General features: G+C 59.3%; 48 protein-coding genes and 3 tRNA genes (2 of these 51 running past the window's edge). 20 read left to right on the top strand and 31 right to left on the bottom strand.

Annotated elements, in window-relative coordinates; all coding sequences use genetic code 11:
• On the top strand, window positions 1-187 hold the end of the coding sequence (locus C1719_RS07315; protein ID WP_102374499.1) for a C39 family peptidase. The gene continues 767 nt to the left of window position 1, outside the view; 187 of the gene's 954 nt are visible here — the last part of the coding sequence; its start codon lies beyond the left edge, outside the window; its stop codon occupies window positions 185-187.
• Between the two features lie 302 nt (window positions 188-489).
• Entirely contained in the window at window positions 490-1,419 is a 930-nt protein-coding gene (locus C1719_RS07310) for a PLP-dependent cysteine synthase family protein (RefSeq protein ID WP_102374498.1), read from the top strand.
• A gap of 150 nt (window positions 1,420-1,569) precedes the next feature.
• On the opposite strand, the gene C1719_RS07305 is transcribed toward C1719_RS07310, so the two are convergent.
• The 6 genes from C1719_RS07305 to trxB all read right to left on the bottom strand — a co-directional run bounded on the left by C1719_RS07305 (window position 1,570) and on the right by trxB (window position 7,161).
• Window positions 1,570-2,448: an MBL fold metallo-hydrolase gene (locus C1719_RS07305; RefSeq protein ID WP_102374497.1), complete on the bottom strand. Its 879-nt coding sequence runs from the start codon at window positions 2,446-2,448 to the stop codon at window positions 1,570-1,572.
• Window position 2,449: 1 nt separating this feature from the next.
• Entirely contained in the window at window positions 2,450-3,301 is an 852-nt protein-coding gene (locus tag C1719_RS07300) for a purine-nucleoside phosphorylase (RefSeq protein ID WP_102374496.1), read from the bottom strand.
• 65 nt (window positions 3,302-3,366) lie between these two features.
• Window positions 3,367-4,449, bottom strand: coding sequence for a N5-glutamine methyltransferase family protein (locus tag C1719_RS07295; protein WP_102374495.1), 1,083 nt, complete (start codon window positions 4,447-4,449; stop codon window positions 3,367-3,369).
• A complete protein-coding gene (locus tag C1719_RS07290; protein WP_102375974.1) occupies window positions 4,446-4,991 on the bottom strand; it encodes a DUF6125 family protein in 546 nt (181 codons plus the stop codon). Before C1719_RS07290 ends, C1719_RS07295 begins: the two co-directional genes overlap by 4 nt.
• A 63-nt stretch (window positions 4,992-5,054) precedes the next feature.
• Window positions 5,055-6,122 carry a peptide chain release factor 1 gene (prfA, locus tag C1719_RS07285; protein ID WP_102374494.1) on the bottom strand — a complete coding sequence of 356 codons (1,068 nt, stop codon included), beginning with the start codon at window positions 6,120-6,122 and terminating at the stop codon, window positions 5,055-5,057.
• A gap of 106 nt (window positions 6,123-6,228) precedes the next feature.
• Window positions 6,229-7,161, bottom strand: coding sequence for a thioredoxin-disulfide reductase (trxB, locus tag C1719_RS07280; protein ID WP_102374493.1), 933 nt, complete (start codon window positions 7,159-7,161; stop codon window positions 6,229-6,231).
• A gap of 213 nt (window positions 7,162-7,374) precedes the next feature.
• On the opposite strand from trxB, the gene msrB reads away from it, so the two are divergent.
• On the top strand, window positions 7,375-8,547 hold the full coding sequence (gene msrB, locus C1719_RS16260; RefSeq protein WP_219717838.1) for a peptide-methionine (R)-S-oxide reductase MsrB: 1,173 nt from the start codon (window positions 7,375-7,377) through the stop codon (window positions 8,545-8,547).
• Between the two features lie 86 nt (window positions 8,548-8,633).
• Here the strand turns inward: msrB and trxA are convergent, their stop codons facing one another.
• A complete protein-coding gene (trxA, locus tag C1719_RS07270) occupies window positions 8,634-8,942 on the bottom strand; it encodes a thioredoxin (protein ID WP_102374492.1) in 309 nt (102 codons plus the stop codon).
• 197 nt (window positions 8,943-9,139) lie between these two features.
• On the opposite strand from trxA, the gene C1719_RS07265 reads away from it, so the two are divergent.
• Window positions 9,140-10,078 (top strand): patatin-like phospholipase family protein, encoded by a 939-nt coding sequence (locus tag C1719_RS07265; protein ID WP_102374491.1) that lies wholly within the window; start codon window positions 9,140-9,142, stop codon window positions 10,076-10,078.
• Here C1719_RS07265 and C1719_RS07260 read toward each other — a convergent pair.
• Window positions 10,047-10,973 carry an ion transporter gene (locus C1719_RS07260; RefSeq protein ID WP_102374490.1) on the bottom strand — a complete coding sequence of 309 codons (927 nt, stop codon included), beginning with the start codon at window positions 10,971-10,973 and terminating at the stop codon, window positions 10,047-10,049. The two genes, C1719_RS07265 and C1719_RS07260, sit on opposite strands and share 32 nt — an antisense overlap.
• 272 nt (window positions 10,974-11,245) lie before the next feature.
• Window positions 11,246-11,569 (bottom strand): heavy metal-binding domain-containing protein, encoded by a 324-nt coding sequence (locus C1719_RS07250; RefSeq protein ID WP_102374488.1) that lies wholly within the window; start codon window positions 11,567-11,569, stop codon window positions 11,246-11,248.
• 252 nt (window positions 11,570-11,821) lie between these two features.
• Between C1719_RS07250 and C1719_RS07245 the strand changes: the two genes are divergently transcribed.
• Window positions 11,822-13,801 carry a cation:proton antiporter gene (locus tag C1719_RS07245; RefSeq protein WP_102374487.1) on the top strand — a complete coding sequence of 660 codons (1,980 nt, stop codon included), beginning with the start codon at window positions 11,822-11,824 and terminating at the stop codon, window positions 13,799-13,801.
• Here the strand turns inward: C1719_RS07245 and C1719_RS07240 are convergent.
• Window positions 13,702-14,484, bottom strand: coding sequence for a helix-turn-helix transcriptional regulator (locus C1719_RS07240; protein ID WP_102374486.1), 783 nt, complete (start codon window positions 14,482-14,484; stop codon window positions 13,702-13,704). The two genes, C1719_RS07245 and C1719_RS07240, sit on opposite strands and share 100 nt — an antisense overlap.
• Before the next feature lie 205 nt (window positions 14,485-14,689).
• Here C1719_RS07240 and C1719_RS07235 point away from each other — a divergent pair, with 205 nt between their 5' ends.
• A complete protein-coding gene (locus C1719_RS07235; protein ID WP_102374485.1) occupies window positions 14,690-15,502 on the top strand; it encodes a hypothetical protein in 813 nt (270 codons plus the stop codon).
• Window positions 15,503-16,060: 558 nt separating this feature from the next.
• Here C1719_RS07235 and thrS read toward each other — a convergent pair.
• From thrS to tig, 6 genes are all read right to left on the bottom strand, one after another.
• Entirely contained in the window at window positions 16,061-17,974 is a 1,914-nt protein-coding gene (gene thrS / locus C1719_RS07230) for a threonine--tRNA ligase (protein ID WP_102374484.1), read from the bottom strand.
• Between the two features lie 124 nt (window positions 17,975-18,098).
• Window positions 18,099-18,659 (bottom strand): zinc ribbon domain-containing protein, encoded by a 561-nt coding sequence (locus tag C1719_RS07225; protein WP_102374483.1) that lies wholly within the window; start codon window positions 18,657-18,659, stop codon window positions 18,099-18,101.
• Between the two features lie 254 nt (window positions 18,660-18,913).
• Window positions 18,914-21,598 carry a valine--tRNA ligase gene (locus C1719_RS07220; RefSeq protein ID WP_102374482.1) on the bottom strand — a complete coding sequence of 895 codons (2,685 nt, stop codon included), beginning with the start codon at window positions 21,596-21,598 and terminating at the stop codon, window positions 18,914-18,916.
• Between the two features lie 74 nt (window positions 21,599-21,672).
• Entirely contained in the window at window positions 21,673-23,082 is a 1,410-nt protein-coding gene (gene clpX / locus C1719_RS07215; protein ID WP_102374481.1) for an ATP-dependent Clp protease ATP-binding subunit ClpX, read from the bottom strand.
• Window positions 23,082-23,723 (bottom strand): ATP-dependent Clp protease proteolytic subunit, encoded by a 642-nt coding sequence (locus C1719_RS07210; protein ID WP_102374480.1) that lies wholly within the window; start codon window positions 23,721-23,723, stop codon window positions 23,082-23,084. Before C1719_RS07210 ends, clpX begins: the two co-directional genes overlap by 1 nt.
• A 66-nt stretch (window positions 23,724-23,789) precedes the next feature.
• A complete protein-coding gene (tig, locus tag C1719_RS07205) occupies window positions 23,790-25,286 on the bottom strand; it encodes a trigger factor (RefSeq protein WP_180963517.1) in 1,497 nt (498 codons plus the stop codon).
• A gap of 435 nt (window positions 25,287-25,721) precedes the next feature.
• Here tig and C1719_RS07200 point away from each other — a divergent pair, with 435 nt between their 5' ends.
• The 6 genes from C1719_RS07200 (at window position 25,722) to C1719_RS07175 (ending at window position 32,922) form a co-directional block, all read left to right on the top strand.
• Window positions 25,722-26,999: a Fic family protein gene (locus tag C1719_RS07200; RefSeq protein ID WP_146007864.1), complete on the top strand. Its 1,278-nt coding sequence runs from the start codon at window positions 25,722-25,724 to the stop codon at window positions 26,997-26,999.
• Between the two features lie 459 nt (window positions 27,000-27,458).
• Window positions 27,459-28,301: a cytochrome b/b6 domain-containing protein gene (locus tag C1719_RS07195; protein WP_102374478.1), complete on the top strand. Its 843-nt coding sequence runs from the start codon at window positions 27,459-27,461 to the stop codon at window positions 28,299-28,301.
• Entirely contained in the window at window positions 28,294-29,085 is a 792-nt protein-coding gene (locus C1719_RS07190) for a 4Fe-4S dicluster domain-containing protein (RefSeq protein ID WP_102374477.1), read from the top strand. Before C1719_RS07195 ends, C1719_RS07190 begins: the two co-directional genes overlap by 8 nt.
• Before the next feature lie 21 nt (window positions 29,086-29,106).
• Window positions 29,107-31,179 (top strand): aldehyde ferredoxin oxidoreductase N-terminal domain-containing protein, encoded by a 2,073-nt coding sequence (locus C1719_RS07185; RefSeq protein WP_102374476.1) that lies wholly within the window; start codon window positions 29,107-29,109, stop codon window positions 31,177-31,179.
• Between the two features lie 6 nt (window positions 31,180-31,185).
• Window positions 31,186-31,623: a hypothetical protein gene (locus C1719_RS07180; RefSeq protein ID WP_102374475.1), complete on the top strand. Its 438-nt coding sequence runs from the start codon at window positions 31,186-31,188 to the stop codon at window positions 31,621-31,623.
• A 42-nt stretch (window positions 31,624-31,665) separates the two neighbouring features.
• Window positions 31,666-32,922, top strand: a complete 1,257-nt coding sequence (locus C1719_RS07175) for an aminotransferase class V-fold PLP-dependent enzyme (RefSeq protein ID WP_102374474.1) — start codon at window positions 31,666-31,668, stop codon at window positions 32,920-32,922.
• Between the two features lie 40 nt (window positions 32,923-32,962).
• Here the strand turns inward: C1719_RS07175 and C1719_RS07170 are convergent, their stop codons facing one another.
• Both C1719_RS07170 and C1719_RS07165 read right to left on the bottom strand, forming a co-directional pair.
• Window positions 32,963-33,310 (bottom strand): guanylate cyclase, encoded by a 348-nt coding sequence (locus tag C1719_RS07170; protein WP_102374473.1) that lies wholly within the window; start codon window positions 33,308-33,310, stop codon window positions 32,963-32,965.
• Between the two features lie 762 nt (window positions 33,311-34,072).
• Window positions 34,073-34,157, bottom strand: a tRNA-Leu gene (locus tag C1719_RS07165).
• Between the two features lie 269 nt (window positions 34,158-34,426).
• Between C1719_RS07165 and sstT the strand changes: the two genes are divergently transcribed.
• On the top strand, window positions 34,427-35,728 hold the full coding sequence (sstT, locus tag C1719_RS07160) for a serine/threonine transporter SstT (RefSeq protein WP_102374472.1): 1,302 nt from the start codon (window positions 34,427-34,429) through the stop codon (window positions 35,726-35,728).
• Window positions 35,729-35,840: 112 nt separating this feature from the next.
• Here the strand turns inward: sstT and C1719_RS07155 are convergent, their stop codons facing one another.
• Both C1719_RS07155 and C1719_RS07150 read right to left on the bottom strand, forming a co-directional pair.
• Window positions 35,841-37,241 carry a sensor histidine kinase gene (locus C1719_RS07155; protein ID WP_102374471.1) on the bottom strand — a complete coding sequence of 467 codons (1,401 nt, stop codon included), beginning with the start codon at window positions 37,239-37,241 and terminating at the stop codon, window positions 35,841-35,843.
• Window positions 37,238-37,975: a response regulator transcription factor gene (locus C1719_RS07150; protein WP_219717837.1), complete on the bottom strand. Its 738-nt coding sequence runs from the start codon at window positions 37,973-37,975 to the stop codon at window positions 37,238-37,240. Before C1719_RS07150 ends, C1719_RS07155 begins: the two co-directional genes overlap by 4 nt.
• A gap of 166 nt (window positions 37,976-38,141) precedes the next feature.
• Between C1719_RS07150 and C1719_RS07145 the strand changes: the two genes are divergently transcribed.
• On the top strand, window positions 38,142-38,924 hold the full coding sequence (locus C1719_RS07145) for an ABC transporter ATP-binding protein (protein ID WP_102374470.1): 783 nt from the start codon (window positions 38,142-38,144) through the stop codon (window positions 38,922-38,924).
• Window positions 38,914-41,007 (top strand): FtsX-like permease family protein, encoded by a 2,094-nt coding sequence (locus C1719_RS07140; protein WP_102374469.1) that lies wholly within the window; start codon window positions 38,914-38,916, stop codon window positions 41,005-41,007. Before C1719_RS07145 ends, C1719_RS07140 begins: the two co-directional genes overlap by 11 nt.
• A 109-nt stretch (window positions 41,008-41,116) precedes the next feature.
• Here the strand turns inward: C1719_RS07140 and C1719_RS07135 are convergent, their stop codons facing one another.
• Complete coding sequence (locus tag C1719_RS07135; protein WP_102374468.1) at window positions 41,117-41,692, bottom strand: DUF4230 domain-containing protein; 576 nt, start codon at window positions 41,690-41,692, stop codon at window positions 41,117-41,119.
• A 214-nt stretch (window positions 41,693-41,906) separates the two neighbouring features.
• Between C1719_RS07135 and C1719_RS07130 the strand changes: the two genes are divergently transcribed.
• Both C1719_RS07130 and C1719_RS07125 read left to right on the top strand, forming a co-directional pair.
• Complete coding sequence (locus C1719_RS07130) at window positions 41,907-42,278, top strand: hypothetical protein (RefSeq protein ID WP_245874413.1); 372 nt, start codon at window positions 41,907-41,909, stop codon at window positions 42,276-42,278.
• A gap of 233 nt (window positions 42,279-42,511) precedes the next feature.
• On the top strand, window positions 42,512-42,943 hold the full coding sequence (locus C1719_RS07125) for a MarR family winged helix-turn-helix transcriptional regulator (protein WP_102374467.1): 432 nt from the start codon (window positions 42,512-42,514) through the stop codon (window positions 42,941-42,943).
• Window positions 42,944-43,011: 68 nt separating this feature from the next.
• On the opposite strand, the gene C1719_RS07120 is transcribed toward C1719_RS07125, so the two are convergent.
• From C1719_RS07120 to C1719_RS07110, 3 genes are all read right to left on the bottom strand, one after another.
• Window positions 43,012-43,087: transfer RNA gene (locus tag C1719_RS07120), tRNA-Lys, on the bottom strand.
• Window positions 43,088-43,172: 85 nt separating this feature from the next.
• Window positions 43,173-43,249 (bottom strand) — tRNA-His (locus C1719_RS07115).
• 165 nt (window positions 43,250-43,414) lie between these two features.
• Window positions 43,415-44,275 carry a DegV family protein gene (locus C1719_RS07110; RefSeq protein WP_245874411.1) on the bottom strand — a complete coding sequence of 287 codons (861 nt, stop codon included), beginning with the start codon at window positions 44,273-44,275 and terminating at the stop codon, window positions 43,415-43,417.
• Window positions 44,276-44,424: 149 nt separating this feature from the next.
• On the opposite strand from C1719_RS07110, the gene C1719_RS07105 reads away from it, so the two are divergent.
• The gene (locus C1719_RS07105; protein WP_102374466.1) at window positions 44,425-44,967 is read left to right on the top strand and encodes a DUF1836 domain-containing protein; all 543 of its coding nucleotides are present in this window, start codon (window positions 44,425-44,427) and stop codon (window positions 44,965-44,967) included.
• 17 nt (window positions 44,968-44,984) lie between these two features.
• Here the strand turns inward: C1719_RS07105 and C1719_RS07100 are convergent, their stop codons facing one another.
• Window positions 44,985-45,896: a diacylglycerol/lipid kinase family protein gene (locus C1719_RS07100; RefSeq protein ID WP_102375968.1), complete on the bottom strand. Its 912-nt coding sequence runs from the start codon at window positions 45,894-45,896 to the stop codon at window positions 44,985-44,987.
• Window positions 45,897-46,226: 330 nt separating this feature from the next.
• Here C1719_RS07100 and C1719_RS07095 point away from each other — a divergent pair, with 330 nt between their 5' ends.
• Window positions 46,227-48,263: a Na+/H+ antiporter gene (locus C1719_RS07095; protein WP_102374465.1), complete on the top strand. Its 2,037-nt coding sequence runs from the start codon at window positions 46,227-46,229 to the stop codon at window positions 48,261-48,263.
• A 158-nt stretch (window positions 48,264-48,421) separates the two neighbouring features.
• Here C1719_RS07095 and argS read toward each other — a convergent pair whose 3' ends face one another.
• Window positions 48,422-50,149, bottom strand: a complete 1,728-nt coding sequence (argS, locus tag C1719_RS07090) for an arginine--tRNA ligase (RefSeq protein WP_102374464.1) — start codon at window positions 50,147-50,149, stop codon at window positions 48,422-48,424.
• A gap of 218 nt (window positions 50,150-50,367) precedes the next feature.
• Between argS and C1719_RS07085 the strand changes: the two genes are divergently transcribed.
• Entirely contained in the window at window positions 50,368-50,793 is a 426-nt protein-coding gene (locus tag C1719_RS07085; protein WP_102374463.1) for a GNAT family N-acetyltransferase, read from the top strand.
• 123 nt (window positions 50,794-50,916) lie between these two features.
• Here C1719_RS07085 and C1719_RS07080 read toward each other — a convergent pair whose 3' ends face one another.
• From C1719_RS07080 to C1719_RS07060, 5 genes are all read right to left on the bottom strand, one after another.
• A complete protein-coding gene (locus tag C1719_RS07080) occupies window positions 50,917-53,034 on the bottom strand; it encodes a cell wall-binding repeat-containing protein (RefSeq protein WP_102374462.1) in 2,118 nt (705 codons plus the stop codon).
• 187 nt (window positions 53,035-53,221) lie between these two features.
• Window positions 53,222-54,166: a LysR family transcriptional regulator gene (locus C1719_RS07075; RefSeq protein ID WP_180963516.1), complete on the bottom strand. Its 945-nt coding sequence runs from the start codon at window positions 54,164-54,166 to the stop codon at window positions 53,222-53,224.
• 118 nt (window positions 54,167-54,284) lie between these two features.
• Window positions 54,285-54,608: a 4Fe-4S dicluster domain-containing protein gene (locus C1719_RS07070; protein WP_102374460.1), complete on the bottom strand. Its 324-nt coding sequence runs from the start codon at window positions 54,606-54,608 to the stop codon at window positions 54,285-54,287.
• Window positions 54,609-54,613: 5 nt separating this feature from the next.
• Window positions 54,614-56,926 carry a molybdopterin-containing oxidoreductase family protein gene (locus tag C1719_RS07065; protein WP_102374459.1) on the bottom strand — a complete coding sequence of 771 codons (2,313 nt, stop codon included), beginning with the start codon at window positions 56,924-56,926 and terminating at the stop codon, window positions 54,614-54,616.
• 184 nt (window positions 56,927-57,110) lie between these two features.
• Window positions 57,111-57,671, bottom strand: the end of a protein-coding gene (locus C1719_RS07060; protein ID WP_102374458.1) for a YfcC family protein. It continues 1,038 nt past the right edge of the window; the window shows 561 of its 1,599 coding nt (coding positions 1,039-1,599); its start codon lies beyond the right edge, outside the window — the gene reads right to left on this strand; its stop codon occupies window positions 57,111-57,113.

Here is a 57,671-nt window from a genome sequence, read left to right as displayed (position 1 = left end):
TGTCGGCCCCGGCGATTTCACCGATACGCAAAGCTTCATCGTGCTTTCGGGCATCGATATGGACAGCAAGCTCGTCGTGCACGACCCCGCAAGCGACTCTCGCAGCAGCAGAGGATGGAGCTTCGAGGATATCCTCGATCAATCCGAATCGCTCTGGGCGATATCCGCACCCGCCGCCGACGCGTAGATCCGCCAAAGGCGGGCATGCGAATGCCCTTCATCTCCGCATACCCGCATTCGCATGCCTTGGGCGCAATCTTCCGATTCCCCTTGCGCAGCGAACAAAGGCCAAACGCGCAAGCTCTGCGCCCCTCTCGGCTCTTTCGGGTGCAAGGAGCACGAGATATCGTCCCTCCCCCCCCCCGAAACGCCTCTTGAACAGACCGGCGCGCTCTCGCAGGGCAGACCTTGCTGCGATGGTACAATAGAACTTGGTCGCCTTAGGGCGGCTGAAGCTTGCCCCTGCCCGCTATCGCGAAAGACTACAGCATGATCTACGACAACGTCCTTGAAGCCATGGGCCGCACGCCCATGATCCGCCTCAATCATTTTTCCGAACAAAATGCCGCCCAAATATTGGTCAAGTACGAGGGCATCAACGTCGGTGGCTCCATTAAAACGAGAACCGCCTTCCAGATGCTCGCCGCCGCGGAAGCCCGCGGAGACATCGGACCAGGCACCATCATCGTGGAGCCCACCAGTGGAAACCAAGGCATCGGCCTCGCACTCGTATGCGCCGTCAAGGGCTATGCGGCAAAAATCATCATGCCCGATTCGGTGAGCGTCGAGCGGCGCAAACTCGTCCGCCACTACGGAGCCGAAGTCATCATCGTGCACGACGAGGGCGATATCGGCAAGTGCATCGCCGAATGCATCGCCACCGCCGAGCGCCTTGCCGCCGAAGACTCGCGCGTCTACATCCCCCAACAGTTCGAAAACGTCGATAACCTGCTTGCGCACAAGTACCACACCGCCCTCGAAATCCTCGAAGACGTCGAAGGGCCCATTCACGGTTTCTGCGCGGGCATCGGTACCGGAGGCACCATCTCGGGCATCGGCCAAGTGCTGAAGGCCCTCTATCCCAAGGTATCCATCTGGGCGGTCGAACCGGAAAACGCCGCGATCCTCTCGGGCGGCGGCATCGGAACCCATCTGCAGATGGGGATCGGCGACGGACTCATCCCCGATATCCTCGACCAAGACATCTACGACGACGTTTGCGTGATTTCCGACGAGGAGGCGCTTGAAACCGCACGCCTGCTCGCCCGCGAAGAAGGCCTCATGGTCGGTGTCTCGAGCGGAACGAACGTCGCCGCCGCACGCAGGCTCGCACGCAAACTCGGTGCGGGAAAAACCGTCGTGACCATCCTGCCCGACACCGGCGAGCGTTACTTCTCAACCGAGCTGTTCGACGAGTAGCGCCCGAGCGAAAAACGCGAGAATCGGACGAACCAGACCCCTTTGCCGAAGCCGGGCCAGCCAAGATGCAGAAACGAATCGGACGGCTCGTCTTCCAGCACCGCCGAAACAAGACAGCTGGCGTGGAAGCGCCTGCTCGGCGCAACGGGTTTATTCGGCGCTCACGCGCATATGCTGATAGGCAACCTGCACGCGAGCAGCATGGGCGTTTCGCGCGACCACTTCCGAAAGCGCGTCTTCCGGAAGCCGGTAGGTGTTGTTGTTCTCCGAAACGTGCATGGCGATGACGTGCTCAAGCTCGTCGCAAAGCAATCCTTCGAGCACGTCGGCCGATTGGACGTTTGAAAGATGACCGGCGTCCGAAGCGATACGCCGTTTCACCACATACGGATACGGGCCTTCGGCCAGCAGCTTTTCGTCATGGTTGCTCTCGATGGCGAGTATCCGGCACCGCTTCAGGTGAGCGAACGCAGCATCGGTCACAATACCCGTATCGGTCATGAATCCCAGAGCATCGCCAGCCGGACCCTCGATGCGAAACCCGTAGGACTCAACCGAATCGTGCGAAGTCGCAAACGGATGAACCAGCATGCCGCCAAGCGAGAGGGCGTCGGCATCGGTATAGGGGCGAATATCGGCCATGGCATCGAGTGCACGGATCTCGGAGCTCTTCGCGTGCACGCCCTCGCTTACAAATACCGCCGGCTCGAGGCCGAGCTTCGCCATGCCGCGCAATGCTACGCCGAGCCCCTTGGTATGATCGGTGTGCTCATGCGTGATGAGGATGCCTTCGATGTTCGCAAGGGAAACGCCCGCCTCCTCGCATCGGGAAAAGAAGTCGCGTTTGCATATGCCGCAATCGATGACGATGGCCTTGCCGGTCGCTCCATCGACGATGACCGAGGCGTTGCCGCCGCTCCCGCTCGCAAGCACGTGGATCGAAAGACGCGCCGCGCAATCGCCCTTCGCAGATTCGATCTCGCTGCATTCTTCGAAGCAGACGCCTCCGATGCGGGATGCGTTTCCCATGCTACATCCGCGCTACTATGCCGGTGATAAGACGCATGAAATCCCCTTCGCGCATTTTCGCGCAATCCATCACTTCCTCGCCGTTGGGCGACGCACCGCCCACACCGCCGACGGCTCCCACTCCCGCAGCCATGTTGGATACAAGCGAAATTCCGAGCACCTTCATGCCCAGATGGCGCGCCGCGATGACCTCTTCGCACACCGACATGGCAACCGTATCGGCTCCCCATGCGCGAAACGCCCGTATTTCCGCAGGTGTTTCAAAGCTCGGCCCCAGCAAACCGAGGTACACGCCTTCCTGTACCCGCACGCCGCCCTCGCGCGCCGACTCGTGCGCGATGGCGCGCAGCGCGGGGTCGAATGCATCGGTCATGCTGAAGAAGCGTTCAGCAAGCTCGGCCGCTGCCGGATCGGCGACGGGGTTGCGCCCCGTCATATTGATCTGGTCGGCCATGATGCAGAAATCACCTTCGCGATAGCTTTCGTTGATACCTCCCGCCGCATTGGTGGTGATGAGCTGCTCGATGCCGAGGCGAGCCATCGCCCACACGGGAAAGGCGACTTCCTGAGCAGAATTGCCCTCGTAGGCATGCAGACGCCCTTGCATGCACAGCACCTGTTTGCCTGCAAGCTCGCCGCAGACGAAACGCCCGACATGGCCCTCCGCCGTGCTTTTCTTCATATGGGGGACCTCTTCGAAGGGCACATGGATCGGATCGGCTATCCCGTCGGCAAGCGGATTCAACCCCGATCCCAATATGATGCCGATCTTCGGAGCGCGGCCGCACAAACGCTTTTCGATGCAGGCGGCCGCTTCGCAAAGGTTTTCTATGAGGTTTTCGGTGTCAGACATGCTGCAACTCCTCTCGCATCATTGCGCGACTGCGGACTTGTTCTTGGGCTCGTTCACGGTTCCGCTCACCGTCGCTCCTCATCTTCGTCGAACGGCTTGCGTGCCACCAGTATGCGGGGACGCCCCGCCAAATCCTCCACGACCTTCGCAGCGATGAAGCCCGCTTGCCGCGCGATGGCAGCCGCTTCGTCCAGGCACGTCTCATGCAGCTCGACCGCCATATAGGCACCGGGCTTGAGGGCGCGCACGGACCACGCGACGAGCGGTTTGAACAGATCGAGGCCGTCGGCTCCCCCGTCAAGGGCCAGCGAAGGCTCGAAATCGGATACCTCTTTCGGAATATCGGCAAGCACTGCGGTGGGAATGTAGGGCGGGTTCGAGATCACGAGGTCGAACGATCCGATGAGCTCGGCGGCAACGGACTCCCCAAGGCTGCATTCGATAACCTCTATGCGATCCGCCAGCCCGAGCAGCTCTGCGTTTTTGCGGGCAAGTGCGACGGCCTCGGGGGCGATGTCGGTTGCGATCACCCTGGTTTCCGGATGTTCGTAGGCAATCGAGCAGGCGATGCACCCCGTGCCCGTGCACAGATCGGCAACCAGGAGCTCAGGGGTTCCATCCAACCCGATGCTTCCAGCTTTCCGAGCCGCTCCATTTTCTTTGCCATCAGGCGCGACAAGCAGATCCTCTTCTACCGTCGATGCCGCACCGCCCGCCGTGCCATCTGCGGCTGCCTCGGATCTTTCAACCGCGCCCGCAGGGAGATCATCGGACGCAAGCGCATCGGCTGCGATGCGCTTCGGCGGTGCGGGCAGAACGGCAAGGCCCTCGCTGACCAAAACCTCGGTTTCGGGGCGCGGTATGAGCACGCCTGGTTCAACCTTAACGGAGATATGGCGAAACCCCACTTCCCCGGTGATGTATTGCAAAGGCTCGCCCGCACCGCGGCGCGCAACGTATTTGCGCAGAACCTCGCGCTCCTCCATGCTCAAAGGCTTATCGAAGTGCGCGTAGAGCTCGATGCGGGAAAGACCGGTCGCTTCGCTCAAGAGCCACTGCGACGACAGCCGTGGATTCTCGTCGCCTTTGCGCTCGAGGTATCCCACCGTCCATTCGAGCGCAGCTTGTATGGTCCAGGTATCGTTCATGATTCGATTGTAGCAAAAGGGCCGCTATCGACAAGGAAGAACCGCCACGCGCAGCTGCACGTTCGATCGGAGATCTCGGGAAAGCAGCTCAGGCATTCGCATCGTATGCGATCGTCGATCGCGCGTGCGAAGCCGCCGTATTCGACGATTCCCACCGATTTGCACGGATGGAAGTCCATGCCCTTGCGCGCCCGGGCAACCTGCACGCGACATTCCACGACGCGATAGACAAGAGCGCCGTCTTCCCATTTCGTTTCCGCTCTGCTTGAAAGGGTATTGAGCTTGAACGCGAGCGCCGCTTCAAGCCCGTCGAGGCCGGGTCGCTCGGCAAGCCCGAGGAAGCGCTTCAACCGGCGCGCCTCGCTTGCCGTGAACCGCGACCATGCCGCCACATCGTGATGCATGGCCGCATCCATGCCAAGTTCGCCCTCTATCGACTGAAACCACGTGCCGTCAAGGGCGATAAGGTTTTTCGAATACGCCTCGACGAGCTCGATAAGCTGATCTTTGGTGAGCGATTCCAGGGCTTCGCGTGCGCTCATGCGCATCTCCCGACCGCTTCGCACCCCAGCGCTCCGAAGGCTCTCGCCCGCAATGCTCGCACGCTATACGGCCTGTTCGAGCTTCGCCGCGCGATCAGCCGCCTGAAGAGCCGTGATGAGCTCGGCAAGCCCTGCGCCGCCCGCGCCCAGAAGCACGCCGTTGTAGGTGCCGTTGTAGCCGATGCGGTGATCGGTCACGCGGTCCTGCGGCCCGTTGTAGGTGCGGATCTTTTCGGAGCGGTCCCCCGTGCCGATCTGGCTGCGGCGCTCGGCTCCTTCGGCCGCCTGCTGTTCGGCGAGCATTTTCTCGTACAGGCGTGCGCGCAGAACGCTCATGGCGGCTATCTTGTTTTGCAGCTGGCTTTTCTGATCCTGAGACTGCACCACGAGTCCCGAGGGAATGTGCGTGATGCGCACGGCCGAATCGGTGGTGTTGACGCATTGGCCGCCCGGGCCGCCCGCACGGTACACGTCGATGCGCAGATCGTTTTGGTTGATGTCCACTTCGACCTCGTCGGCTTCGGGAAGCACGGCCACGGTAGCCGTGGAAGTATGAATGCGTCCCTGGCTTTCGGTCTTGGGAACGCGCTGCACGCGGTGCACGCCGCTCTCGAACTTCATGACCGAATACACTTTATCGCCCTTCACCTTGAACTGGATCTCCTTGTAGCCGCCGGCCTCCGAAGCCGATATGTCGAGCGTCTCGGTCTTCCATCCCTGCTCGCCTGCGAACCGCTCGTACATCTTGTAGAGGTCCCCTGCGAAGATCGCCGCCTCGTCGCCACCCGCTCCAGCGCGAATCTCGACGATGATGTCCTTGTCGTCGGCCGGATCGGCGGGAATGAGCATGAACTTGATATCCTCTTCGAGCTGCGGAAGCCTCGCCTCGATGCCAGCGATCTCCTCCTGCGCGAATTCCTTCATATCGGGATCGGAGAGCATGTCCTTCGCTGCCGCCAGATCTTCGCTCGCCTGCACGAATTCGCGGGCCTTCGCGGCAAGTGGCCCCTGGTTCGAAAATTCCTTCGCAAGGCGGTTGTATTCCTTTTGATCGGCGAGCACGGCAGGATCGCCGAGCCTTGTCTGCAGGTCTTCGTATGCCTCGATTATCTTTTCAAGCTTTTCTATCATCGGTATTCCTCTTTGGGTTCGCGCACGGTCTCTCGACGCGGGTTTTCAGAACCCGCACACACGGAAATCCCGGCTTGCCGAGCTTAAATCGCAACTGAATATGGTATCACGAAGCCAGGTATTCCGCAGCACCCTCCGCAGTATTCGCACCATCGGAAACCGCCGTAGTCACCTGCCTGAGCGCTTTCGTGCGCACATCGCCCGCCGCGAACACGCCATCGACGGAGGTATGCCCCGACTCGTCGGCAACGATGTATCCCCCGTCAAGCGCAAGCGCACCGCCCAAGAACTCCGTGTTGGGCTCGGTGCCGACGGCCACGAACAGTCCCGAGCAGTTGATTTCTTCGACCTCGCCCGTATCGTAGTGCTCTACAAGCACGCCGCCGAGCATGCCGTCTTTGGCCAGAAGCTCTTTGACGCCCGAATTCCAAACGAATTCGACCGCATCGATCTCCTCGAGCATTTTGTGGTAGATCGCCGTCGCGCGTAGCGTATCGCGACGGTGAACGAGATACACTTTTCGCGCGATGCGGGCCATATAGATAGCATCGGCCACTGCGGTGTTTCCCCCGCCCACGATGACCACATCGCGATCCTTGAAGAAATTGCCATCGCACGTAGCGCAGTACGAGATGCCGCGGCCTTGAAGCTCTTCCTCAAGATCGAGCCCGAGCTTTCGCGGCTTCGCGCCCGTCGCCACGATGACGCTTTTCGCCCGATAGGTACCGAACCCCGTGTTCAAAACCTTGGGAGACGCTTCGAAATCAACCGAGAGAACTTCCTCACCGATGTTCTGCGCGCCGAACCGATCGGCCTGCTGCTTCATGGAGAAGGCCAAATCGAAGCCGTTGATGCCGTCGGGGAAACCGGGGTAGTTTTCGATATGCTCGGTCTGGCCGAGCTGTCCGCCCGGCGTGATGCGCTCGAAAACGGCAACGTCGAGTCCGGCCCGCGCGGCGTACAGAGCCGCCGTCATCCCTGCAGGACCCGATCCGATTACCGCAACGTCGAACACCTTATCCTGAGCTTCCGTTTCCATATCAGATACGCTCCTTTGCAGACTATCCTGTGCACGCTGTTGGTTCGTGTATACCTTACCCTGTTTCGGTGGGGTTTGCCAACCTGCGACCTCAACGAACGAGTAACGGTTCAGGCGAATGGATGCACGGCCCGCAACGCAAAGGTAACGGTTCTCGCCACGAGACCCGAAGACGGTTTAGATAGAATCATGAAACCGCGAAAAGGAGTTCACATGGTGTTCGAACGAGCAACCGACAAAGCCAACGAGGCCGATCCGCCAGCCGACCGTCATATGCTGTTCTTGGCAGGAGGCTGCTTCTGGGGCCTCGAAGCGTACCTCAAGCGTCTGCCCGGAGTCATCGAAACCCAAGTCGGTTACGCCAACGGATCGACGGAGTATCCATCGTATCGCGACGTATGCCAATACAACACGGGTCATGCGGAAGCGGTCGCCGTGGCCTATGATCGGACGATCCTGCCAACGGCAACCTTGCTCGAGGCGTTTTTCGAGGCCATCGATCCCACAACCGTCGATCGGCAGGGCAACGATACGGGCACCCAGTACCGCTCGGGCATCTACTACTCAGACATGGGCGACGTCGGCATCATCGAAAACGCCATGCGCGAATTGCAGGAACGCTACGACAAGCCGATAGCCGTCGAGGTCGAGCCGATCGACGGTTTCTACCCCGCAGAAGAATACCATCAGGATTACCTCGAAAAGAATCCCGGCGGCTATTGCCACATCAACGTGCGGGCAGCCGACGAGTTCGCCAAACGCAAGGGACTCGGCAGCAGCATCGCGCTACCCCCGGATTTCTACCTCGAAGCATTCGGGGACGATGCCGATCCCGCCGATTCCGCTCAGATACCCGATCCCGACGAGGGCGATGCGAACGCCGACGGCCGCATCGATGCCTCCGCCTACCCCAAGCCCGACGACGCCGAGCTGCGTCGCACGCTCACGCCGCTCGCATACCGCATCACGCAGGAAAGCGAGACGGAGCGCCCCTTTACCGGGGAATACGCCCACCTGTTCGATAAGGGCATCTACGTCGACATCACCACAGGAGAGCCGTTGTTCTCCTCGATCGACAAGTTCGAATCGGGTTGCGGATGGCCGAGCTTCACGCACCCTATCGCAAAAGAGGTGCTCACCGAGCATATGGATACGAGCTTCAACACGCTGCGAACCGAAATTCGCAGCCGTGCGGGCGACGCCCACCTCGGTCACGTGTTTCCCGACGGCCCCGCAGAAGCGGGCGGGCTTCGCTACTGCATCAACAGCGCCGCACTGCGCTTCGTTCCCTACGAAAAACTTGAAGAGCAAGGCTACGGCTACCTCGCATCCGTCTTCGACGATTTCGAAGCCGAAGAGCGCAAACCCGCAAGCAAAAGCGCTTAGCCTCCTGGTGCAACTTAGCTTCTCGGCACAAAAAAGGCCGGCGCACGATGCGCCGGCCTTCGCGTTGCAGGAATACCCGTTTACAATTAATCGAACATCGCCATGATCTGCGCCTTGGGCTGAGCCCCGACCGTCTGCTTCTTGATCTGGCCGCCCTCGAACAAAATCAACGTGGGAACGCTCATAACGCCGTAGCGGGAAGCGATCTCGGGGCTCTGATCGATGTCGAGCTTGTACACCTTGGCTTTGCCCTCCATCTCCTCGGCGACTTCTTGAAGCGTCGGAGCGAGCATTCTGCACGGACCGCACCACGTTGCGAAGAAGTCAACCAAAACCGGCTGCTTCTCGTCGAGCACCTTGCTCTGGAACTCAGCCGAACTAATTACCTCGCTCATGACAACCTCCTAGAAAACTGCGCGGGTCTTTCGTTCCCGCCCGCATGCTAACCTGCATGCTCATCTTGTAATGAAACCATTGTAACCGTTCGCAATCCCTCGAGGCACTAGTGTTGCCATTTAGGAAACAAATCGACGTTTTTCCGACGAACGGTAAGAAGCGGTATACTATCGATCTGACAGAAGGGAACCACAGCATGCAAGAAACATCCAAGCCCACACCTGAGCAGCGAGTCCATGAGTCCGGTCTTCACGAACCGTCCTACATCGGTTGCGAGGCATCGCCGGTCAACCTCGTTTTGGAGGGCGGCGCGATGCGCGGCCAGTTCACCGCAGGCGTGCTCGACTTTTTCATGGATCAGCGATTCTGGGCGCACCACGTGATCGGCACATCGGCCGGCGCGCTCAACGGCTACAACTACGTTGCCGGCGAAGACGGGCGAACCTGCTACCTCAACACCAAATACTGCAACGACTGGCGCTACCTTTCCATGAAGAGCTTCGTGCGCACGGGAAACGCCTTCGGGGTCGAATTCACGTTCGATACGATCCCCAACGAACTCGAGCCGTTCAACTACGATGCCTTCAAAAACTCGCCCATGATGCTTACCACCGTTGCAAGCAACCTCGAAACGGGCGAGGCCGACTATCATACGTTCACTGATCCGAGAGCCGATATTCCCTATCTTATCGCATCGTCGGCCATGCCGCTCGTCAGCAAGATCGTCGAGCACGATGGCAAGAAGCTGCTCGACGGCGGCCCTTGCGACAGCGTGCCCATCCTCTACTCCCTGCTTACCGGAACGAAAAAGCACATCGTCGTGCTCACACAGCACGAAGGATACACGAAAGAACCCAACAAGCTGCAGGCGCTCGCCGCCCGACAGTACAGCGAGTACCCCCACTTCGTCGATCGCATGCGTTTCCGCCATTTCGAATACAACCGCCTTTACCGCGCTCTTTCGAGAATGCACGATGAAGGCAGCGTATTCCTCATCCGGCCACCCGAGCCCGTGACGATCGGCAGCATGGAGAAGGATCCCGATAAGCTGTTTGCGCTCTACGAACAGGGATACGAAACCGCAGCTCGCGCATGGCCCGCGCTCAGGGCCTATCTGGGCGACGATCTGAGATAGGATCCCCTTCGTCAAGACCGCCAGAGACCGTCACGTCGCCGGATAAAGACCCGTCATCCGCCGATGCGCCGCCAGCGGCGTTCGCCTGCTTTGCAGACTCGGCATCCTCTTCCTTGAACTGCGCGACGAAGCCGGCAGAGAAAATGCCCGCGGGAATGGCGACAACCGCGATGGAGAGCACCATCGTGCAGAAACCGATGAACCGGCCGAGAGCCGTGACCGGCACCAGATCGCCGTAGCCGGTGGAGGTGATGGTGGTCATAGCCCAGTACATCCCCGTGAAAACGCTGTCGAACTTCTCGGGTTGAACGGGGTTTTCAACCTGGAACATGAGGACGCTCGCCGTCACGGTCAACAACGCGAGAACCATAAAGGCCGCTACGATTTCGTGGCGGCGCTTGGCGAGCACGCGGCCGATCGAACGAACGCCCTTCATGTAACGCGAGATCTTGATCAACCGCACAAGGCGGATGACGCGTATCCCCGAAAACATCTGCGCCGTCATCGGCACGAACCACGCGATCATGCCGGGGAGAAACGCCAGCAGATCGATTATGCCCATGACAGACGTCGCGTAGCGTACCCGGGCGCGAGAGGCGGAGAGAGCGGGGTGCGCCAGGTCGGAAACCCAGAGCCTCACCGCGTATTCGATACCGAAGCACGCCGTCGACACGACGCCGAAAACCCAGAACGCAGAATAGACCCACGCGGGGAAGCCAGCCTGGGCCTCGGCGAAAACCAAAACCGCATTGGCTATGATAAGCGCGAAGACGAACGCTCCGAAAATACGGGCAAGCAGGCCGCCGTGCAGCGGATCGTTCACTGCAAAATAGGCGCGCCGCTTCAAGGCTGAAGCCCGCGACACCCTATCCTCTGCCTTTCTCGGCTTTCCCATCGGTCAATCCTTCCGGTTCTTGCCATCTCGCTGCTATGGATTTTCGAACCCCCTGTCGAACGCGTCGGCAAAGGCCGTCCGATCATCGTCCGTACAGTATATGGCATCGCCCGCAATGACGGTCACGCCGCTGCTGGAAAAGCCAGGGGCGAACCGCACGGATCCGATACGCTCGCCGCGCGTATCGCGCAAGCCATGCCGAGGACGATCGTGCCGCATATGCGCTTTATCCGCACCGTGCGCGCCTTTCCGAACGGGAGGCGGCGATGATCCTACTTCGCCGCGAGAGTAACGGCCGTTCCCGAAGCGGTTACCATAAGCATGTTTCCCTGACCGAGCACTTCGTAATCGATATCGACGCCAATGACCGCATGGGCGCCCATGCCCTGCGCGCGCTGCTCGAGTTCCTGGAGAGCCTCGGTGCGCGCCTGCATGAGCTCCTCTTCGTAACCCGAACTGCGACCGCCCACGATGTTGCGTATGCCCGCGCCGAAATCGCGGAGGAAGTTGATGCCGGTGATTACCTCGCCGAAAACGATGCCGTAGTAGCCGATAACCGCATAGCCTTCTACTTCGGGCGTGGTGGTGATTATCATGTTGCGTCCTTTCCCGTGTCGTCAACCCTATATGCTACCGCTTGAACGCAAGGTTTCCATCGACATCAGCCGTCTGCATCCAAGCGATACAAGTATCGGGACCGCGCGGCATGACCGCGGCTATCTATGGATGCTTCGGTTCCGCTTCACAGATGCGCGAGTCATCTGGAAGATCGCGGGAAAGGGCGCTCGGGGGTGTATAATTTCCCGAAGTTTACCGAGATGCCGTCTTCATCAGAAAGGCCCCGCTTCATGCCCGTCGATCTCATATCGCTCGCCTTCATCGCGCTCGTTGCGGCCCTCTCCCCCATGATCGCCCAGTTGATACCTGGAAAACCTATACCCGAAGTCGTCTTCCTTTTGGTTGCAGGCGCCCTGATGGGTCCCTACATGGCTGGCCTCATCGATATGACCGACTCGGTCGAGCTGCTCTCCGATCTCGGACTCGCCTTCCTGTTCCTGCTTGCCGGATACGAGATCAACCCCAAGCATCTGACGGGTTCGCAGGGCAAACGGGGGCTCGCCACCTGGATCGTCACGCTCTGCCTGGGCTTTCTCGCCGTAAGGCTCACACCCTACTTTTCAGTCAGCCACGTCGACGGCATTGCGGTCGCCATAGCCCTCACCACCACTGCGCTCGGCACGCTGCTTCCCATACTCAAGGAGCGCAACCTCATGGATACCCGCGTAGGCGAATCGATCCTTGCCTACGGCACCTACGGCGAACTCGGACCCGTCATCGCCATGGCGCTTCTGCTCTCGTCGCGAGCCGAATGGCTCACAGTGCTCATCCTCGTCGTCTTCGTCGGCATCGCCGTACTTGCGGCCTCCTTCTCCGCCAAAGCAAAGAAGGCCGGCGGCGCCGTGTTCAAATTCCTCACGGCAAACGCCAACACGACGGCGCAAACCGCCATGCGCGTCACCGTGCTTTTGCTCGTGGCGCTCGTGGCGCTTTCCGCGATCTTCGATCTCGACATCGTGCTCGGCGCATTCGCAGCCGGCTTCGTTTTGCGCTACGTGATTCCCGAGGGCAACCACGATCTTGAAATGAAACTCGACGGCATCGCCTACGGTTTCCTGATTCCCATCTTCTTCATCGCCTCGGGTGCGAAGATCAACCTCGCAGCCGTATTCACGCAGCCGGCGCTCCTCGTCGGCTTTATCCTCATGCTGCTGCTCATCCGCGCCGTGCCCATATTCATCGCGCTCTCGACCGGCAAGGACACCCGCGACATGTCGCCTAACAGCCGCCTGACCGTGGCCTTGTACTGCACCACCGCGCTTCCCATCATCGTCGCGGTAACAAGCGTCGCCGTCAAGGTGGGAGCCATGCCGCAAGACACCGCTTCGGTGCTCGTATCGGCTGGAGCCATCACCGTGTTCCTCATGCCGTTCTTGGCTTCGATCACCTACCGTGTCGTCGATGCGCAGCCCATCGTGGCAGTAAAAGAAATCAGCAGGAACCCGCGCGAGATCGGCAGTATCCTGCGCGACCACCTTGCGCTTGAGCGGATGCTGGCTAAACAGGACGCCGCCATGCGCGCCGCATCGTTCGGCCGCGCTCGAGCTGCCGATTTCATCACGCACCATACAGGACGCGGACCCATGGAGTCATGGATACCCAACGGCCATATCGACCGCGCCAATGCACTCATCCAGGGGACGGAGCTCGATGCCGCCCTCTGGGAAGAGATAAAGAACCAGGGCGATGCCGAATGGGCAGCTGCGAAGCACAACGGGGACAAGGCGTGGGAGCACCTCAAAACCGAGGGCGACCTGCGCTGGTCGGCCGTCAAAAAGGTCGGCGACCAAACCGTCGAAGCGCAGCAGAGCGGCAATTGGCAGGATAAGGCCGCCGCACTGCAAAGCCGCACGGCGCTGCGCAACGCAGCCGAGGAGAAGCGAGACGAGCTTGCCCGCAAGGCGTCCGCCTCCCGCGCAGCGCACGCCGACCGCGTGGCAATGCTCTTCGCTGCCGAGCAGGCTCGGCGTCTCGCCGAATTCGAAAAGCTCAACGACGACAAGCGCGCCGAGCTCGAATCGGAGCGCACGGCGCGCAAATCGGACCGCCGCACAACACGCGAAGCGCGCCGTGCGCTCCGCAAGGAGGAAGGGCGGCGCTTCGGCCGCGGCTACGGCTCCTGGGGAGCGGGCGATGAAGGAGATCCTGACTGCAAAGAGACCAAGGACGGCACGGAGCATTCGGACAAGGATGCATCGGACGAAGCGTAGGCGAAGCGCGCCGCTCCCTCGGCAGCTTCGAAAACCTTTTCGCTCAGGCCCTCTTTGCGGTTGACCCCCATCTTGCGATAGATATGGCGCACATGGGTCTTGACCGTGTTGTCCGAGATGAACAGCTCGCCCGCTATTGCAGCGAAGCTCTTTCCTCCCCCGAGAAGCGGCAGCAGGATCTCTTCCTCCCGCCGCGTCAATTCGTATTCGCGCGCGGCAAGCGCGCACACCATCGCGTGATCGATCGTCACTGCCCCAAACGTTGCGCGGTCATCCCGAACGCGACCATCCGTCTCCTGAGCGCCCCCGCCAACCCCCCTCGCTTCCCGTGAGCCCTCGGTCTGATCAGGCGGTGGCACTTTACGATGCATCTGCAGGTACGCCACCGCTGCAAGCACGTCTTTACTCTCCCAATACCGGGGAAGAGCCACCGACAGAAACAAAGCCGCCGTCAAAATCGCCGCAATCACTGCAGCGTTGACAAGGCCCGCACCGCCGAACGCATCCGATGCGATCCGATCGAACAGCGCCGCCAAAACCAGCGAAACCGCCCAGAGAGCCGCCATCCGGAAACGGGTGCGCGAAGGGCGCTTCGAGAAAAAAGCAAACGACGCGGCAAGGCAGAATCCCGCGAACAGGCCTGCCAGGCACAAAACGGATATCGCCGCCGCGCCGTCGAACATCGCTCTTCGCTCCTTTGCTCTTGAACCCCGCCTTTGCAGCCCAAAACGCGGGGCGTCAGGACATCCATCGTCTTCGATGCAAACCAGCGTAGCAAATCACGGAGCCGCAATACCTGAGAATCGGGGTGATATAAATCATCATTGCCGTTTTTCCGCCGCACATGCTAGGGTTTAGCCAACGAAACCGCACCGAGGATGTGAGACGATGGAAAAAACCGCTCGAACGAAACGCATTGCTGCGGGCATCTGCTGCTTGCTTGCAGGAGCGCTCGTCGCAGGCTGGGCGATCGGAAAATACCTCCCCGCAGCACCGCGCGAAGCTTCACCCGAGCGCTCGGAAACATCATGGGAGTTCATCTCGTACAGCACTGTAGAGGCGGAAAACGTCGTCGATGTGCCTCTCGGCGCGCCGTGCCTGCTCGAAAATCTCTTGCAGGGAGAAAAGCACTTCACGGACTTCGGGGAACTCGATGAAGGCGAGCGGGCGCTTGCACGCCACAAGGCCAAACAACCCGACTGGTCCTACGAGTGTTCCGCCCTCTCCATGAAAGTCGGATCCGCAAAAGCCGTAAGCCTCCAGGCCTTCTCGGAATGGTATCCGCACTATGCCGAGGTCTACTCAGGTTTCGTGAAGGCAGCGGACGGCGTCGTCATCCTCGTCGATATAACCCTCGCCAACAAGGCCGACGCGGATACCCGCATGCCCTCGTTTTCCCTCTGGACCGAAGGGATAGACGGATCGAGCGTCGACGTTATCGGAAGCGGGTGGCAGGTCGGCCGAGGCATCCTAGCTGAGCTGTACGGCGAACCCCGAGAAGGAAACTTCAAATCCTATCAGCTTAAGGACCGCTGGAACATGCTTGCACCCGGCGAGGAAAAGTCCTGCACGATCCCCTTCGTCGTTTCCAGAGGCGCCCTCGGCACAACCGATCAAGCCCCGGCCTACGACCTTTCGCAGTTCTGCATCGCCACATGGGATTGCGAATCGGCAACAGCTTATCGCTTCTGGCTTGGGTAGCGCGGCTGCGCCGCAGGTACCCCCCCGCGCATCGCAACCGCCGAGGTGCCGACACCTCCGCTGGTTAGCACGTCCGGTGGCCGGCGATGCCGCCGATAGCCTGCGCATGCCGCCGATAGCCGACGATGACCCTGGTGGCTGGCGCGCGTCACCAGGGGCCGGCGGACGTCGCCGGTGGCCGGCGCACGTCGACAATAGCCGGCGTTGTCGCCCCGAAAGCCCCGAAATGCATGTTTTTTGCCAGATTCATACAACCGAACGCACCACAGAAAGCCCGACGGCCCCTCAAGATGTCACCAAATACACTGCCGCCCTCATCGCCCCAGATCAAAAGGCTGCTTAACCCGCTTCTGGGCGACACGGCTCGTCAGCAACCGCATGGGACATGCGCGACTTGTATGAATCTGGCAAAAAACGTGCAGAAGAGGCGCTTCAGCATTCCCCCGAGGGGTCGCAGGCGCAAAGCGACGCCGAACGCAGCGAAAAGCCCCGGGCGCCCGAACGTCTCGGACCACCCAGGGCTTTCGCACCCAGCGCTTACCTTCGGCAAGAAGAAATCTACAGCGCCGCCTCCGCAATGATGTCGACGAGCTTCTGGACGCTCCACGAACCCAAATCACCTTCATGGCGCTCGCGAACGCTCACCGTGCCGTTCTCGACTTCCTTATCGCCAAGCACGACCATGTAAGGGATCTTCTGACTCTGGGCCTTGGCTATCTTCACGCGCATCGGCTCGTTCTGATCGTATACCTCCACACGGCCGCCGGCCGCCTTGAGCTTCTCAACAAGATCGGCCGCCGCATCTTTGTGGCGGTCGGCGATGGGGAGCACCGCAACCTGCACAGGCGCAAGCCACAACGGAAGCGAGCCCGCATAGTGCTCGATAAGGATGCCGAGGAACCGCTCGATCGAACCGAAGATGGCGCGATGGAGCATCCAAGGGCGCTCTTCGGTGTTATCTTCGGTGCGATAGGTAAGCTCGAAGCGCTCGGGGAAGTTGAAATCGACCTGCACGGTCGAGCACTGCCACGTGCGTCCGATGGCATCCTTTACCTTGATATCGATCTTCGGACCGTAAAACGCACCGTCGCCCTCGTTGATCTCGTATTCGAGGCCATGGCGCGCACATGCCTCCTTGAGCGAGTTCGTCGCATGCTCCCACATATCATCGGTTCCGATGCTCTTTTCGGGACGCGTGGAAATCTCGGCGGTGTACTCGAATCCGAACGTCGTCATGATGTGATCCACCAGATCAAGGATGGCAACCACCTCGTCGACAACCTGATCCTTCGTGCAGAACACATGCGCATCGTCCTGCGTGAAGCCGCGGGCGCGCAGAAGGCCGTGCACAACACCGCTCATCTCGTGGCGGTACACCGTGCCGAACTCGAAATAACGAAGCGGCAGATCGCGATACGAATGCAGGTCGGCCTTGTACAGCATGACATGGCCAGGGCAGTTCATGGGCTTCACGCCGTACTCGCTCATGCGCGGACTCTCTTCGTCGCCTTCGTTGATCTCGAAGAAGTACATGTTCTCGTGGTAGAAGTCATAGTGACCCGACATCTTCCACACGTCGGCATTGTAGATGTGCGGCGTGATGACCTCTTCGTAGCCGCGTTCGTACAGATCGCGGCGCAGCCATTCCTGCATCGTGCGGATGATGCGCGCGCCCTTGGGCAGATACAACGGCAGTCCGACGCCTGCAAGCGGATCCATGGTGTAGATGCCAAGCTCGCGCCCGAGTTTGCGATGGTCGCGCTTTTCGGCTTCCTCGAGGTTCGAAAGGTGCGTTTCGAGATCTTTTTTCGAGAAGAACGCCGTTCCGTACACGCGCTGCAGCATCTCGCGTTCGGAATCGCCGCGCCAATAAGCCCCTGCAAGCTTCGTGAGCTTGAACGCAGGGATCTTCGAGGTGTCGGGCAGATGCGGCCCACGGCACAGATCGGTGAACTTGCCGATCGAATAGGTTGTGATCGTCTCGCCTTCGGGAAGCTCGGCGATCAGCTCGAGCTTGAACGGCTGGTCGGAGAAGATGTCCTCGGCTTCGGCTCGCGTCACCACGCGGCGCTCGAAGGGTTCGGCCGCCGCGACGATCTCGGCCATGCGGGCCTCGATCTTCTCAAGATCGTCGGGACCAAGGCTCTTCTCCATCTTGATATCGTAGTAGAAACCGCCCTCGATCGCAGGCCCCACGCCGAACTTGACATCGCCGTACAGATCGACAAGCGCGGCAGCCATGACATGCGCCGTCGAATGCCTGAGGATGTCGATGGCTTCAGGGGTCTTGCTGGTGACGATGGCCACCTGCTCTCCCCCGTGGACCTCGCAACCCAGATCGACGGCAACCCCATCGACGATGCCGGCCAGAGCCGCTTTCGCAAGGCCCGCTCCAATCGACGCCGCCACATCGGCGACCGTCGCCCCGCTCTCGAGTTCCTTCGCTGAACCGTCGGGCAAAATGATTTCCATATCCAATCCTTTCTCTGTGCCGGGTGCGCACAAAGCACCTGCACGATCGTTTTCGAGCCTTTGCAAGGCCCTATGAACAACGAAGCCGCCAATGAGGGCGGCTTCGCGTTGCATACAGTTTCGGTTACTGTGCGCTGAGCTCGTCGGCTGAGCGCGAACGTGAGCGAGCCGGCCTCGCTTGCTGGGGAGCCGCGTTATGCGGCGTGGTAGTTGTCGCGCCCGAACGAGGACGCATGGCTCCGCGGCGCGGCGCTCCCCCCGCCACCGGGGTGGCGCAGTACGGACAGACCGTCCATGACGGATCAAGCGCATGGTTGCAGGTCATGCAGAGGTTCTTGAGCCTCTGGTGACAATTCGGGCACAGGACGAAATCGGCCTCGACGGGATACCCGCAGTTAGCGCATTCGCCGTACTTCATGAGCTCGCGCTGTTTCAGCGCAATCTCGAGCTCCTGTTCGTCGCGATCGATCTGGAGCAGCGGCGGGCGCAAGAGGCAGTATGCGATAACGCCGACCAACGGCACGAGGGCGACGATCGCCCAGATATACCAGAAGGAGCCGCGCAGGTAAGCGTCGCGCACCACCCAAACGATGGACAGCACGTACAGCACAACCAGCAGCACGACGACGATCGTGAAAGCCGATTGCAGCTCAGGTGTCCACAGCTGGGACAACAGTTCGTTCATGGTAACCTCGTTTTCTAGGTCAGTACGTACGATATGACGTCGTATGAAAACGTTCGCATCGACGCTGGGCGCCGACACAATGCCCTATTGTAACAAAGAACATACCTGAGCAAAGCAGATACCCCCAATTTCCTCGGAAAATAGAAACAGGCACCGTCCCTGCACGCAGAAAAGAAAGGCGGCTGCCCGTTTCCGATGCAGCCGCCTCGTTGAACCCGCTCATCCCCGCCCGGCTCAAACGCCCAGAATGGGCTCTACCCTATTTCGGCGAGCTGCCCGTCGATGCGAGCGAGCATGTCGGTCAGCTCGGCGCACTTCGCACGATCCTTCTCGATGATCTCGGGGGCCGCCTTGGCGAGGAACCCGGGGTTCGAGAGCTTCTTCTCGAGCTTGGCCGCATCGCCTGAAAGCTTCGCCCGCTCCTTCTCAAGGCGCGCCCTCTCCGCAGCGAAATCGACGAGACCCGAAAGCACGATGTAGACCTCGAGGCCCGCGGCAAGCGCGATGCTCGACTCGGCTGGCTTTTCCGCATCCGATGCGATCGTAAGCCCGGAGAGGTTCGCCATGTCGATGACCAGCTGGCGCTGGGCTTCGAGCAGATCGACATCGTGGGCATCGGCTTTGATGACGACGCTGAGCTCCGTTTTCGGAGAGATGCCGTAGCGCGAGCGCGTCGAACGAATGCCCGACACCGCCTCGGTCACCATCGTAATCGCACGCTCAGCATCCGCGTCGACGTAACGGGCAAGCTCGCTGGCTTCCGGCCACGAGGCTATGATCAGGTACGGCGCATCCGCCTTGTCGATAGGCAGATCCTGGTAGATCTCCTCGGTCACGAACGGCATGATGGGATGGAGCAACCGTAGCGCGGTGTCGAGCACGAACACGAGGTTGCGCTGGCAGATCGCACGGTCGGCCGCATCGCCCGCAAGGCGGCTCTTGGAAAATTCAATGTACCAATCGCAGAACTCGTTCCAGAAAAACGCGTACAACTCGCGGGTAATCTCGCCGAACTCGTAGCGCTCGAACATCCCGTCGATACGGGCCACCAGCCCCGCCAGACGTGAGAATATCCACTTGTCGGCAGGCGTCACGGGATCGGGGGCACCCGGCTCGTAGCCGTCGAGGTTCATCATCACAAAGCGCGCCGCATTGCGGATCTTGTTTGCGAAATTGCGGCTGCTTTCGAGCTTCGCTTCGTTGAATTTGAGATCCTGTGCGCCGGTCACCTGCATGAGCAGGCCGAACCGCATGCCATCGGCACCGTAGTCTTCCATGAGCCGCAAAGGATCGACGCCGTTGCCGCGCGATTTGCTCATCGGCTTGCCGTCGGCCGCCATGACGGTCGGATGAATGATCACATCATGGAACGGGATCTCCTTGCAGAAGTATGTCGAAGCCATGACCATGCGCGCCACCCACAGGCCCATGATATCGCGGGCCGTCGAAAGCACTTGCGTGGGATAGGCGAGCTTGATCTCGGGCGCATCCATCCCGGCTTCGGGCCAGCCCATCGTGGCGAAGGGCCACAGCTGCGATGAGAACCACGTGTCGAGCACGTCTTCGTCTTGGCGCACGTGCGCGCCGCACACGGGGCACGCCTCGACGTCCTCGACGCTTGCATCTTCCCAGCCGCATTCGTCGCAGTAGAACATCGGAATGCGATGACCCCACCACAGCTGGCGCGAGATGCACCAGTCTTTGAGGTTTTCCATCCAGCTGAGATAGACCTGCTTCCAACGCTCGGGGTAGAACGTGACCGAACCGTCCTCGACCACGCGGGAGGAAGCGTCCTTGAGGCCGTCGACGGCCACGAACCACTGCTCGGAAAGCCAGGGTTCGAGCTTGGTGTGGCATCGGTAGCACGTCATGACCGAATGGCCGTGCTCTTCCACATGATCGAGAAGCCCCAGCTCCTCGAAACGCGCCACCACGGCCTCGCGGGCCTCGTCGCGTGTCATACCGGAAAACTCGCCGTAGCCTTCAACTACGACGGCATGCTCGTCGAAGATGTTGATGCGTGCAAGCCCGTTGCGCTCGCCCATCGCGTAATCGTTGGGATCGTGCGCAGGCGTCACTTTCACGAATCCGGTGCCGAACTCAGGATCGACATGGAAATCGCTGAAGATGGGGATTTCCCGATCGACGATCGGAAGCTTCACCGTCTTGCCGACGAGCGCCTTCTTCGACGCGTCTTTGGGACTTACCGCCACGCCCGTATCGCCGAGCATGGTTTCAGGGCGCGTGGTCGCCACCACGATATAGTCCATCCCGTCAACCGGTTCGACAAGCGGGTAGCGCAGGTACCACAGGTGGCCGGCTTCGTCCACGTACTCCGCTTCGTCATCGGCGATGGCGGTCGTGCAGTGCGGGCACCAGTTTACGATGCGCTTGCCGCGATAGATCAGATCGTTGTGATACCAATCGACGAACACCTGGCGAACCGCCTTCACGTAAGCCGGCTCGAGGGTGAAATGCTCATCGGAGTAATCGCACGAACAGCCCATGCCCTTGATCTGGTTGACGATGGTGGCGCCGTATTCGCGATACCAGTCGTAACACGCCTCGACGAACGCCTCCCGGCCGATTTCAAGGCGCGAAATGCCCTCGTCGGCGAGCTTCTTATCGACCTTGGTCTGCGTGGCGATGCCCGCATGGTCGGTACCGAGAATCCACCTGGTCCGATATCCCTGCATGCGCGCGCGGCGGATGCAGGTATCCTGGATCGTGTCGTTTAGGGCATGGCCCATGTGGAGCGCACCTGTGATGTTCGGAGGCGGGATGACGATCGTGTAGGTGTCATCGGCATGTTCGCCGAAACCCGGCGTTCTCTTAAAGTACCCCTTCTCCTGCCAAGCCTCGATAAGGGGGCGCTCGTGGGCGGCGAAGTCGTAATCGACTTTCCTCTTCGCCTGCTCGTTGTTCTTCTCTTCGGACATAGCTCCTCGTTCCCTGAATGCAAAAGACGGGCGCAAAGCCTATAGCCGCGCCCGCCCGATTTCCGCTTGTTGAGTTAGGCGCTCTGCTTGGATTTGCGTTTCGATACCTTGACTGCTTCGATTTCGGGCTTGGTATCCCCCGCTATATCGCTCGCACGAACGACGACGCGCGAAGCACCCCCCTGTTCGGGGAGATCGTACATGACATCGAGCAGCACGCGCTCGAGAATGGAGCGAAGGCCGCGGGCACCCGTTCCGTGTTCGACCGCCTCGCGCGCGATGGCGCGCAGAGCGTCGGGCTCGAACGCGAGCTCCGCTTCCTCGAACTCGAACATGCGCGTGTACTGCTTCACCAGCGCGTTCTTTGGCTCGGTGAGGATGCGCACCAGATCGTCTTCAGACAACTCCTGAAGCGACGTTATCACTGGGATGCGGCCCACGAATTCGGGGATCATGCCGTACTTGTTCAGATCCTCGGGCAGCACCTTTGCAAGCAGTTCCGCCTCGGCGAGCTTCTTGGTCTTCGGCGGCTCGGCGTTGAAGCCAAGGCCCGTCTTGCCGACGCGCTGGCCGATGATGTCGGAAAGCCCCACGAACGCACCACCCAATATGAACAGGATGTTCGTGGTATCGATGTGGATGAGCTCCTGCTGGGGATGCTTGCGGCCGCCTTGCGGAGGCACGCTTGCCTCGGTACCCTCGACGATTTTCAAGAGCGCCTGCTGGACGCCTTCGCCCGAAACGTCGCGCGTGATCGAAAGGTTTTCGGCCTTGCGCGCGATCTTGTCGATCTCGTCGATGTAGATAATGCCGATCTCGGCGCGCGATACATCGAAGTCGGCAGCCGTGATGAGCTTCAAAAGGATGTTTTCGACATCTTCTCCCACGTAGCCCGCTTCGGTGAGCGTTGTCGCATCGGCGATGGCGAACGGCACCTGGAGCGTACGTGCAAGCGTTTGAGCCAACAGAGTCTTGCCCGAGCCAGTGGGACCTAAAAGCAGGATGTTGCTCTTGGCTATTTCCACATCGTCGTCATCGAGGTCCTCGTCGAGGCTGATGCGCTTGTAGTGATTGTATACGGCGACGGAAAGCGCGCGCTTGGCCGTTTCCTGGCCCACAACATGCTCGGAAAGCTCTTCGTAGAGCTCGTGGGGGGTGGGAAGATCCGCCAGGATGTCTTCGGGATCGGGCTCGATGGCAACAGGTTCCGCCTCCCCTTGGCGGGCATGGCGGCCCGAGCCGCGGCCGTAAGCGGCCGGAGCCGGGGAATCGTAATCCCCCGGCCCGTTGTTGAGACCCATGTCGCGCATCATGGCGTCGGCGCATACCGAAATGCACTCGTCGCAGATATAGATGCCGCCAGGACCCGATATCATGGCCGAGACCTGGTGCGGCGCCTTGCCGCAGAAAGCGCATGCGATATCGCGGGGATTCTGCTCTCCCCCGAAACCCGCGTCGCGCCCGTCAATTCTGTCGTTTGGCATTACTCTTCGCTTTTCTTGTCGTCACCGACGAACGCCTGGGGCTTCACGATATCGTCGACAAGACCGTAGGCCATGGCCTCTTCGGCGGTCATGTAGTTATCGCGTTCCGTATCGTTTTGGATCGTCTCAAGCGACTGACCCGTATTGTCGGCGAGAATCTTATTCAGGCGCTTGCGGGTCTTCAGCATGAAGTCCGCCACGATGGCGATCTCGGTCTGCTGGCCCTGGGCTCCGCCCGAAGGCTGGTGGATGAGCACCATGGAGTTGGGAAGGCACAATCTCTTGCCCTTCGCGCCCGCAGACAGCAACACGGCTGCCATCGAAGCGCATTCGCCCAGGCAGATGGTCGATACGTCGCACTTGATGAAGTTCATCGTATCGAGAATCGCAAGGCCGGCCGTGACCGATCCTCCGGGCGAATTGATATAGAGGGAGATGTCCTTGTCCGGGTCGGAGTTGGCCAGATGAAGCATCTGGGCGACCACGGAGTTCGCCACATTGTCGTCGATCTGCTCACCGAGGAAGATGATGCGGTCGTTGAGCAGTCGGGAGTAGATGTCGTAGCTGCGCTCCCCACGCGGCGATTGCTCGATAACATAGGGAATGAGCGCTGCTTTGGCGATTTCGTTTTGTGCTGTCATACATGCCTCGTTTCCGACGGGGCGTTCCCGTCTGACTCGTATGCTAATTCCTTGACCAGGTATGCTTTACTCTTTCGCTTCTTCGGCGTCGGCCTTTTTCTCAGCAGCCTTCTTGGCGGGAGCCTTTTTCTTCGCCGGAGCCTTCTTCTCCTCGGCCTCCGCGCCGTCGGCCTCGTCCTTCTTCGCAGCGGCCTTCTTGGCCGACGCTTTCTTGGCAGGCTTCTTCTCGTCCTTCTTTTCGTCCTTTGCGCCGGTCAGTTCGGTGACCTTGGCGGTCTCCATGATCTCGTTGACGGCACGGGTGCGAAGGATGCCCTGGCGCAGCATGTGCATCTGGCCGTTGGCACGCCACTCGGCCTCGAGCGCCTCGGGATCCTCGACGCCGCTCTTGACGAACTCGTCGGACATCTCCTCGTCGGTGACTTCCATCTTCTGATGACGGGCCCACGCGTCAAGGGCGAGATCCTGCTTCGCAATGTCGGAAGACTGCTTCTTCACGTCTTCTTTGAACTGGTCGGCGGTGATACCCTGCTGCATGAGGTACACATCGAAGCTCATGCCCTGCGACTGGAGCTGCTGGAAGAACGACTTGAGAAGATCGGCCTCGTTGGCCTCTACCATCGACTCGGGCACATCGCCTTCAAGGCGCTCGGCGAGCACGTTCAGGCACGCGTTTTCCTTCATACCGGGAAGCACGTCGGCCTTCTGCTTGGCGATCGATTCGGCGATGCGGGCTTTCAGATCCGCCACATCCTCGAAGCCGAGCGTGTCTTTGGCCCACTGGTCGGTCACCTCGGGGAGGATCTTCTTCTTGACGGCAAGCACTTCGATGTCGAAATGGATCTTATCGGTCTTGTCGGCAAGCGACGAAGTCATCATCGAGGAATCTTTGGTGATGTCGATGTCGAAGCTTTTCTTCTGACCTTTCTTCAAGCCGAGGAGTTCCTTATCGAACACCTCGGGGAACAATCCCACGCCAAGGCCGTACAGGCGGGAATCCGTCGTCAGCGTCTCGAGCGTTTCGCCGTCGGCGCCGGTCGCCTCCATCTTGAGGTCGGCGTAACCGCCCTCTTCGATCTTCGCGGACGCGGCGTCATCCTCAAACGAATAGTAGTGCTCGCGCAGCTGATCGATCTGCTCGGCGACCTCGTCGTCAGAAGCGCCTTCGGCGGGAAGCTCGATCTCGACCGGATCGTAGCTCGAAAGCTCGAACTCGGGTTTCACCGAAACAACAGCAGTGAAGGTGAAGGGCTTGCCGGCCTCGACGAGCGAAGAATCGTCCTCGAACTTGGGCTGCGATACGGGATACAGCAAAGCCTCGTCAACGGCAACCGGGTACGTCTCGTTCAAAAGCGCATCGGTGACCGTCGCCGGAACGGCCTCGGCACCGAGAGCGTTGTCGATGACCGGACGCGGAGCCTTGCCGCGACGAAAGCCCGGGAAATTGTACTTGTAAGCGAAATCCTTATAGGTTTTCTTGATTCGATCGTCAACCTCTTTGGCATCGACCGTGACGGTCAGCTTGACCTGGTTGTCCTGCAATGCCTCGACTTTTGTTTCCACGTATGTTTTCCTTCCATCTTCAGTTGCTGCCTTGCGGCATATAACGCGGTTTGCCGCGCTGTGCTCACCCGGCTCTGCGGCCTCGAATCGAGCTCCGCAGCATCCCACGTGAAACGCGGAATCCCGCGTCTTAAAGCATACCGAAACGGAATTATCGCACATATGCATAGAATGAGAAAGAACGAACACGCACGAACACATCAAACTGACGATTTGGATAACAAGCGGTTACCGGAATACCCCTGCGGCGGTATGCGGCAACCCGGCAACCGCACTCGCCGCTTTCCGGCCTTCCGCCTAATTCGCGCAGGTGCGACCTTTTCGAAACCCTATAGTAATTTCTTACATGGGCTCTCTTGCATGGATGGATCTTCTTGCATGGGTTCGGCGAGCGCTCTTCGCATGTCGCATCGCCGATGCGGGGTTGGAAGGATATTGGACGAACACGCACCGACATTGACCGAGATCATCCATGATCGCAGCTTTCGAGCGCTGCTTCGCCTTTCGCAGCGCGAAGCGATGACGTGGGATACGTTTTTACAGCACCCCCTCCCCCCGAACATGAGCCCGCTCTCCGTTTGGGAGATGCTCGGGAGCATCGGCACCTGTCTGGGCGTGCACCTCTTCCCCGACGAAGAGGGCAACCTCCTGTGGTACCGCAGAACCCACGAGCTGAGCGACCTCATCGATTCCATCGAACGGCGGAGCACGCAGGACTCCCCTCTCTACGAAGCCCTGCTCGATCACGCCGATCGATCGTTCGCACTCGGCATGCGCCTTGCCGAAAGCGTTGCGGCGGCGAAGCTCGCCGGGTTTGCAGTGCAATGCGACCATCTCGAAATGCACGTCAGGCTCAACACGGTTCCCGAACTTCCTATCGAACGGCTGATCGCAAACGCCGTCGCCATCGACTCCGAGCTTTCCTCCCTTATCGACCAGCCGTTCTCCGCAGAAATGCTCGACGGCTTTCATGCCCGCCTGATCGAGGGCATCGCCCAAGGCGATTTGGATGCCCTGCAGGCCAACGCGCCGAACGCGGCGATCGACGAGGAGGCATGGGGCGTCGTGCTACGGCAGCTTTCGCTCATCCTCGAATACGCCAACGGCGGCGACGGCGAAGACCTCGCCGTTTTGCGGGGAAATCTCATAGCCGACTCCATCCGATACCACCAGCCCTACGGGTTCGCAAGCTCCCATATCGCCTCGCTCGCGTCGAAGCTCTTCTATCTCAAACACGGCCTGCCCGTTTTGGCGTACGCGCCCATCTCGGGCGCCAAGTACCTCTGGACGGAAAACGAGCTCGGCGACAAAACGCTCTGCGGCCCCGATGAATACGAAAGCACCCGCAGGCGCAGCTGCTGCGATCTCACCGTGCACCACACGCTTTCGGGCCAATGCATCAAGATCGCACTCGACGAAATCGAAGAGCAGATCACGGGAATCGCAGGAAAAGATCGGGCGGCGAAGGCCATGCTCTCGCTCGATCAGCGCTTCAACCACCGGCAACGCTCCATCCTCGCGCGAGCGCTACGGACTCCGCTTGCCGAGTTCCACATCAGATACCATCAGGAGAAGAACCGCATCTCGTACGCAACGGCACGCAGGGACCTCGTCGAACTCGCCGATGCGGGGTATCTGCGATCCGAGCACCGCGGCAAAGCGTTCGTCTTCGTAGCCGACGCGCGCATCGACGAGCTGTCGCGCAACCTGTAGGGCGCGGCGCAGCTCCTTCGCCCAACGGCGTCGGCCCGCCATCGCACCCCTCGCCGAGCCGCACGCGCAAGGTTCGCAAGGTTCGCAATCCCTACAAAACCGCTCACGTATTCATCGGATGATTTTCGACGGCAAGCGGCGCTCGGAGCGCTGCGGCGCGTACCCTCGGGCGACCGAAACGCGCCGACCGCCGAGCGGAAACGTGCACTCGTCTCGGTTCTCGCAGCGAAAAGTCGCCTTCGGTGCTCCATCCAGAGATCCGAGATGACCCCGCAACGCACGCTTACGCCGCATATGGAACCGCTCGTTTGCGAAGACCTCGGTTGCTATTCATTTTGAACACGTCGGCGAGTCAGAGCCGACATCCGGAGACGGATTTCTGTTCATTTTGCCATTTTGGTTCTATGAGCTGGTGTTTCTATACTTTCTCCCATGCACTGCAAGACGAGAGGAGCAGGGATGCAAGAAACGCTTTTGTTCGACCAATTCACCTGGCTCGTGTTCGCAGCTCCGTTCTTAGGGCTGCTGGTTGCGGGTTTGAGCAAGCGTCAGGATCCGGTCATCCGGGGCAAACGGGTACTAAGGCACGACGCGCCCGCACGCGTATCGCACTGGACGCATGCAGTGGGCACGGCGTTGCTGCTTGTGTCGGGCATCATCCTCGGAACGAGGTTCTCCCCCTCGTTCGTCACCGGTGACGATGCTGCCGCAACATGGTTCAACGTGCACTTCGTATTCGCGCTGCTATTCCTGTTCGGAACCTTCTACTGGCTTGGCAACACGATCATCTCGCGCTGGCGTTTCCGCGAGCACATGCCGACGAAGAACGCCATCACCTACACGCTCAACCACTACGGAAGCCTGCTTGGCGTGAAGAAGTGCACGTATCCGAAGGAGGCGAAGTACTTCGAAAGCGAGCGCATGGCGTTCATACTCGCCATCATCGCAACGGTTGCCGTGCTGGTAAGCGGCCTTCTGAAGGTGCTCGCCCACGCGCTGCTGCTCCCCGAGGGATTCATGAACGTCGTAACCTGGACGCACGATATCTCGGCGGCGCTCATGCTGCTGTTCTTCCTCGCCCACGTGTTCTTCGGCGCCGTTCTGCCCGTGTCGTGGAAGACGCTGAAATCCATGTTCACCGGCTACGTGCCGCTCGAACATGCGAGACACGAGCACTCGGCATGGATCGAAGAGCTTGAAGGGAAAGGGGCGGTCGAGGCGACCGCCGCCGAAAAAGACGAGACGGGCGGCCAGAGCGTTCCGCTTGCCGCAGGACGAAAAGAAGGGATCGAACATGTCTGACAAGAACACTGGCGGCGCACAGGAAAAAACCGCCGCACGCACCGTCACGCGCCGCGATTTCGTTGCCGCTATCGGCGGCGTGGGCATCGGCGCGATACTCGCCGGCGCAGGTGTATCCGCGTTCCTCGTAGGCGACGAGGTCTACGCCGTCGAGGCGTCGAGCGGATATCTGCTCGTAGACACCAAAAAGTGCGGCGCCTGCGAAACCTGCATGCTCGCGTGCTCTCTTGCGCACAGCGGTCGCACCAACGTGAACCTTTCGCGCATGCAGCTGACGAAGAATCCGCTCGGGTGCTTCCCGCTCGACGTGCAGCAAAACCAATGCCGCCAATGCCCTTACCCCTCGTGCGTCGATGCCTGCCCCACAGGCGCCATGCACGCCGACCCCGAAACGGGCGTGCGCATGGTAGCCGAAGGCAGATGCATCGGCTGCGAGCGGTGCATCGAAGCATGTCCGTTCACGCCCTCGCGCGTGCAATGGAACTACGAGGACAGGTGCGCTCAGAAATGCGACCTGTGCCTGAACACGCCGTATTGGGATCAGGAAGGCGGCCCGAACGGCAAGCAGGCGTGCATCGAGGTCTGCCCTATGCGCGCGATCTCGTTCACCCACGCCATCCCACGCCAATCCGACGAAGGATACGACGTCAACCTGCGCAACGAGCACTGGGCGATCATCGGCTACCCCATCGACGATGCGGGACGTGTGAAACCGAGCATATCGGTTCCAACCGCTTCCGTCGTAAAAGCCGTCCCGGCCGATGAAGCCGCCGCCGAGGAATAACCGAGCTCAAGGAGGATACCAATGTCACAAGCAACCGGAGGATTCGTCGGAAAGATCCTCATCATAGATTTGACCAGCCAGACCGCCGAGACCATCAGCTCGGAGCCCTACCAGCAATGGGGAGGGGGGCACGGCATGGGATCGGCTCTGTTCTGGGACTTTTGCGAAGACAAGACGGTCGGGCCTTTCGACGAAGGCAACGTGGTCACCGTGTGCGCAAATCCGTTTTCCGGCACGCCGGTTCCCTCGGCATCCGCGCGCGTCGAGATACAGGGCATCGGCTCGTTCGCCGAACCCGAATGGTTCACGCGCTCGAGCATGGGCGGACGCATCGCCGGAATGATCAAAGCCGCCGGCTACGATGCCTACGTCGTCAAGGGCGCGGCGTCGGAAAAGACCTGGGTCAACGTGGTCAACGGAGAAGTGGAGTTTCGCAACGCCGATGACCTCTGGGGCCTTGATACCGCCCAAACGCAGGAATTCATCTGGGATTACGTAACCGGAGGCACCCCCGATGGCGAATGGTATACAGTCGGCACAACCCGCGACGGCGGACGCACCACCCAAAAGCCCGCGGTCATGTGCATCGGCCCCACCGGCGAAAACCTCGGCCGAACGGCCACCATCACCCATGACGCCGGGCACCACGCCGGGCAAAGCGGACTCGGCGCCGTATGGGGCGCGAAGAACCTCAAGGCGGTCAGCTTCCTCGGCACGGGCAGCGTGCCCGTAGCGGACCCCGCCGCGCTCATCGATCTGCGCATCGAATTCCAGCAGAAGTTCTCCTACAACGTCGATGATCCTGTGCTCGAAACCCCGAACCCCGATGCGGCGGTATACGGCTTCATCACGCGCCACCCCGGCTTCAACGGAATTTACTGGAATGCGCGCGACATGATCTCCCGCCCCTACGGATGCCAAGGGTGCTTCCGCAACTGCCGCCACAACTTCGACGACGGCATTGGAAACGGCATCATGTGCGCGGCGTCGCTGTTCTACATGTCGGCAGACAACCTCAAAGACCAGGTACGGGCAGCCGATCTGCAGAACAAGCTCGGCATGAACGGTTTCGAAACGAGCATCATCTCGTACTGCCGCAACCTCTACAAGATGGGCGTCATGGGGCCGGGCAAGGAAATCGAATCCAATCTTCCCTTCGACAAGTTCGGCAGCTGGGAGTTCGCCGAAGCGTTCATCAAGGCGATCGCCTACCGCGAAGATATCGGTGCCGACCTTGCCGAAGGCTCCATGCGCGCCGTCAAAAAATGGGGACGCTGGGAAGAGGACAGCGCCAACGGCACGTTCATGTATCCGCAGTGGGGCTACTTCTACCACTACGATCCGAGGCTCGAAGTGGAATGGAGCTACGCGAGCATCATGAGCGAACGCGACGTCAACGAGCACGGGCTCAACTGGCATGTCCACTGGATGCCCATGATCTGCAGCATGGTCGGAGAAGAGCCGCTCATCTCCGCCGAAGAGATGGTCAACCGTCTGGCGGCGTCGACGACCCTCGACGACCCGATGTGCTTCGACTACAGCGAAGAGGGCATCTACAGCGATGCGACCATCGAAAAGGTAGCGTGGATGAGGCACTATGGGCGCTTCTGGGTGCAGTCGATGGGCATGTGCGACTGGCTGTGGCCCCACCTCATCGAATACGCTTCTCCAGCCGGCGATCCAACGCCCGCTACGCCCGATTTCGAACCGCGCATGTACAAGGCGGTCACCGGCGTCGACATCACGTTCGAAGAGAGCCTTGAGATGGGCAAGAAGATCTACGCGCTCGACCGCGCCATCTGGCACATGCAGGGACGCCATCGCGATCAGGAGAAATTCGCCGAATTCGTGTATTCGCTCCCGACGAGCGCGCCTTATCCGCTTCCGGTTTTCGAAGACGGGAAATGGGAATACGGCACCTGCATGGACCGCACGCTCGACCGCGAGCGCTTCGAAACCGTGAAGGACCGATTCTACGAGCACGAGGGGTGGGACGTCTCGACCGGCTGCCCGACCCGCGCTACGCTCGAATCCTACGGCCTTGGAAACGTCGCCGACGCCCTCGAGGCGGCAGGCGCGCTGCAGAAAGGATGATGAACCATGGCACACGATACGCTCGCCATGCCCTCGGAAGTGGTCGACCTCTATTCGTTTCCGCTTCCGGGAATAGAAGAAGCCCGCTACATCCTGCGCGAACTGGACTGGGGAGAGCACTTCATCGGCATCGAGATGAACCCCGCCGCAGGCAATCGGGACATCTACATTTACAGCCTGAAGGAAGCCGCCCAGTTCCTGCGCTACGGAACCGCCGGCATGGGTCTTTCGACAGGCGGCAAAGGGGCGATCAGCTGGTTCGACATGGATAAGCTCGTCGCCTGGGTGAGAAACGACCTGCGCGATCCCGTGCTCGCCGACGCCATCGCGCACGATACGTCGCTCGAAGAAGCCTATTACGGAAAGGTGCAGAAGCTCGGACGGCTGATCGACATGCGCTATGCGCAGCTGACCGACCTCGTCGCCTCCGCCGACAAGCAATAACGACACCCGCGAACGTGGCCCACGAAAGATCAGGTGAGACGGATGAACTCTTGCTACTACAAGGATTTCCCCGCTTTATGCGCCTTGGACGGCGAACCCGGATGCACGCCTCCTTCGCTCGCCTATCTCGACAATGCGGCCACCACGCATAAGCCCTCGGCCGTTCTCGAAACGGTCGAGGGGTACTACCGCGACTGCAATGCGAACCCGTATCGCGGCGTATACCGCACAAGCGCTGCGTCGACGAGGCTCTACGAGGGATCGAGAAACATCGTGGCTGATTTCGTGGGAGCCGACGCCTCCGAAATCGTATTCACGAGAAACGCCACAGAAGCGCTCAACCTCGTCGCCGTCTGCTATGCCCTCGAACGACTGAGCGAAGGAGACGAGATCGCGCTGCCGATCTCGGAACACCACAGCAATCTCGTCGTTTGGCAGCGCGTCTGCGAGAAAACCGGCGCGAAGCTCGTCTTCCTCTATCCCGATGAAAACGGCAGATTGCGCGATGGCGAAATGGAAGATAAGATCGGCCCGGCAACCAAACTCGTCGCCATCGCCCATATCTCGAACGTGCTCGGCACGGTGTTTCCCATCGAGAAGATCACGGCGCTCGCCCACAGCATGGGCGCCGTCGTCGTGCTCGACTGCACGCAAGGCGTCGCTCACCGCCCGCTTGACGTTCGAAAACTCGATGTTGACTTCGCGGCGTTCTCAGGGCACAAAATGTATGGGCCGATGGGAATCGGCGTGCTTTACGCGAAGGCCGATCTGCTCGAATCGATGCCGCCGTTTCTCCTCGGCGGCGAAATGATAGACACGGTGCAGGATCTGCACTCGACGTTCGAAAGCGGCCCGAAGCGCTTCGAGGCAGGCACCCCAAACGTTGCAGGAGCTGTGGGGCTTGCCGCCGCCATCGATTACCTCAACCGGATAGGATTCGAAGAAATCGAGGAGATCGAGCGCTCGCTGACCACGCGGCTTCTCGACGGGATGCGCTCGATAGATTCGGTTCGGATCTACGGAAACCCCTATGCGACGCTCGATCGAAGCGGGGTCGTCGCGTTCGGAGTCGTTGGAACCCACCCGCAGGACATAGCGCTCGTGCTCGACGCCCGAAACATCACCATCCGTTCAGGCTCCCATTGCGCGCAACCCCTCCATCGGCGCCTCGGCATCGAGATGTCATGCAGGGTGAGCCCGTGCTTCTACAATACGCCCGAACAGATCGATCGGTTTCTCGACGCCGTCGGGGAGGCGCGACGCACCATCAGCCGACGCATCATGTCGGTTTTCCCGTAGGAACGAAAGCACAATGAGCAAGGCGCGCGGAAAGCACGCGCTACCGCAAACGCCGCTTCTTCTCCGTTCTCATCGGCTTCTTTCGGTATTGCGGATGATGCTTGAGAAACACTGCTTTGCACACGAGCACGATGCCGAGCGCAATGAGCGTCACAACAAGGAAGCTTGCCGCGATATCGAGTGCGAAATAATTCCGTTCGAGGAGTGCGTACAGGCTCGCGATCGCAAAAAAGCCCGATAGGATGCCCGTCAACCAGGTGAACGATTTGATGAGCACTTCCTTGGCACGGTTGGGCGACGAACGATACGACACGACGAAGTACACGACGAGCGCAACGAGTGCAAGCAGAACGATCAACGGGATGATGCGGTACAGCCTTGCGATCATGCGTGCCTCCTTGCGTCCTCATGAGAGCCGGTCGGGCTCTGCTGCCATCTTTCTGGCAGTATGATACCATGACGCATCGGCCGCAGAAGCCTGCGGGTGGCTACCGTTTCGCAACGAAGCACATACCGTCGACGGGTGCTGGCGAGCCGCCTTGCCACAGATCCAAACCCCGGGTCCAACTGTGCAGACCGACCTCGGATGCGCCGTTCAGCAGCTTGGCTGGCCGCCACGAAACGCCCTCGGGGCAAAGCGCATGGGGGTCTCGTCGGCGCGCCCCGCACCGCTGCCGCCCGATGCGCAGAATGGCACGACTGTCTCCCCTGAAAAATCAAGTTGATCTAAGCGGCGTTATGTAAATTCGAAACCTATCAGCAGATACAGGGCAGTCGATAAGCAATTTTTCATCATAGCCACAAGGAGAGTATCAACAGCAAAGCAAAACACCCGAGGAAGGTACAATGCATACCGTTCGGGCGTTTTAACGGTTCTTACTATACAGCCACATTCTACGCATTGCACTACCAACCTTCTCAGTGTCAAAACTGGGAAGCTCCAAGAAAGATCAACCAATAGTGGCTCGTCGCCCTGCGCGGGCAATCGACGCAAGGCCTCTAAACGTTTCGTTGCCTCCTTCGGCATATGGCTCCGTGCTAAGCAATAAGAGATCTCTTCGGTGAGAGAAAGTGTTTTTGTTTATCGAATTCAGCTGGCAGCGCCTCGACACTCCCAATTTTCGGGGCAACAACACCGGGAAAGCGAAAATGGTGCGGGTGAAAGGACTTGAACCTTCACGGGTTTCCCCACCAGAACCTAAATCTGGCGCGTCTGCCAATTCCGCCACACCCGCACGTGGGCGATCGCGCCGAACGGGCGATAACCCTCTTCTCGCGGCGCGACTAGATATGATACCAAATCATCGGAGCGTTTCCCAACAGAACATCACGGATACGCAGATCGCGCACCGAGCGATCGCCGATCGGGCGCTGAAAGCAGAGAAACGCCTGATTGCACCCAAACGTTTTCTTTAGGGTATCACTTACCGAACAAAGGGGTCGAATCCCGAGCGTTCTGCTATGATGGTTCGGTCTCGCCGCTGGATTTGGCAGCGAGACCTGCATGGAAAGCGATTTCGAAGAGACAGGGGTTTCGTTCGTGAAAGAACTATTCAGAAAATGGAACGACATCAGCTTGATAAAGCGCATCGTCGTCGGCCTTGTCATAGGCGCAATACTCGGCGTATTCTTTCCCAACGTCGAACTGCTCACGCTGCTCGGCTCGCTGTTCGTCTCGGCGCTGAAGGCCGTAGCTCCGATTCTCGTATTCTTCCTCGTCATCAGCGCCCTGGCAAACGCACGCTCCGATGGGTCCATGAAGACGGTCGTCGTGCTCTACGCTATCAGCACGCTCGTTGCCGCGCTCGTCGCCGTTGCGGCAAGTTTTCTGTTTCCGCTTACGCTCACGCTCACCGATGCTGTTGAGCAGGCGTCGCCAAGCGGCATCGGCGAAGTGCTCACCACCGTTATCATGAACGTGGTCGACAACCCGGTCAACGCGCTCGTCAACGCCAACTACGTCGGCATTCTCGCTTGGGCGGCCGTGCTCGGCATCGCATTGCGCATCGCAAGCGAAAGCACCAAGGGCGTGTTTACGAGCATCTCCGACGCCGTCTCCCAGGTTGTCCGCTGGGTCATCAGCTTCGCGCCCTTCGGCATCCTCGGCCTCGTCTACACCTCGGTCTCCACAAGCGGACTCGAAATATTCACCGAATACGGCCAGCTGCTGCTCGTGCTTGTCGGCTGCATGATATTCATCGCACTCGTCGCAAACCCGCTCATCGTGTTTTTGAGCATCCGCAAGAACCCCTACCCGCTCGTGCTGCGCTGCCTCAAGGACTCGGGCATCACGGCGTTCTTCACTCGCAGTTCCGCGGCGAACATCCCCGTCAACATGGAGCTGTGCCGCAAGCTCGGACTCGACAAAGACAACTACTCGGTTTCGATCCCGCTTGGTGCAACCATCAACATGGCAGGCGCCGCCGTCACCATTGCGGTCATGACCATGGCTGCGGCCAACACGCTCGGCATCGCAGTCGATCTTCCGACCGCAGTCATCCTCTGCGTGCTCGCCGCCGTGTCGGCCTGCGGCGCATCGGGCGTTGCGGGCGGATCGCTTCTGCTCATCCCGCTTGCCTGCTCGCTGTTCGGCATCGGAAACGACATCGCCATGCAGGTCGTGGCCATCGGCTTCATCATCGGCGTGATCCAGGATTCCTGCGAAACGGGACTCAACTCCTCCTCCGACGTGCTGTTCACCGCAACGGCCGAATACCGCACCTGGAACAAAGAAGGCAGATCCTACAAGGCAGGCGCCTTCATCGAAAAGAGCGACCCCGCCGAGGAGGCAAAAGCGTTCGACTAGGGCTTGCGATCTTCACCGTAACTGCAACGAACGGATGTTTCACGTGAAACATCCGTTCGTTTTTTTGAATCAAAACGCGAAAACAGCCGATGAGCGCCCGGTGCCGGCTCCCCTACCCATGGCGCATGAGCAGATACAGTTTTGCGACAAGGCCCGCGCCCTGGTCGCCCGCCAGCTGCATGATGCCGCCGTGCGCCCGGACTATCTTCTCCACAAGCACGAGGCCGAGACCATGGGGCTCCGCCTCATCCTGCTTCGGGGACGATGAAGCCGATTGGAGAATCCTGCTCTGCAGCATGATGAGATCGTTCACCGACATGCCCTGCCCCGTATCGGATACCGTGATGGAGCAGTATTCGGCGGAGCCGTCCCGTTTCGCATGAAGACCGACTTCGATCGCGCAGCCCGCGGGGTTGTGCACCATGGCGTTTTGAACAAGGTTCTGCACGGCGCGCTTCAAAAGCCGGCGATCTCCCACAAGCACGAGATCCTGGGCGGTGTCGTCGATGGAAAGACCGAGGGTGTATTTCTCCGACAGGCCGCCGTTCAGATACTCGACGATGATTTCCCGCAGCAGGCCCGCAACCCTAACCTCTTCGACGTTCAAAGGCTGCATGTCGTATTCGAGCTGCGACGCCGCATTGAGGTCGAGAACCAGATCTTTGATCTTCATGCCCTGCGCGCGTATGATGGCCGCATCGTCGCGAACGCGCTTCGGCACCTCCGCATCGCCGGCGATGCCGTCGGCGTATCCGGTGATCATCGAAAGCGGCGTGCGGATATCGTGGGAGATCCCCCTGATCCAGCTATCGCGGGCACTGTCTTTTTTCCGAATGATCTCAGATGCTTCGTTGATGCGCTCGCCCACCTCTTTGAGATCGCCGCCCAAGTTCACCTTCACAGCCTGGCCCGAAGACAGATCGTCTAAGGCATCGGTAAGCGGCGCGATGCTCTTCACGGTACGCCGCTTCGAAATCAGATAGGCGACGAAGAAAATCAGCAGGTCGGCCGAGAGTACGAGCAGCACGTAGAGGGGCACCCGGCCGATGGCTTCGCGCGGAAACCCCATCGTCGAGTACATGGAGTAGCTCGATGCCGGAAAGCCCACCACCAGCAGCCCGTCGTCGCGCGACCATATGAACGAAGGTCGATCTTCAAGGTATCCGTAGTGGGAAAACAGGGCAACGTCGTTAAGCGAATAATCCTTGACCGCTTCATCGGGCGCCTTGTACTTCCACAGCAGATTCCCATCGGGGCCTATGAGCAGGGCCCAGGCGTCCTTCTCGTCGAGCAGCTGCGCGGCATCGCCGCCGAACGCGTAGCTTTCCCCGCCGTCTTCGGCAACGAGGGCCTCCGACACGGTTTTCACGACGACGGAGGGTTCGGAGAAGTTGACGTCCGATTCGTGCATGGCGATTCCAACGTACAGCACAAGATCGACCACCACGATGAAAAACGCCAGTGCGGCGAACAACAACAGCTGCTTCGTGAAGAATCGCGGAAAGCTCTTCACGATCTTTCGCCTTCGACGAGCTTGTAGCCAAGCCCCTTAACCGTTACCAGCGATACGGGCGACGAGGGATCGGCCTCGATCTTCTCGCGCAGACGCCGTATGTGGGCCATGAGCGAGTTCTCGTAACCGAACGTCGTGCCCCAGCACGCATCGCAAATCGAATCGATCGTCACGATCCTTCCCGCATTGCGCGCAAGCACGCTCAGTATCTCGTGTTCTTTGGCAGTGAGCATGCAGCTCGACCCATCCTCGCGCAGCACTTCGGCATTCGAGAGGTCGACGCGGCAGGCAGCGAGTTCGAGCATCGGATTCTCGTCTGCGTAGCAGCGTCGCAAAACGGCCTTGATGCGAAGGGTGAGCTCCTGGGGAAGAAACGGCTTCGAGATGTAGTCGTCGGCGCCGAGGCCAAGTCCGGAAAGCCTGTCGCGGGGCTCGTCTTTCGCCGTGAGAAACATAGCGGGAGTGCGCGCGTAGCAGCCGATCTTGCGCACCCTCGACAGAAGCGCGAAGCCATCCATCCCGGGCATCATGACATCGAGGACGAGCAGATGCGCCGGGTTCGCCTGCCCTGAGGCGCTTTCGCAGTACGCAAGCGCCTCGCGGGGATCTCCGAACGAGATCACGGCATCGAAGCCCGCCTGGGAAAGAATGGTTTCGAGCATGCGCAGCAGACCGGGCTCGTCATCGACGAGCATGATGCGCTTTCGCGTGAGATATGCGTCTTCGTTTTGCATGGCATCCTTCCTTGTACGTATTAAACCATGACGCAGCCCGCACCGAAAGCGGTTGAAAACGAAGTAAGGAAGATGTAAGGATGCGCGAAGGACCCCGTAAAGCACGCCCGATAACCTGAGAACCCGCAATGCAAGGCGCCCGACGGGCATATGAGAAGGGATCGCAATGGCACACCAAGGATTGCTGGAGGTTCGCAACCTCTCGAAACGATACGGATCGAACGCGCGGCGCGAGGAATCGTCGACGCAAGCGCTCGACGATGTGAGCTTCCTCGTTGAAGCGGGAGAATTCGTCGGCATCATGGGTCCGTCGGGATCGGGCAAGAGCACGCTGCTCAACTGCATCGCCACTATCGACTCGCCCACCTCGGGAAACATCGCCATCGATGGGCAGGACGTGACGAAGCTCGGATCGCGGGAGCTTTCGGCGTTTCGACGGGATCGGCTCGGCTTCGTCTTCCAAGATTCGAATCTCCTCGATACGCTCACCGCCTTCGAGAACATCGCGCTTTCCCTCACCATAAAGAAAGTCGCCGCATCCGAAATCGACTTGCGGGTGCGCGCCGTTGCCGAAAAGCTCTCCATAAGCGATACGCTCAACAAGTACCCCTACCAGCTCTCAGGCGGGCAGAAACAGCGCGTCGCCGCAGCGCGCGCCACCGTCGGGCACCCGAGCCTCATCCTTGCCGACGAGCCGACCGGCGCGCTCGACTCCAAATCGGCGGCCCAGCTCCTCGATACGTTCGAACTCCTCAACGAGCTCGGCGCAACCCTGCTTATGGTCACGCACGATCCGGTTACCGCAAGCTACTGCGGGCGCATCGTGTTCATCAAAGACGGCAAGCTGTGGGGCCAGCTCAAACGCGGACACAAGGATCGCAAGGATTTCTTCGGCGAAATCGTAGCCATCACTTCGAAGATAGGGGGCGATCAATCCGATGCATGCTAAGCTCGCCTTCGGAAACGTCCGCAAGTCCATCCGCGACTTCGGAGTGTACTTCATCACGATTTTGCTCGGCGTTGCGGTTTTCTACGCGTTCAATTCCATCACCGATCAGGAAGCGATGAGCTTTATCGGGACTGCGAACAAGATGATGGAGCTTTTGGGCATCGTCATAAACGGCGTTTCGGTGTTCATCGTCGCAATACTCGCCTTCCTCGTCATCTACGCGGACCGCTTCCTCATCAAAAGAAGGAAAAAAGAATTCGGGATGTATCTGTGCCTGGGCATGCGCCAGTCTGACGTCATCAAAATCACGGCGCTCGAAACCCTTATCGTCGGCGCAGCATCGCTTGCGGGCGGCCTGTTGCTCGGCACGCTTTTCTCGCAGGCGCTCCTCTACCTCACCGCATCGCTGTTCGCGGTTGACGTGCCGGGGTTCGTGTTCGGCTTCTCGGCGGCAGCGGCTCTGAAAACGCTCGCCGTATTCGCGGCCATCTTCCTGATTGCAGCGTTGGCGAACTCCCGCACGATCATGAAGGCGAAGCTCATCGACCTTTTGCACGCGGACAGCAGAAACGAAGTGATGAAGCTTCGCAGCCTTCCGCTCTCGCTCGTGCTCTTCATCGTCTCCTGCATCATCATCGGCATCTCCTACAAGCTGCTGATCGAAAACGGACTGCTCGAACCCTCGCCTGAATTTGCGGCGGCAACCGCGCTCGTCTGCATCGGCACGGTCCTGTTCTTCTATTCCCTTTCGGGGTTCCTTCTTCGCCTCATCCAGATCATCCGCCCCGTTTACCTGCGTGGCCTCAACATGTTCACCCTGCGGCAGCTCAACAGCAAGGTGAATACGACGTTTCTTTCGATGTCGGTGATCTGCATCACGCTTTTCCTTGCCATCACAAGCGTATGCGGCGGCATCGGCATCTGCAACACGATGACGGCGGGCATCGAGAAGGCAACTTCGTACAGCGCAACGGCCCGTACGGTATTCGGCTATTACAACGCCAACGACGGCTACCTCGCCGAGGACCTCGGCAGCTTCGGCGAATTCGCCGCATCGAAAGATTACGACATGCTGCGGGGTCTCGAGGAAAGCGCCGACGCACTCGGCGAAGGCGATATCGGCTCGCTTATCGAAGGCGCTGCGCAAATCGATTTCATGGTGGATGCCGAGAACAGCATCACATTCGACGACCTCGATGCCGCTCTTGGCAAAACCGCCAAAGACTACGCAGGCCAAGCGATCAGCGAAGGCTACGGCGCCTACCCCATCTACCTGCTTTCGCTTTCGCAGGCGAACAGAGCGCTCGAACTTGCGGGAAAACCGGCCATCGTACTTGACGAGGGCACCTGCGCGATCATATCGGACTCCGATCTGCTCGCCGACTACTACCGCGATCTGGTGAAGGCGGCCCCGTCCTTTCAAATCGGCGACGCTTCGCTTTCCCTTGCGCAGTTCGACGACCGCTACCTTGAGACCACTCCGTTTCCCATGAACACAGGCGCGCTCGTCATCCCCGACGAAGCCATGCCCTCAAGCGCCATGCACGGCTATTCGCTGCTCGACGTACAGTGCGTCTCAGACGAGGCGGAAGCCGAGTTCGAGCGAATCTGCGATGCCATCCAAGACACCGATACCGCCGATACCTGGCCGCTTTCGATGACGCTCACGCACCAGTCGGTGCTCGACCAGAGCGTCGGACTCTCCACCGTCATCGCCTACTTGGCCGTCTACATCGGGTTCGTGCTCGTCATGGCGTGCGCGGCCATCCTCGCCATCCAGCAGCTTTCCGAAGCAAGCGATAACGCACGCCGCTACGGGCTGCTTCGCAAGCTCGGAACGCCCGAGGGGATGATCGACCGCTCCCTGTTCGCCCAGATCGCCATCTACTTCGCGTTCCCGCTCATGCTCGCCATCGCGCACTCGGTCTGCGCACTCGCCGTCGTCACCGATGTGGTAGCCGTTTTCGGACACCTCGACATCGGCCGGATGGCCGTCATGTGCGCAGTTGCATTCTTCATCGTATACGGAGCTTACTTCCTTATCACGTATGCAAGCGCGCGGCGCCTCGCACGCTCGGCGTAGCGGAATCGCCCCCGCCGGCCGCAACCGCAAATCGACCCCGATGCCGGCTTCGGCTCGGGGTCGATTTCCAGGCCCGCACAAGCATCGGGGCATCGAGGAAAACTCGCTCCTACTGCTGTACAACCGTAAGCGTATAGGCGTTCTCGCCTTGCGTAAACGGCCTGAGAAGGCTCTCGACAACCGTCTTCGCCTGGTTGTTCGCCTGGTCGATCATGCTCACCTGATCGACCTTGCCCTCGGCATCCTGCTTGGCGAGCACGAGCGCCTCGGTCGTATCCTGCTTGTTATCCCAATTGAACAGCGCGAAAGCCTCGTCGTAGAACTCGATCGAATCGGGATCGATGGAAATTGCCTGCACCTCCGCCATGGGCAGTTGCACCGTAATCGACCGTCCGTTGAGCTCGACCGACGCCTGAGACAGGTCGACGCCGGCCCGCACCTCGGCATCGTAGACCATCGTGAAGCCCTTCTTCGTCAGAAAGTCGATATCGCCGTTCTCGTAGCGGACAAGACCTCGGTAGTCGAGCTTCGACGTCGTAAGCTCGCTCGATTCGGAGAGCTGCTCCTGAATCGAAGTAGCCGAAAGGGATACGCTCGGCTCCATCGCCTTGTTCCACATCTGGGCTCCGACGAAGCCGAGCACCACCAAGGCGACGGCGCCGACGCCGATAAGGATCTTTTTCATGGTGTGGTATCTTTCTCTCGTGCCTGCATTCGTTTCTCGCGCATACCTTACCATGCGGGCGAAACAAGAACAGCCCGCCTCAACCAACGGATGCCAAACCGTCACCAGATCAATCACATATCACCGCACACGGAAGCTTTGCGGAAAAAGGACGGCAACCAGCGAGTTGCTGATACAATAGCAACCTCGAGGACGCGAGAAGGAAAGGATCTGGATGGACGACATGATCGACACGCTGTTCGATCTCGAGCCCGATGACATCGGAGGGAAAACGGCCCCTGCCGTTTCTGCCCCCGAAGAGCCGGGGGTCCAAACCTATATCGCGCACTACACCTCGCCCGTCACGGAGTCTCCCACGAAAGGCTACTTCGAATTCGAAAGCGAACATCGTGCCTCGTCGAAGAAAAACGCCCATGATGCCCGTATAAAAATGCTCGAACTCTTCGGCAAGGAAGCTGTGAGCTGGGTTATCGATGAAGTGAAGCTCAAAAAGAAAAAGGACGAGCTTTGCGGCGATCAGATCGAGCTCGATTTTCGCGAACCGAAGAAGCCTCGCAAACGACGGCCGTCGAGAAAATACCTGTAGCGCAGAAACGCACCGATGCCGCGCGAATCTCGAAGGCGGATCGGATGCGCAGCGAAGCGCCGGACGCCCGAACGGCGCCGATCCCGCCCAGTCAAACTGATCTTCGAGCATTCTGCCAAAACCCGCAGGCCCCCGCAGTTCGAAATCATCGTTTTGGTAACCAGTTACTAACAATTGGCCGACCCGCCGCTGTAGCGAGATACAATAAGACAACTTCGGGGGAAGGCAATCGCATGATCGACAATCTTATCAGCAGCTTCGAACAGTTGCACGAAAGCGTCGAAGAAGAAAACCGCGTTTCCATCGGACCCTACACGGGACGGCAGCTTATGATGCTGTCGGCGCTTTCGTCTTTCGACAGCGCTCCGACGCTCGGCGAATTCGCCGATCATCTGCGCTGCTCCTATCAAAACGTCAGAGTGCTCGTTTCACTGCTCGAAGAGCAGGGCTGCGTGCACGCCAAACACGACCCCGCTGACGGGCGGCGGCTCCGCATAGAGCTCACCGATGACGGCAAGGCGCTGACGCGCCGCGTGAACGCCCACCTGGATGCGGCCAAGCAACGCTACACCAACCTTATTTCGGAGGAGGATATCGCGGCGTTCATACGCGTTACCGATGCCATCGTCGAAGATGAGGGCTACATCAAAACCTTTGCGCTGTAACAGAGAGGCTTTCATAGGCTTCATAAGAAAAAAGCCGGATACGAAAGTCTCCGGCCAATGCATTTTCATGGTGGACCGTGAAGGATTCGAACCTTCGACCTTGGGATTAAGAGTCCCCTGCTCTACCAACTAAGCTAACGGTCCTTATAAAGTTTTCAACCGCACAATCGCGCCGAGCTATTGTAATGCAAGCTCGGGAAACGTGCAAGCAGTTTTCAAAAAAACGCGCTGGGGTGGCTAATCGGACTCGAACCGACGACCTCCAGAGCCACAATCTGGCGTTCTAGCCAACTGAACTATAGCCACCAAGGCGCAAGCGATTAGTATAGGGGTTTTCACTTCCCTGCGCAAGACCGAATTCCCATACTGATAAAAAATCAGTTTGCGCACGTGGGCTGCCCGAAAGAGGGCCCTGCCCGCTTGCCGCTTTTTGCGTTCGGCACCATCGTTCGGACGTCGGAATCCATTGCCTTACGCTATCCCCTGAACCCCGATGCCAATGAGACCGGGACCGGTATGGACCACGAGAACCGGGCTGATCTGCCCATCGTAGACGGCGGAATGGTTCGGCACCTCCGCCACCATGCTGGCAAGTACCTCTTCGGCTTCATCGACCGCATCGCCGTTCACGACGGCGATCGCGCACTCGGAGAAGCCCGCCGCGAACTTCTCGGCAACGGAAAGCGCCTTGCGAAGAGATTGCTTGCGGCCACGCGCCTTCGATACGGTGTAGTAAACGCCTTCCTCATTGCAGCTGATGACGGGACGCATGTCCAAGAGACTGCCCACGGCGAACGTGACCAAACCGATGCGGCCGCCTTTATGCAGATACTCAAGGGTATCGACGCAAAAGTACACTTTCGTATTCTCGACCACGTCAGCCATGCGCCCGGCCATTTCCTCGAAAGGGACCCCTTCTTCGATGAGCTTCGCCGCCCGTATGGCCGAGAGCCCCGCCCCCATGCCGATATTCTTGGTATCCACCACGACGGTGTCAAGTTCCGGATATTCCCCGGCGGTCGAGCACAGAAGCTCGTAGGTCGCAGAAAGCCCGCTCGATATTGTCACGACAACCGCTTTGCTGAATCCGTCGGCCACAACCCGTTCGAACACTTCCTTGGCCGAAGCGGGCGACGGGGTCGAAGTCGTGGGGATTTCCTCCGCAAACCGATCGTACACCTGCTGAGGCGTGATGGTCACCTTGTCAAGGTAGCTCCCATCGCGGTAGTTGACGGTCAGCGGAACGACGTACATGCCGTACGATTCGATGAGATCCTCAGGAACATCCGTGCACGAATCGATTATCAAGGCGATCTCAGTATTTTTCATCATCCTACCTACTTATTTTTATTGCTACATGATCTGGTTATTAAAACTAGATTACGTACTGATCGAATACCTGTCAAGGGTTTCTCGTAATTGACTGAATGCGGATTGCTTGGTATGCTCGTCGTCTGCACGAAAGAAAAGGAAAGCGCTTTATGGCATCGGTAGCACACACGCAATACGCCGCAAAACTCAAAGATTTCACCCTTCCACGGTACGGCGAAATCCCCCGCATCGAACTGTACATGGATCAGCTGCTCGGCTATCTCGAGGAAACCCTCGAGCCCCTCTATCCCGACAGCGAGAAGATCATCACTTCGTCGATGGTGAACAACTACGTCAAGCAAGGCGTCTTGGCGGCAGCTCGCTCGAAAAAATACACGCGCAGCCACATAGCTTATCTCATCGTCATCTGCACGCTCAAACAAACGTTTTCGATCGCGGAAATTGAAAAGCTCATCGCCTCGCAAATCGCCAGCTTCGAAACGGACATCGCCTACGACTACTACTGCGATGCGTTCGAAGACGCCGTCAAAGCGCTGTTCGGAGGCACCGGCGAAAGCCCCTGCGGCTTAACCGGGTCCTCAGGTCAGGGAGATTTCGAAAGAGATCTCGTCAAAGCATCGACGGCAGCCGTCGCCTACACCCTCTACATCAAAGCGAGCCTGCAGGCCATAGAGCAGTCTGCAACCTCCTAAGGCGCCCTGCACGGGTTTTACGGCACAAGCACGCGCAACGCATGTGCGGCGACCGACACATCGTAGGTAAGCGACGGAATCGGTTCCCCGTCTATCTGGGCCGGAGGCTGTTCGTCAAACTCGATGCGGAGCATCGACGCCCGCTTGAATTCGAGCTGCTTGAATCCCGTATGGTGGGCGTCTTTCGCAAGAAGAAATATGAAAACCGCCTTCGGTATGCCGAGGGGCGGATGAGCTATGCATAAATCAAGCAGCGCGTCATCCGTCTTCGCCTCAGGACAGATTCTGAATCCTCCCCCGTAAGTCGGCCCAACCTGAACGGCGAACAACAGCATGCTGCTCTCGAACGGCTCTCCCCCATCAAGGCTCGCGGTGAAACGATACTCCTTGATATGATGCAGAAGCATATCGATGCCGCTTGCCAGAAAAAGCGGCGTCCCCGTCTTCCCCGTTCGCTTCCTCCGCTCGACCGTATCGAGGGCGATGGCGGCGTCAAGCCCGAAAGAAAGCGTTTCGGCGAAGTATTCTCCGTTGCACAAACCGAGATCGAAAAGGCGCGGACGCGCAGATTCGAGCTGCTTCAGAGAGCGCTCGAGGTCGAACGACAGGCCGAGCGTCCTCGCGTAATCGTTTCCCGATCCCATGGGAAGCACTCCCAAAGCGGGCCGCTCCGCTTCGCCGATCGACATGAGCCCATTCACCACCTCGTGAATCAGCCCATCTCCCCCCAGCGCTACGACCGTATCGTAGCCGGCCGACTCTTCGGCAATGCGTTTCCCGTGAGCAGGCGCCTCGGTCATCACGAGGTCGAAGCGATCCTCCCCGAGCCTGCTGCGCAGCGCTTCGCCTGCACGGTGGGCGGCAACCGCACCATTGCCGTTCTGGGAGACAGGGTTCGCCACCAGCAACGTTTTGCCCAGGTGCACCATGAAACCTCCTGATATCGAAGCCGTTCGGATCGCAAGGGCCTTCGGTCGACCGAAGGCTTCCAAGAAACGATGCTTTCAGTATTTTACCCGTTTTGAGCCATGCCCGCAGACCGATTAGGCGAAAGCCGCAGCGTCCCGCAGGCAGGTGCGCGTGAGATCCTTCTGCGAAACTTCACCTTCCCGCCGCCGATTCGCCCACCGCTACGGTAGAATACTATCGATAGTGGCAACTCCCTTTGCAGATGAGCGTCGAATCCCGGCCGCATGGCATGCGGCCGCCTGAACGAACGCGGCATGCGCAAAGCGCACAACGATTGGAGCGAATGACACGTGGAAGCAGTGCAGTTAGGATTATTGATTCTCGCCGCTGTCCTTCTATCTTCCGTTATCGATCAGGTTGTTCCAAAAGTTTCCTCGCCCCTCATCCAAATCGGCCTCGGCGTGATAATCGCGCTTCTGTCCGAGTCGACCATCCAGATCGACATAGACGCCAACCTGTTCATCGTCTTGTTCATCGTTCCGCTCATCTACGACGAGTCGAAAAGCATCGACAAAACCGCCTTATGGAAGAACCGCAGACCCGTCATCTCACTCGCCATCGGCCTCGTGCTTGTCGCGGCGCTCGCCGTCGGCTTTTACGTACACTGGCTCATTCCCTCGATGCCGCTTATGGCCGCATTCGCGCTCGGCGCGGCACTCGGCCCCACCGACGCGGTCGCCGTCGCCTCGCTTTCCAAAGACATCAACATCAAACGGCAGCAGAAAAACGTCCTCGAAGCGGAGTCGCTCATCAACGACGCATCGGGCATCGTCTCATTCCAGTTCGCTCTGGCAGCTGTTGTAACCGGCGCGTTTTCACTGCTCGACGCTTCGGTCAGCTTCCTCTTCAGCTTTTTCGGCGGCATCCTCATCGGCATCGTGCTGGGATATCTCGCAAACTTCATCATCCGCAGGGTCCGCTCCCTCGGCCTCGAGAACACGACGTTTCACGTGCTCTTCGAAGTGTTCACGCCGTTCATCGTCTACCTCGTAGCCAACGAGTTCGGAACGAGCGGCATCCTCGCCGTCGTGGCCGCAGGCCTCATCGGCATCATCTCGCCCCGGACAATGGATCCCCAGGTATCCCGACTCAACATCGTTTCAAGCAGCGTATGGAAAGTCCTTTCGTTTACGCTGAACGGCGTGGTGTTCGTGTTGTTGGGCGCACAGCTTCCCGACCAAATGCGCAACGCCTGGAACAACCCCGTTCCGAGCAACCAGGAACTGATCGTCTGGATCCTCCTCATAACGGTCGCGCTCCATCTCCTGAGATTCATCTGGCTCGTCTGCATGAACCTGCTTGAAAGCAAGCGAAAGCTTTCCCGGCAAACGCTTGGGAAGCTCAATTTCCGCGAGCTGCTCATCATGACGCTTTCGGGCGCACGCGGTGCCATCACCCTCTCGCTCGTCATGACGATACCTGCGCAAATCGGAGATCTCGGAAACGCATTCCCCCATCGATCCAACATCATCTTTCTCGCATCGGGCGTTATCATATGCACGCTGCTCATCGCCACGTTCATCGTTCCGCTCATCGCCCCGAAAGCCGATAAAACGAAAGGAACCGCCATCCTCGATGAAGACGAGGCGAATGCCGTCATAGACATATACCGCGCGGTCATCGAGGAGCTCACCTCCAAGCAAACGCCCGAGAACAGACGCGCAACCCAAAAAATCATCCGATCGTACAACGATCGGATCAACCGCATCAAGGACACCAACGATATAGAAATCGAACCGAACAAGGAATTGCGCATCAAAGCGCTGCGCTGGGAGCAAGATTACACCTTGGAGCTCATCGACCGAAACGATATCGACCCCGTTATCGGCTACCAACACATGAACCACCTGGCCTACGTGCAGAACCTCATCAAGCATCACCATGAGTACAGCTGGGTAAGAAGAAACGCGATTCGCCGATTCGGCCTGTTCTCCCGTGCCATCTGGCAGCGCATCACCCATGCACTTCCCGGGAAGACCTCGTCCCAAAACGCCGAGGAACTCAGAAGCCTGCAAATCGCCACAGGCAACCACGCCGTCACCAAGCTGCGCGAGGAGATGGCAAGCCCCGAAGCGCCCACGGAAGACGTCAGCGAGCTCATACTCGAGTACCAGCGCACGCTTGCCGCCCTGCGCGCCTCGCGTCCGAGCGTGACCGCCATCACGAAGCGCGTTTCGGATGCGGCGGCCGTCGAGCAAACCGGACTCAAGCTCGAACTCGAGCAAATCCAATCGATGTACGACGCCGGGCGCTTGAGCCGTCTCGCGGCGAAACGCCTGCGCGAAAACGTCTACCTCATGCAGATCGACCTCGAAGAGCGCATCTAGGGCGCTTGCACGGCCCGTGCAAGCGCGATGCCGAAACCCGGCAGCCGCGCGTTAAAAAGGAGGCCCGCAAAACGGGCCTCCTGTCGTTGCAATGGCTTCAAGCCGACGCGCAGACGCAAGCACTCCTTTCAGAGCCTCGATCGCCCGGCGATAAGCTGCTACATCTGAGCAGGCGCCGATACACCCAGCAGATCGAGCGCCTTGGCAAGCACGATGCGCGTGCCGTTGACGAGGCTCAGACGCGCCTTCTCGAGCTCCTTGTCCTCGCCGAGCACATGGCAGTTCGTATAGAACTGATGGAACAGAGCTGCAAGATCCTGTGCGTAGTGCGTCAGACGGAACGCGGCGCGATCGCGAGCGGCGTCGGATACAAGCTCGCCGAACTCCGACATCTTGCGCATAAGGGCAATCTCGGATTCATGGGTCAGCAAGGAGAGATCCGCTTCGTCGGCGAAAAGCTTCTCGATGAGCTCGTCCATGCTCTTCGTGCCGGCCACGACGGCCTCGGCATCCCCTGCAGGCGCGGCCTTGCGCAGGATCGAGCAGATGCGCGCATGGGCGTACTGCACGTAGTAGACGGGATTGGAGGCATCCTTCTTCTTGGCAACCTCGATATCGAAATCGATCGGCTGATCCTGCGAACGCGAGAGCATCAGATAGCGAGTCGCATCGACGCCGACCTCGTCGATGAGTTCGGCAAAGGTTATCATCTCGCCGGTGCGCTTGGACATGCGGACGGCCTCGCCGTCGCGGTACAGGTTCACAAGCTGGCCGAGCATGACCTCGAGGGCGCCGGGGCGGCCCCATGCGGCGAGCATGGCTTCGCAGCGCTTCACGTACCCGTGATGGTCGGCGCCCCAGATGTTGATGAGGTGGTCGAACCCGCGCGAAAGCTTATCGTAGTGATAGGCCACATCGCTCATGAAGTAGGTGAACTCGCCGTTCTCCTTGATCATGACGCGGTCTTTCTCATCGTCGAACGCGGTCGAACGGAACCAGGTGGCACCGTCTTTCTCATAGACGTAGCCCTTCTCGTCCATGGCCTTGATGGAACGGGATACCGGGCTCGTGCCGTCGGGACCGTCGACGTAGAGGCTGCGCTCGGAGAACCAGCAATCGAATTTGTTGCCGAAACCCGCAAGCGTATCTTTCATAAGCTGCAACATCTCGGCATATGCGATCTCGCGGAATTCAACCGTACGGGTTTCCTCGTCGACATCGACCCACTTGTCACCATCGCGATCGATAATGCCCTGGGCGATGTCTTTGATGTAGCCTCCGCCGTAGCCGTTCTCGATCATGGGGATATCCTGGCCGAGAAGCTGAAGGTAGCGGCAGGCGACCGATTTGCCGAACAGGTCCATCTGCACGCCGGCATCGTTGATGTAGAACTCCTCGTACACGTCGTAGCCCGCATGGCGCATAACACGGGCCGTCGCATCGCCGAGCGCCGCCCAACGGCCGTGACCCACGTGCATGGGCCCTGTGGGGTTGGCGGAAACGTACTCGAGGTTCACGTAGCGCATGCCCTCCGGGATCTCGCCTTTGCCGTAGTTCTCCTTTTGCACGAGCACATCGAAGAGCACGCTTTGATACGAAGCGGGGGTAAGGCGGATGTTGATGAAGCCGGGACCTGCGATCTCGACAGATTCGATCAGATCGTTCTCGGGAAGATGGTCGACGATGATCTGGGCGATTTCGCGGGGGTTCTTCTTCGCCTGCTTAGCGCAGCGCATCGCCACCGTAGAAGCCCAATCGCCGTTGGATTCGTCGCGAGGGCGCTCCAAAGCCGCCGAAGGCGCTTCGTCCAGTTCAAGAGCCCCTTTCGCCAAGGCGTCCTTCAGGGCATCGTTCACCACGAGTTCAAGTTGTTCGCGAATTTGCATGATGCTTCTTTCAATCGTAAGCTGATACCGTACAGTTGCAATAGATTTTACCATCTTTACGATCGAGAAAGTCCCATATTCATCTCGTCATATAAAGTACGTATGCCCCGTGCGCAGGGCGTGAAAAACCTGCGCGCCCGAGCAGCCGATGCGTTTGCGCAGCGGAAAGGCTTGCCCTACCATGGAAACTGAACACCCGACCAACCGAAAGGCTTTTCATGAGCATACGATTCGAACACGGAAACAAAGCCGATGCGTTCGCCATACGAACTGCGGTCTTCATGGATGAGCAGGGATTTGAAAACGAGTTCGAGGATCTCGACGACGAGGCTTCAACGATCCACGTTACCGCATACGCAGATGACGAGCTTATCGGGTGCGCCCGCACGTTCCCCGATCCCGACCATCCCGCCCGCTATACCTTCGGACGGCTCGCCGTACTTCAGAGCCAACGCAAGCACGGCTACGGCAGCATGATTCTCGAAGAGTCGGAGCGTCTTGCTCGGGAAGCGGGCGCCCAAGAAATGCACCTGCATGCCCAGTGCTCCGTAACCTCTTTCTACGAAGCGCATGGCTACGCCTCGTACGGCGAAGTGGAACTCGATGAGCACGTCGAGCACATCTGGATGAAAAAGGCCCTCTAGCGGCCTCGCGTAAACGGCGGCGCGTCCATCCGCCGCTCGCGCCCGAATGCGACGGCCAAGCAAAAAGTCCGGAAGCACTTGCCTCCGGACTTTGCTTTTCCCGCTTCGCTTTATCGTGAAATGCTATTTGTACTGAGGCACAAGGAACGAAAGCCCCGAATTGGATTGGCTGATCCCATGGGCCTTGTACAGCGCGTTCATCGTAATCGCAATGTTTTGAGCCCACTGGACGTCGGTCGCGTACTCGTAGTGGGAATTCGGATAGTTGATCGCGTTGAACAGATCCCATTTCATGTTGTAGAGGGTGTTCTGGGCAAACGAGGTATCGTGGATGTAGCCCTTGCTAAGGAACTGCGCGGCTCCCATGAGGGCCTTCTCAGGCGTGTCCCACCCATGATTCTTAGCGTAGGCGGCACCGTTTCCCGGATTGGAATCGTAAGCCGCAATCCCGAAGAAGTTGTAGTAACCCGAATACCCGGATATCTTTCCCTGGGCAAGGTTCGAGCAACCCCATGCACTCTCGATGCCGGCATGGCTCAACAGGTACACCTCGTTGATGTTGTACGCTTTTGCAGCGTCGATGACAGCCTGCCCCATGCCGCGAAGCTTGCTCGTGTAGCCAGTCTGCCCTTCCCAGTACGCAGAGGCCATTTTCGCAATATACGCATCAAGCTGCTCTGCCGTGAACAGGCCGGTATAGCCCTGCCCGATATCGGCATACTGATAATAGGCCGCATCGCCCGCCTTCACGTTCGAGGGGTCGAGATACTTGCGAAGCGTGTCTTTCGACACCGACGAACCGTAGAACTTCGACTCGTAGTTGATCATCGCATCGAGCGTGATGTTGTAGGGAACCGCCGTAGTCGTTGTGATTCCAAGCCCCGCAGTGATGTAGGAGCGCATGCTTGCCGAAATTGACGGCAATCCACCGTAGAATCTGATCGAGGTGTTCACCGAGCCCTTGTTCTTGATCAGCATGTCAGCCGCCGCCCTGTTGCCGCCCACCAGCAGCACCACCGAGTTCGCCTTGCCCTGCGCCGCGCCGCCGCCGAGGGCGTCGTAGGCAAGATCTCCTGTTGCGAACGCAGCGTTGTCCCACGAAAGACCCTGCGTGTTCACCATCCACTCGGCGATCAGAGCGCTTGTTTCGTAGCGATCGGAACCGCCCTTTCGCACAACGCTCGAAACGCCGATGCTGTTAAGATACGTCTCGGAGCCTTTCGACACCGAATAGGTATCGCCTGCGACCATGGTCGTACGGAACAGCCCCTTCGATGCTCCTGCTTTCAAAGCCGATTCCTGCGCGCTGGTGAATTCGCCCGAATCTTGCACGAGAAACACCGGCGCCCCCTTCGCGTAAGCACCGGAAGATGCCGAAAGGGCGTCGGCGAAGTGGGTGTCTCCCCCGTTTGCAACGATTGCAAGATCGCTTTTCCACGTCTTGCCATCGCTGTTATTCAGGCCGTACTCGTAGATGGCCATCTGCGTTCCGTAGCGATCCGCACCCTGCAATCTCACAGGTTGTTCGCCGATGGTCGATTTGACCTCGTTTGCCGCATTATCCGAGATACTCCATTTGTCGCCAAGAATGAAAACGTGCTTGACCCCCATATCCTTGAGGGCCTGCTTCACGCGGCTGTCGAGGCTTCCCGTCTGCGTCAGCATGATAGGGCACTGGTAAAGGCCTGCCAAACCCGATGCGGCGAGCGCGTCGGGCCATGAGTCGCTGCCCGCTATTATCGCATAATCGGACGTGGGAAACGCCGCTTTGGCCGTCAGGACCGATGTTTCGACGCGGTCGGCGCCGCTGTACGATTCAATGGCGACGCCGCTTGCCGCCCGCGTTTCGGCATCAAGCGAAAACGTCGATATGCCCGAGTCGGAATCGGCAAGCTCATCGAGGCCGATCATGGATTTCTCCATATCTTCCTCGGATGGCAGGATCACAACCGTGCCCTCCTCTTTTTGAGGAGCGCCCTTTTGCGAATCGCCTTCCTGGATGCCTTCGGTTTCGCCGTCGGTTCCACGTGCGGTATCGACGGTTTCCGGATCGGATGCATCGCCCTGCTGCTCGTTCGACTCCTGGGATCGGACCTCTTCCGAACCCGCAGTCTGCCCCGAAAGCTCATCGCCCTCTTCGCCGTACGCCTTGGCGCCTGCGATCGGCATCAGGGCAAGCGCCAAAGACAGCGCGACGAAAGCGCTGAGCGCCGATCGGGATTTCGATTGGAATTTCATCATGGACCGTTAGACCCCCTATTCGTTTTGGCTGCATTTATCAGGATCGTTATATCGGAACATATTCTATTATATGACCATTCCGCATATCCCAGTCATGCTATCACAGGAGCTCGGCATCCATGAAATATGCGCACGAACGCCATAGTCGACCGCAGATGCCAGCAGGCAAGACCGCGCTCGGGCGCAATCAGAGCGGCGGCAGATCCTCGGCGCCCTCGCGGGACAGGAAATCATCCTTCGTGAAGCCCTTGGTTTCTTTTACGAGAAAGTCGAGAAACGAAAGCAGCACGTCGGTCTCCTTCGATTTCTTCCAGATCGGCCCGCAGCACAGATCCATGCCCTCTTCGTCGATGGGAATGAACACAACGTTGCCGCTGCCGTACACCTTGTGGTGGTCGAGGGCCATCGCCACATGGTCCGTTGCCACAAGCGTTGCCATAAGGGCGCCTGAATCCACGATCTGATCGTCGGTGCGCACCTCGATGCCGGCGTTGCGAAGTCTCACCCCCACCTGCGAAAGGGTGTTGCGCGTGCGGCTGAACCGGGGCGACAGAACCGTTTCGCCCTCAAGATCCGCCAAACTCACGCTCTCGCGCTTCGCAAGGCGATGCGTCTTGGGAACCGCAAGCTTGTAGCGATCTTTATACAGGCAGTGGTATGCGTATTTCCCTCCCCGAATATCTTTGGTGAACAGCGTAAATCCCATGTCGATGCGGTTTTCGCTGAGCTTTGCCTGGATATCGCCTATCTCCATCGTCTTGAAATGGAAGCCGACCTCGGGATGCTGCTCGCTGTAACGCCTGCACACGAGCGGCAGAAACGAACCGTACGAACCGAGCAGGAAACCGATTCGGATAACCGATGAAACGCCGTCGCGATACTGGGATATACGGCCGAGCGCATGCTCGTAATCGACGACGATCTTCTGGGCGTCTTCGAGAAACAGCGTTCCGGCTTCGGTCAGCCTGACCGAATGGCGATCGCGCACGAACAGCCGAATGCCGAGCTCCTTTTCAAGCCCCGAGATGTGGTTGCTCAGGACCGACTGCGAAATGAAGAAGCTCTTTGCCGTTTCGGTGAAGCTGAGATTCGATGTCAGCAGCAAGAATTCATAGAGCGTGTCGATGCGCATAGAGCCCCCAATACGGTTTCGAGTGATGCCCGTATTGTACCGCACGAAAACGGGGCGGAGGAACACCCCCGCCCCGCAAACGAGCCCGAAACCCTGTTTTCGCGCGCGCATCCGCGGCTTACGCGAACAGCGCCACTTTCTTCTTGGCCAGCTTCTCGGAAAGCTCTTCAAGCGTGCCAACGTAGATGCATCCGGCTTGGCAGTGCTGCACGCAGCTTGGAAGCTTCCCCGCCGCTTGGCGGCTCGCGCACCGATCGCATCGATCCGTCGGGATGGGCAGGAAATCGTACTGCCATTTCCTTTCGGTCAACTGATCGGGTCCGATCTGCGTAACCTGGATTCCATACTGGTCGGGATCGAAGCCATGCTCCTGCTGGCAAGCGATTTCGCAGGAATGGCAGCCCGAGCAGAAATCGTAATCGACTACAAGCACTTGTTTCATGTCATTCACTCCTCGATCTTGGCTATGCTGCACAGCTGCGACTTATAGGATGCCCCCAGTCCGACTTTGCCAGGGCGCATGGGGACGAGCTTGTTGATGTTCGATTCCATGACCCCGAACAGCGTGCCGTCTTCGGGATCGCGCTCCGGGAACCACCACGCGTGATCGGCCGACACCGTATCCTTGCGAATGCGAACGGTGAGTTTCGCCTTCTGCTTGCAGGAACCGAAATTGTTCTCGAGTTTGACCCAATCGCCATCGGCGATACCGTATTTCGCCGCTGTTTCGGGATGGATGAGAACGGTCGGATCGGGATGGATCTTGCGCATGGAAGGACTTTGGCGATGCTCCGAATGGAAGAATCCCCAGATTCGCGCTCCGGTCGTCAGCACAAGCGGGTACTTTTCAGCCAGATCGGGACGGGATACGGGACTCTCAGGCGGCTCCTCGTACGTCGCGAGCGGAGACAGCCCGAAATGAAGCATCTCGGGGCAGTAGAAATTGTAACGGCCCGTCGAAGTGGCGAATCCGAGTTCTCCCTTGCGGCGCAGCAAGCCTTTCTCATGCTTGTTGTATTCGAATTCGGGATAGGCCCACACGCGCTCCTTCAGCGACTCGTAGTCGAAGCCCGTCTTGCGGAGCAGGTAATCGTAGAATCCCTTTTCATCATCCCAGTGTTTGTATTCATCGGTGATGAAGCGGCTGCCCATCTCGTAGATGATGCGCTGATCGGAACGGCATTCTCCGAGAGGCTCGACGGCTTGGGCGATCGAGCCGAGAGCGTAGGGCTGGTGCCCCGTGATGCCGATGCGCTCGGCGAAGCAGGCCGCGGGCAGCACGATGTCGGCGCACGCAAGAATCGTCGGCGTCAGGAACAGATCGACGCATACGTTGAACTCGGTCTTCTGAAGCGCTGGCAAAATGCGCTGCGGCTGCGCCCCCATGCAGGTGATCGCATTGTTCTGCATCATGAACATAGCCTTGATGGGATAGGGCTCGCCTGTCTCCATGGCCTCGAGCAGCATATCCGGACTCGTCGACGCCATGGCTTTCAAAGCCGGGTATTTGGTGTTCATGCACAGCTCGGGATGCTCGACCGGAGCGGAGCATTCCCTCCATACCTTCTCGTTGGGCATCCACGTGACGCTCATGTTGTAAGCCGGACGCGCAGCGACCATCGTGCCGGGCTTTTCGAAGTTGCCGGTAAGCGCCATGAGGTCAAAGCAGGCCATACCCGTGATGAAGCCCTCGGAGGTATGGTCCATGGCGACGCCCCACTGGAGGCACGCCGACTTCGCATTGCCGATCTTGCGGGCCGCCTCGACGATGAGCTCCTCGTCAACGCCGCATATTTCTGCGGCCCTGCTCGCCGTGTATTCCTTCACGTGCTCCTTGAACTCGTCGAAGCCGTAGCACCACAGGTCGATGAACTCCTTGTCCTCAAGGCCGTCCTCGATGATCTGGTTGCAGAGCGCAAGCGCAAGCGCCGCATCGGTGCCGGGGCGCACCTGCAAGAACACATCCGCCTTGCCAGCCACCCACGTAAGCGTCGGATCCATGACGATGAGCTTGCTGCCGCGCTTCATGCTCTCGACGACCCAATGCCCGAGCGTGCCGTCGGAGTTCGCCACCGTGGGGTTGTTGCCCCATATCAAGATGTACTCGGGAGCCTCCCATCGAGGATCATCGTAGCGATCGGGGAAGAACTGCGAGTAATCGCATACGAACAGGCCGCCCGCCTTCAGAGCCGTCGAGAAAATGCGGGGAGCGTAGCATGCCTGACCCGAAAGGAAACCGGTGCCGTAGTTCGGCGTGCCGAAGTACTGCGCCATAAGGGGGCCGTACCCGTTGATGTCCCGTCCGGTGCCCTGCGTGACCCATATGGCATGCGCGCCGTACTCTTCGATGATCCTCTTCATTTCCCGTTCGATGGTATCGTAAGCTTCATCCCAGCTGATACGCTCGAACGTGTTCTTTCCGCGATCCTCGCGAGCGCGTTTCATCGGATACTTGAGGCGATCTTTGTGATACAGCATCTCCTTGAATGCAAGACACCGCGGGCAGAGTCTGCCCTGATTGTACGGATTCTCGGGGTCTCCCTCGATCTTCTCGAGCACCCCGTCTTTCACGTACATGAGCACACCGCAGTTATCATGACATCCCGGGCCCGACCGCGCGTTGGAGCGAATGACGGTATAGCCGTCTTCCTCCCACGTCCATTTGCGCCCGGTCGGGTCGTCTTGCGTCTTCACGGCCGGCTTCGCTTCCCCCTGCGCCTGAGCGCCGAGCTGCTCTTGGCTTACTCGTCCTTCATCCATAACAACTCCTCACGTGATACTTCTCGACCAACGTTGCTTTGATTATACGAGGCTCGAAGCGAGGGTAGTTTTTCGAAAAACAGATGACCTATCGGCTAAATCGATCACGGGGAAACGAACGAAAGGCCCCCGCTCATGCAGGGGCCTTTCCTCGATTCACGTAAACGAGTGTTTCAGCGATTCATTACAAGATCAGCATTGCTCCGGTGAGGATCACCATGCAAACGACGCCGAGAACGATGAACAGCTTGGCACCGAATTTCAACCAAGTTGAGTACTCCACCTTCGCAAGCGCAAGACCGCCCATGATGGCACCGCTCGTCGGAGTAAACAGGTTCACAAGACCGTTGCCTGCGCTGAAGATCATGATCATGACGTCGGGAGAGAACCCGAGGTTGTTCGCCAAGGGACCCATGATCGGCATGGACACGGTCGCCATACCCGAAGAAGACGGGATGAGGAACGACAGCACCACGTAGAGCAAGAACGACAACGGGGCAAATATGATCGCCGACATTCCCGCAAGGGCCGCAGCAGCGTTCTCGAGAATCCACATGTCAAGACCTGTTTCGCCCATGAGGACGGTAATCGAACGGGCCAGAGCGATGATGAGAACGACGCTCATCATGTCGGCCGCACCGTTGATGAATGCCTTGACGAAACGGCTTTCGGAAAGCCCGCCGACAACGCCGATGACGATCGCCATGATGAGGAACCACGTGGATGCCTCGTCGAAGTACCATCC

Source organism: Raoultibacter massiliensis (genome assembly GCF_900199545.1).
GTDB classification, from domain to species: Bacteria; Actinomycetota; Coriobacteriia; order Coriobacteriales; family Eggerthellaceae; genus Raoultibacter; species Raoultibacter massiliensis.
The sequence above is the reverse complement of the archived record's forward strand: the minus strand, read 5'-3'. Positions and strand labels throughout refer to the sequence as shown.

What these genes read in the sequence shown, in the direction of transcription:
- C1719_RS07110 (WP_245874411.1), bottom strand. Translation starts at nt 44,275, where the DNA reads ATGATGAAAAATACTGAGATCGCCTTGATAATCGATTCGTGCACGGAT.
- C1719_RS07305 (WP_102374497.1), bottom strand. Translation starts at nt 2,448, where the DNA reads ATGGGAAACGCATCCCGCATCGGAGGCGTCTGCTTCGAAGAATGCAGC.
- sstT (WP_102374472.1), top strand. Translation starts at nt 34,427, where the DNA reads ATGGAAAGCGATTTCGAAGAGACAGGGGTTTCGTTCGTGAAAGAACTA.
- C1719_RS07245 (WP_102374487.1), top strand. Translation starts at nt 11,822, where the DNA reads ATGCCCGTCGATCTCATATCGCTCGCCTTCATCGCGCTCGTTGCGGCC.
- C1719_RS07145 (WP_102374470.1), top strand. Translation starts at nt 38,142, where the DNA reads ATGGCACACCAAGGATTGCTGGAGGTTCGCAACCTCTCGAAACGATAC.
- C1719_RS07190 (WP_102374477.1), top strand. Translation starts at nt 28,294, where the DNA reads ATGTCTGACAAGAACACTGGCGGCGCACAGGAAAAAACCGCCGCACGC.
- C1719_RS07105 (WP_102374466.1), top strand. Translation starts at nt 44,425, where the DNA reads ATGGCATCGGTAGCACACACGCAATACGCCGCAAAACTCAAAGATTTC.
- C1719_RS07250 (WP_102374488.1), bottom strand. Translation starts at nt 11,569, where the DNA reads ATGATAATCACCACCACGCCCGAAGTAGAAGGCTATGCGGTTATCGGC.
- C1719_RS07170 (WP_102374473.1), bottom strand. Translation starts at nt 33,310, where the DNA reads ATGATCGCAAGGCTGTACCGCATCATCCCGTTGATCGTTCTGCTTGCA.
- C1719_RS07150 (WP_219717837.1), bottom strand. Translation starts at nt 37,975, where the DNA reads ATGCAAAACGAAGACGCATATCTCACGCGAAAGCGCATCATGCTCGTC.
- C1719_RS07075 (WP_180963516.1), bottom strand. Translation starts at nt 54,166, where the DNA reads ATGCGCATCGACACGCTCTATGAATTCTTGCTGCTGACATCGAATCTC.
- C1719_RS07225 (WP_102374483.1), bottom strand. Translation starts at nt 18,659, where the DNA reads ATGAACGAACTGTTGTCCCAGCTGTGGACACCTGAGCTGCAATCGGCT.
- C1719_RS07085 (WP_102374463.1), top strand. Translation starts at nt 50,368, where the DNA reads ATGAGCATACGATTCGAACACGGAAACAAAGCCGATGCGTTCGCCATA.
- C1719_RS07125 (WP_102374467.1), top strand. Translation starts at nt 42,512, where the DNA reads ATGATCGACAATCTTATCAGCAGCTTCGAACAGTTGCACGAAAGCGTC.
- C1719_RS07220 (WP_102374482.1), bottom strand. Translation starts at nt 21,598, where the DNA reads ATGTCCGAAGAGAAGAACAACGAGCAGGCGAAGAGGAAAGTCGATTAC.
- C1719_RS07130 (WP_245874413.1), top strand. Translation starts at nt 41,907, where the DNA reads ATGGACGACATGATCGACACGCTGTTCGATCTCGAGCCCGATGACATC.
- C1719_RS07100 (WP_102375968.1), bottom strand. Translation starts at nt 45,896, where the DNA reads ATGGTGCACCTGGGCAAAACGTTGCTGGTGGCGAACCCTGTCTCCCAG.
- msrB (WP_219717838.1), top strand. Translation starts at nt 7,375, where the DNA reads ATGGTGTTCGAACGAGCAACCGACAAAGCCAACGAGGCCGATCCGCCA.
- C1719_RS07070 (WP_102374460.1), bottom strand. Translation starts at nt 54,608, where the DNA reads ATGAAACAAGTGCTTGTAGTCGATTACGATTTCTGCTCGGGCTGCCAT.
- thrS (WP_102374484.1), bottom strand. Translation starts at nt 17,974, where the DNA reads ATGGAAATCATTTTGCCCGACGGTTCAGCGAAGGAACTCGAGAGCGGG.
- C1719_RS07210 (WP_102374480.1), bottom strand. Translation starts at nt 23,723, where the DNA reads ATGACAGCACAAAACGAAATCGCCAAAGCAGCGCTCATTCCCTATGTT.
- clpX (WP_102374481.1), bottom strand. Translation starts at nt 23,082, where the DNA reads ATGCCAAACGACAGAATTGACGGGCGCGACGCGGGTTTCGGGGGAGAG.
- C1719_RS07065 (WP_102374459.1), bottom strand. Translation starts at nt 56,926, where the DNA reads ATGGATGAAGGACGAGTAAGCCAAGAGCAGCTCGGCGCTCAGGCGCAG.
- C1719_RS07260 (WP_102374490.1), bottom strand. Translation starts at nt 10,973, where the DNA reads ATGGGAAAGCCGAGAAAGGCAGAGGATAGGGTGTCGCGGGCTTCAGCC.
- C1719_RS07080 (WP_102374462.1), bottom strand. Translation starts at nt 53,034, where the DNA reads ATGATGAAATTCCAATCGAAATCCCGATCGGCGCTCAGCGCTTTCGTC.
- prfA (WP_102374494.1), bottom strand. Translation starts at nt 6,122, where the DNA reads ATGATAGAAAAGCTTGAAAAGATAATCGAGGCATACGAAGACCTGCAG.
- C1719_RS07240 (WP_102374486.1), bottom strand. Translation starts at nt 14,484, where the DNA reads ATGTTCGACGGCGCGGCGGCGATATCCGTTTTGTGCCTGGCAGGCCTG.
- argS (WP_102374464.1), bottom strand. Translation starts at nt 50,149, where the DNA reads ATGCAAATTCGCGAACAACTTGAACTCGTGGTGAACGATGCCCTGAAG.
- C1719_RS07180 (WP_102374475.1), top strand. Translation starts at nt 31,186, where the DNA reads ATGGCACACGATACGCTCGCCATGCCCTCGGAAGTGGTCGACCTCTAT.
- trxA (WP_102374492.1), bottom strand. Translation starts at nt 8,942, where the DNA reads ATGAGCGAGGTAATTAGTTCGGCTGAGTTCCAGAGCAAGGTGCTCGAC.
- trxB (WP_102374493.1), bottom strand. Translation starts at nt 7,161, where the DNA reads ATGGAAACGGAAGCTCAGGATAAGGTGTTCGACGTTGCGGTAATCGGA.
- C1719_RS07290 (WP_102375974.1), bottom strand. Translation starts at nt 4,991, where the DNA reads ATGAGCGCACGCGAAGCCCTGGAATCGCTCACCAAAGATCAGCTTATC.
- C1719_RS07295 (WP_102374495.1), bottom strand. Translation starts at nt 4,449, where the DNA reads ATGAACGATACCTGGACCATACAAGCTGCGCTCGAATGGACGGTGGGA.
- C1719_RS07140 (WP_102374469.1), top strand. Translation starts at nt 38,914, where the DNA reads ATGCATGCTAAGCTCGCCTTCGGAAACGTCCGCAAGTCCATCCGCGAC.
- C1719_RS07265 (WP_102374491.1), top strand. Translation starts at nt 9,140, where the DNA reads ATGCAAGAAACATCCAAGCCCACACCTGAGCAGCGAGTCCATGAGTCC.
- C1719_RS07310 (WP_102374498.1), top strand. Translation starts at nt 490, where the DNA reads ATGATCTACGACAACGTCCTTGAAGCCATGGGCCGCACGCCCATGATC.
- C1719_RS07235 (WP_102374485.1), top strand. Translation starts at nt 14,690, where the DNA reads ATGGAAAAAACCGCTCGAACGAAACGCATTGCTGCGGGCATCTGCTGC.
- C1719_RS07175 (WP_102374474.1), top strand. Translation starts at nt 31,666, where the DNA reads ATGAACTCTTGCTACTACAAGGATTTCCCCGCTTTATGCGCCTTGGAC.
- C1719_RS07135 (WP_102374468.1), bottom strand. Translation starts at nt 41,692, where the DNA reads ATGAAAAAGATCCTTATCGGCGTCGGCGCCGTCGCCTTGGTGGTGCTC.
- C1719_RS07185 (WP_102374476.1), top strand. Translation starts at nt 29,107, where the DNA reads ATGTCACAAGCAACCGGAGGATTCGTCGGAAAGATCCTCATCATAGAT.
- C1719_RS07195 (WP_102374478.1), top strand. Translation starts at nt 27,459, where the DNA reads ATGCAAGAAACGCTTTTGTTCGACCAATTCACCTGGCTCGTGTTCGCA.
- C1719_RS07300 (WP_102374496.1), bottom strand. Translation starts at nt 3,301, where the DNA reads ATGTCTGACACCGAAAACCTCATAGAAAACCTTTGCGAAGCGGCCGCC.